This window comes from Lysobacter sp. CA196, from assembly GCF_052078695.1.
Lineage (GTDB): Bacteria > Pseudomonadota > Gammaproteobacteria > Xanthomonadales > Xanthomonadaceae > Lysobacter.
The window spans coordinates 1-57,671 of sequence record NZ_JBQJIN010000011.1; the positions used below are offsets into that span (position 1 = coordinate 1).

Annotated in this window: 47 protein-coding genes and 1 pseudogene (1 of these 48 running past the window's edge); 32 read left to right on the forward strand and 16 right to left on the reverse strand. The window is 67.5% G+C overall.

From position 1 onward, the window contains the following. Positions 1-976: 976 nt before the first annotated feature. The 4 genes from ACTOWK_RS11750 to ACTOWK_RS11765 form a co-directional block, all read right to left on the reverse strand. Positions 977-1,774: a dienelactone hydrolase family protein gene (locus ACTOWK_RS11750; RefSeq protein WP_441330343.1), complete on the reverse strand. Its 798-nt coding sequence runs from the start codon at positions 1,772-1,774 to the stop codon at positions 977-979. A gap of 193 nt (positions 1,775-1,967) precedes the next feature. Beyond that, entirely contained in the window at positions 1,968-3,368 is a 1,401-nt protein-coding gene (gene murD / locus ACTOWK_RS11755) for a UDP-N-acetylmuramoyl-L-alanine--D-glutamate ligase (protein WP_441330344.1), read from the reverse strand. Further along, positions 3,349-4,803, reverse strand: coding sequence for a UDP-N-acetyl-alpha-D-muramoyl-L-alanyl-L-glutamate epimerase (gene murL, locus ACTOWK_RS11760; RefSeq protein WP_441330345.1), 1,455 nt, complete (start codon positions 4,801-4,803; stop codon positions 3,349-3,351). Before murL ends, murD begins: the two co-directional genes overlap by 20 nt. A gap of 127 nt (positions 4,804-4,930) precedes the next feature. Continuing rightward, positions 4,931-7,531 carry a bifunctional aspartate kinase/diaminopimelate decarboxylase gene (locus tag ACTOWK_RS11765; protein ID WP_441330346.1) on the reverse strand — a complete coding sequence of 867 codons (2,601 nt, stop codon included), beginning with the start codon at positions 7,529-7,531 and terminating at the stop codon, positions 4,931-4,933. 294 nt (positions 7,532-7,825) lie between these two features. On the opposite strand from ACTOWK_RS11765, the gene ACTOWK_RS11770 reads away from it, so the two are divergent. Continuing rightward, positions 7,826-8,707 (forward strand): PhzF family phenazine biosynthesis protein, encoded by an 882-nt coding sequence (locus tag ACTOWK_RS11770; RefSeq protein WP_441330347.1) that lies wholly within the window; start codon positions 7,826-7,828, stop codon positions 8,705-8,707. Positions 8,708-8,770: 63 nt separating this feature from the next. On the opposite strand, the gene ACTOWK_RS11775 is transcribed toward ACTOWK_RS11770, so the two are convergent. The 4 genes from ACTOWK_RS11775 to ACTOWK_RS11790 form a co-directional block, all read right to left on the reverse strand. Then, a complete protein-coding gene (locus ACTOWK_RS11775; RefSeq protein ID WP_441330348.1) occupies positions 8,771-9,664 on the reverse strand; it encodes a bile acid:sodium symporter family protein in 894 nt (297 codons plus the stop codon). 280 nt (positions 9,665-9,944) lie between these two features. Beyond that, positions 9,945-10,634 (reverse strand): glycine zipper 2TM domain-containing protein, encoded by a 690-nt coding sequence (locus ACTOWK_RS11780; protein WP_441330349.1) that lies wholly within the window; start codon positions 10,632-10,634, stop codon positions 9,945-9,947. Between the two features lie 102 nt (positions 10,635-10,736). Beyond that, positions 10,737-11,459, reverse strand: coding sequence for an alpha/beta hydrolase (locus ACTOWK_RS11785; RefSeq protein ID WP_441330350.1), 723 nt, complete (start codon positions 11,457-11,459; stop codon positions 10,737-10,739). Positions 11,460-11,681: 222 nt separating this feature from the next. Further along, the gene (locus ACTOWK_RS11790; RefSeq protein ID WP_057917301.1) at positions 11,682-12,113 is read right to left on the reverse strand and encodes an OsmC family protein; all 432 of its coding nucleotides are present in this window, start codon (positions 12,111-12,113) and stop codon (positions 11,682-11,684) included. A gap of 365 nt (positions 12,114-12,478) precedes the next feature. On the opposite strand from ACTOWK_RS11790, the gene fusA reads away from it, so the two are divergent. The 13 genes from fusA (at position 12,479) to ACTOWK_RS11855 (ending at position 24,511) form a co-directional block, all read left to right on the forward strand. Next, a complete protein-coding gene (gene fusA, locus ACTOWK_RS11795; protein WP_441330351.1) occupies positions 12,479-14,554 on the forward strand; it encodes an elongation factor G in 2,076 nt (691 codons plus the stop codon). A gap of 148 nt (positions 14,555-14,702) precedes the next feature. Beyond that, positions 14,703-15,551, forward strand: coding sequence for a hypothetical protein (locus tag ACTOWK_RS11800; protein ID WP_441330352.1), 849 nt, complete (start codon positions 14,703-14,705; stop codon positions 15,549-15,551). A gap of 74 nt (positions 15,552-15,625) precedes the next feature. Next, positions 15,626-16,057, forward strand: coding sequence for a DUF4087 domain-containing protein (locus ACTOWK_RS11805; RefSeq protein WP_441330353.1), 432 nt, complete (start codon positions 15,626-15,628; stop codon positions 16,055-16,057). Between the two features lie 16 nt (positions 16,058-16,073). Further along, entirely contained in the window at positions 16,074-17,333 is a 1,260-nt protein-coding gene (locus ACTOWK_RS11810) for a mechanosensitive ion channel domain-containing protein (protein WP_441330354.1), read from the forward strand. A 164-nt stretch (positions 17,334-17,497) separates the two neighbouring features. Beyond that, positions 17,498-17,893 (forward strand): hypothetical protein, encoded by a 396-nt coding sequence (locus ACTOWK_RS11815; protein ID WP_441330355.1) that lies wholly within the window; start codon positions 17,498-17,500, stop codon positions 17,891-17,893. A 302-nt stretch (positions 17,894-18,195) separates the two neighbouring features. Next, positions 18,196-18,840 (forward strand): LysE family translocator, encoded by a 645-nt coding sequence (locus tag ACTOWK_RS11820; RefSeq protein WP_441330356.1) that lies wholly within the window; start codon positions 18,196-18,198, stop codon positions 18,838-18,840. 147 nt (positions 18,841-18,987) lie between these two features. Next, on the forward strand, positions 18,988-19,734 hold the full coding sequence (locus tag ACTOWK_RS11825; protein WP_441330357.1) for a tellurite resistance TerB family protein: 747 nt from the start codon (positions 18,988-18,990) through the stop codon (positions 19,732-19,734). Positions 19,735-19,907: 173 nt separating this feature from the next. Further along, entirely contained in the window at positions 19,908-20,441 is a 534-nt protein-coding gene (locus ACTOWK_RS11830; protein WP_441330358.1) for a hypothetical protein, read from the forward strand. Between the two features lie 183 nt (positions 20,442-20,624). Next, a complete protein-coding gene (locus tag ACTOWK_RS11835; RefSeq protein WP_441330359.1) occupies positions 20,625-21,362 on the forward strand; it encodes a hypothetical protein in 738 nt (245 codons plus the stop codon). Beyond that, positions 21,359-22,114 carry a hypothetical protein gene (locus ACTOWK_RS11840; RefSeq protein WP_441330360.1) on the forward strand — a complete coding sequence of 252 codons (756 nt, stop codon included), beginning with the start codon at positions 21,359-21,361 and terminating at the stop codon, positions 22,112-22,114. Before ACTOWK_RS11835 ends, ACTOWK_RS11840 begins: the two co-directional genes overlap by 4 nt. A 22-nt stretch (positions 22,115-22,136) precedes the next feature. Then, positions 22,137-22,604 carry a putative toxin-antitoxin system toxin component, PIN family gene (locus tag ACTOWK_RS11845; RefSeq protein ID WP_441330361.1) on the forward strand — a complete coding sequence of 156 codons (468 nt, stop codon included), beginning with the start codon at positions 22,137-22,139 and terminating at the stop codon, positions 22,602-22,604. A gap of 44 nt (positions 22,605-22,648) precedes the next feature. After that, entirely contained in the window at positions 22,649-23,473 is an 825-nt protein-coding gene (locus tag ACTOWK_RS11850) for an AraC family ligand binding domain-containing protein (protein WP_441330362.1), read from the forward strand. A 63-nt stretch (positions 23,474-23,536) separates the two neighbouring features. Beyond that, complete coding sequence (locus tag ACTOWK_RS11855; RefSeq protein WP_441330363.1) at positions 23,537-24,511, forward strand: DMT family transporter; 975 nt, start codon at positions 23,537-23,539, stop codon at positions 24,509-24,511. Between the two features lie 447 nt (positions 24,512-24,958). Here ACTOWK_RS11855 and ACTOWK_RS11860 read toward each other — a convergent pair whose 3' ends face one another. After that, positions 24,959-25,303: a hypothetical protein gene (locus ACTOWK_RS11860; protein ID WP_441330364.1), complete on the reverse strand. Its 345-nt coding sequence runs from the start codon at positions 25,301-25,303 to the stop codon at positions 24,959-24,961. Between the two features lie 423 nt (positions 25,304-25,726). Here ACTOWK_RS11860 and ACTOWK_RS11865 point away from each other — a divergent pair, with 423 nt between their 5' ends. Continuing rightward, complete coding sequence (locus tag ACTOWK_RS11865) at positions 25,727-27,832, forward strand: TonB-dependent receptor family protein (protein ID WP_441330365.1); 2,106 nt, start codon at positions 25,727-25,729, stop codon at positions 27,830-27,832. Between the two features lie 18 nt (positions 27,833-27,850). Here ACTOWK_RS11865 and ACTOWK_RS11870 read toward each other — a convergent pair whose 3' ends face one another. The 4 genes and pseudogenes from ACTOWK_RS11870 to ACTOWK_RS11885 form a co-directional block, all read right to left on the reverse strand. After that, entirely contained in the window at positions 27,851-30,106 is a 2,256-nt protein-coding gene (locus ACTOWK_RS11870; RefSeq protein ID WP_441330366.1) for a DUF5916 domain-containing protein, read from the reverse strand. 230 nt (positions 30,107-30,336) lie between these two features. Continuing rightward, complete coding sequence (locus tag ACTOWK_RS11875) at positions 30,337-31,827, reverse strand: DUF3734 domain-containing protein (protein WP_441330367.1); 1,491 nt, start codon at positions 31,825-31,827, stop codon at positions 30,337-30,339. A 445-nt stretch (positions 31,828-32,272) separates the two neighbouring features. Beyond that, positions 32,273-33,073 (reverse strand): 3-hydroxybutyrate dehydrogenase, encoded by an 801-nt coding sequence (locus ACTOWK_RS11880; protein WP_031373852.1) that lies wholly within the window; start codon positions 33,071-33,073, stop codon positions 32,273-32,275. 1,323 nt (positions 33,074-34,396) lie between these two features. Further along, positions 34,397-34,861, reverse strand: a pseudogene (locus tag ACTOWK_RS11885) (SET domain-containing protein); the annotation flags it as partial. 426 nt (positions 34,862-35,287) lie between these two features. Here ACTOWK_RS11885 and ACTOWK_RS11890 point away from each other — a divergent pair. The 15 genes from ACTOWK_RS11890 (at position 35,288) to ACTOWK_RS11960 (ending at position 51,477) form a co-directional block, all read left to right on the forward strand. Next, a complete protein-coding gene (locus ACTOWK_RS11890; protein ID WP_441330368.1) occupies positions 35,288-35,749 on the forward strand; it encodes an SUF system Fe-S cluster assembly regulator in 462 nt (153 codons plus the stop codon). 16 nt (positions 35,750-35,765) lie between these two features. Continuing rightward, positions 35,766-37,256, forward strand: a complete 1,491-nt coding sequence (gene sufB, locus ACTOWK_RS11895) for a Fe-S cluster assembly protein SufB (RefSeq protein WP_441330369.1) — start codon at positions 35,766-35,768, stop codon at positions 37,254-37,256. Further along, on the forward strand, positions 37,253-37,915 hold the full coding sequence (locus ACTOWK_RS11900; RefSeq protein ID WP_441330370.1) for a hypothetical protein: 663 nt from the start codon (positions 37,253-37,255) through the stop codon (positions 37,913-37,915). Before sufB ends, ACTOWK_RS11900 begins: the two co-directional genes overlap by 4 nt. A gap of 73 nt (positions 37,916-37,988) precedes the next feature. Continuing rightward, positions 37,989-38,753 carry a Fe-S cluster assembly ATPase SufC gene (sufC, locus tag ACTOWK_RS11905; protein ID WP_441330371.1) on the forward strand — a complete coding sequence of 255 codons (765 nt, stop codon included), beginning with the start codon at positions 37,989-37,991 and terminating at the stop codon, positions 38,751-38,753. A gap of 78 nt (positions 38,754-38,831) precedes the next feature. Next, positions 38,832-40,127, forward strand: coding sequence for a Fe-S cluster assembly protein SufD (gene sufD, locus ACTOWK_RS11910; protein WP_441330372.1), 1,296 nt, complete (start codon positions 38,832-38,834; stop codon positions 40,125-40,127). Between the two features lie 100 nt (positions 40,128-40,227). Further along, complete coding sequence (locus ACTOWK_RS11915; protein WP_441330373.1) at positions 40,228-41,475, forward strand: cysteine desulfurase; 1,248 nt, start codon at positions 40,228-40,230, stop codon at positions 41,473-41,475. Then, a complete protein-coding gene (locus ACTOWK_RS11920; protein WP_441330375.1) occupies positions 41,472-42,017 on the forward strand; it encodes a GNAT family N-acetyltransferase in 546 nt (181 codons plus the stop codon). The genes ACTOWK_RS11915 and ACTOWK_RS11920 overlap by 4 nt, the downstream gene beginning before the upstream one ends. Positions 42,018-42,225: 208 nt before the next feature. After that, positions 42,226-42,549, forward strand: a complete 324-nt coding sequence (locus ACTOWK_RS11925) for a Rieske (2Fe-2S) protein (protein WP_441330376.1) — start codon at positions 42,226-42,228, stop codon at positions 42,547-42,549. A gap of 978 nt (positions 42,550-43,527) precedes the next feature. Further along, positions 43,528-45,828: a TonB-dependent receptor gene (locus tag ACTOWK_RS11930; RefSeq protein ID WP_441330377.1), complete on the forward strand. Its 2,301-nt coding sequence runs from the start codon at positions 43,528-43,530 to the stop codon at positions 45,826-45,828. A 93-nt stretch (positions 45,829-45,921) separates the two neighbouring features. Next, complete coding sequence (locus ACTOWK_RS11935) at positions 45,922-46,608, forward strand: Fe2+-dependent dioxygenase (RefSeq protein ID WP_441330378.1); 687 nt, start codon at positions 45,922-45,924, stop codon at positions 46,606-46,608. A gap of 71 nt (positions 46,609-46,679) precedes the next feature. Further along, a complete protein-coding gene (locus tag ACTOWK_RS11940) occupies positions 46,680-47,312 on the forward strand; it encodes a PepSY-associated TM helix domain-containing protein (RefSeq protein WP_441330464.1) in 633 nt (210 codons plus the stop codon). Positions 47,313-47,375: 63 nt separating this feature from the next. Then, entirely contained in the window at positions 47,376-47,891 is a 516-nt protein-coding gene (locus tag ACTOWK_RS11945; protein WP_441330379.1) for a DUF2271 domain-containing protein, read from the forward strand. A 115-nt stretch (positions 47,892-48,006) separates the two neighbouring features. After that, positions 48,007-48,816, forward strand: coding sequence for a DUF4198 domain-containing protein (locus ACTOWK_RS11950; protein ID WP_441330380.1), 810 nt, complete (start codon positions 48,007-48,009; stop codon positions 48,814-48,816). Between the two features lie 97 nt (positions 48,817-48,913). After that, the gene (locus ACTOWK_RS11955; RefSeq protein WP_441330465.1) at positions 48,914-49,828 is read left to right on the forward strand and encodes an FAD:protein FMN transferase; all 915 of its coding nucleotides are present in this window, start codon (positions 48,914-48,916) and stop codon (positions 49,826-49,828) included. Continuing rightward, positions 49,825-51,477, forward strand: a complete 1,653-nt coding sequence (locus tag ACTOWK_RS11960; RefSeq protein WP_441330381.1) for a sulfite reductase subunit alpha — start codon at positions 49,825-49,827, stop codon at positions 51,475-51,477. The genes ACTOWK_RS11955 and ACTOWK_RS11960 overlap by 4 nt, the downstream gene beginning before the upstream one ends. 359 nt (positions 51,478-51,836) lie before the next feature. On the opposite strand, the gene ACTOWK_RS11965 is transcribed toward ACTOWK_RS11960, so the two are convergent. Continuing rightward, complete coding sequence (locus ACTOWK_RS11965) at positions 51,837-52,460, reverse strand: HutD/Ves family protein (protein ID WP_441330382.1); 624 nt, start codon at positions 52,458-52,460, stop codon at positions 51,837-51,839. 478 nt (positions 52,461-52,938) lie between these two features. Continuing rightward, complete coding sequence (locus ACTOWK_RS11970) at positions 52,939-53,277, reverse strand: ComEA family DNA-binding protein (RefSeq protein ID WP_441330383.1); 339 nt, start codon at positions 53,275-53,277, stop codon at positions 52,939-52,941. Between the two features lie 220 nt (positions 53,278-53,497). Between ACTOWK_RS11970 and ACTOWK_RS11975 the strand changes: the two genes are divergently transcribed. Further along, positions 53,498-55,006, forward strand: coding sequence for a M20 family metallopeptidase (locus ACTOWK_RS11975; protein WP_441330384.1), 1,509 nt, complete (start codon positions 53,498-53,500; stop codon positions 55,004-55,006). A 490-nt stretch (positions 55,007-55,496) separates the two neighbouring features. After that, a complete protein-coding gene (locus ACTOWK_RS11980; RefSeq protein WP_441330385.1) occupies positions 55,497-55,742 on the forward strand; it encodes a GlsB/YeaQ/YmgE family stress response membrane protein in 246 nt (81 codons plus the stop codon). A 79-nt stretch (positions 55,743-55,821) separates the two neighbouring features. Here ACTOWK_RS11980 and cysN read toward each other — a convergent pair whose 3' ends face one another. Further along, positions 55,822-57,671, reverse strand: partial view of a sulfate adenylyltransferase subunit CysN gene (gene cysN, locus ACTOWK_RS11985; protein WP_441330386.1) — the 3' portion only. The gene runs 157 nt beyond the window's last position; 1,850 of the gene's 2,007 nt are visible here — the last part of the coding sequence; its start codon lies beyond the right edge, outside the window; its stop codon occupies positions 55,822-55,824.

The following is a 57,671-nucleotide window of genomic DNA, read 5'->3' on the forward strand; positions in this document are numbered from 1 at the left end:
CTGGACATCCGTATGCCGGCGGAGGTGTTTCTGGAGAAGCTTTACAGGCGGCCGGTGAACTTCTCTATTGAGGACGTGCTTGCGGTGGGGTGATGCACTTGGATGTTGACTCCGCCTAACCAAAGAAAAATGCTCTCTTTGAATCACAGGCCCGCACGAGCGATGCCGACGCGGGGATTTTTCATACGGGACATCCCTGTCCCGATGAAAAACGGCGCGCATCCTTGCGCGCCGCCCTCCGGGTCTTCGATGGCCTTCGCTAGTGCGAGGCTACGCACAGCCATGGCAAAGGCAAAGCAAGGTGCCACGCAATGAACCAACACCCACCCCGCAACCAAGCCGGCTCCGGGTTCACGGTCGCCGCTCACGCCGCCCCTGCAAAGGCTGCGTCTGAATCAACAGGCGACGTCCTCTCCCTGTAGGAGCGACGCAAGTCGCGACCGCGCAACCTCCAGATCGCCACGTCGTTATCGCAATGCCGCAGTCGCGGCTTGCGCCGCTCCTACCCCAAAGCGTTGCCGTTGCCGTTGCCGTTGCCGTGAAAGCTTGGCGCAGTTTCGAGCTTGCGATGCGATCGTAGACCCGGAGGGCGGCGCACAGGACGTGCGCCCGGCTTTTAATGTAATGCCCCGATAAGACATGGATGTCTTATCGGAAAATCCCGGCGCGAGCTGCGTACTCGCAGGGGAGCTTCGTCAAGGAAAGCCCTTTTCTTTGGTTAGCTTTGACCGAAGGAACTCCCTGTGGGACTTTTGGGCCAGCAAAAGAAAGTAACCCGGCCGCGTCAGCGGACGGAAGCTTTAGATGTTGCTTCATCACTCTGCGGTAAGAAGCGCAGTAACCGCCAGTTGCGCGGTCGCGGCTTGCGCCGCTCCTACAGGGGGCCACGGCCGGTAGCGCCGCGAGAGCGATGCAGCGCGGTCGCGGCTTACGCCGCTCCTACTCCTGAGGCGCGGGCCTGCGGTCGGTCGCGACGTCAGTTCGCGCCGAACCGCTCGGCAAAGAACGAACGCATGGCCTGGAACGATCGCCGCGCGGCGCGTTCGTCGTAACGGCAGTTGTCGCCGACCGGGTTGTCGGCATCCTCGATCTGCGAGAAGCAATGCACCGCGCCGCTGTAGTTGACGAACTGCCAATCGGCGCCAGCCTCGTTCATTTCTTTCTCGAAGGCGACGATATCCTCCTGCGGCACCGACTTGTCGGCAGCGCCGTTGAGTACCAACAACGGCGTATTGACCTTGACGCCGTTGCTCGGCAAGTGCGACTTCAGTCCGCCATGGAAGCTCACCACGCCGGCGAGGTTGGCGCCGGTACGGGCGAGTTCCAGGGCGGCCGAACCGCCGAAGCAAAAGCCCAACGCGCCGATCTTCGAGGCGTCCAGCGGCGCGGTCTTGTCCTGCGCCTTCAATGCTGCCACCGCTTCACCGACGCGCTTGCGCAAGCTCGTGCCGCCATCGGCATAGGCCTTGCCGACCGCGGCCTTGGCCTCGCTCTTGTCCTTGGGGCGCACGCTCTTGCCGTAGACGTCGGCGACCAGCACCACAAAGTCGTCGCCGGCAATGGCCTTGGCCTGCTTGATCGCGTCGTCGGTGACGCCCATCCAGTTCGGCACCATCACCAGGCCAGGGCGCTTGATCTTGTTGACGTCGTCGTAGACCAGCACGCCGCTGAAGCTGTCGTCGCCGATTTTCCATTCCACGGGCTTGGTCTGCATCGCCGCAAGCGCCGGCGAGGCGCACAGAATGAGAGACATCGCAGCGGCAAGTCGGCGCATGATCGAACTCCGGGTGGCGAGATTCGGCGGAGATTAGCGCGTTTGCAGGCGGTCGGGTGTGACGGATGGAGTGAGGAACGAGAAGCGAGCAGTGAGGGCCGAGAAGTGAGGAGTGAGTAAGAGCCAGACCCAGCCGCCGCGGGCTCGCTTTCGCTCACTCCTCACTCCTCCACTCACGTCTACACCCCAGGCCTCAGGCTATGCCAAGCCCGGCGATGGTGCTGATCGAGTCCGGGTCGAAGCCGGCCAACTCGGCGAAATGGCGGCCGCGCGCGACGTAATCGCGGTAGGGGCCGTAGCTCGGCGCACCCGGCGACAGCAGCACCACCCCGCCCTCGCTGGCGTCGGCGCGCAATGCGGCCTGGGCCTGGGCCATCGCCTCGGCGAGGTCCTTCGCGGCGGACAGGCGGAGGTCGGACTGCGCCGCGATCGAGGCCAGCAATTCGTGGATGCGCGGGCCATTCTCGCCCATGGTCACGATCGCCACCGGCGCCTGACGGCGCATCGCGTCGGCGAACACTTGCCAGTCGATGCCGCGGTCGTGGCCGCCGAGCAGGATCGCGATGCGGCGCCCGGCGAAGCAGTCGAGCGCGGCCAGGCTGGCGTGCGGCGTGGTGCTGATCGAGTCGTTGACGTAGACCAGACCGTCGCGTTCGCCGAGTTGCTGCAGGCGGTGCGGCAGCGGGCGGAAGCTGGCCGCGTGCGGCGCCAGCGGCGCGGCATCGACGCCCAGCGCTTCGATCGCGGTCAGCACCGCGCACAGGTTGCCGCGGTTGTGCCGGCCCGGCAGCGGTAGGGCCGAGGTGTCCATGACCTCGCGCTCACCGCGCCAGAGCACGTCGCCGCGCAAATGCCAGCCGTCTTCGCGGGCGAACCAGCGGATCTCGCTGTCGGGCAGGTCGAGCCCGGCGAGCACCGCGTCGTTGGCGTTCAACACCGCGATCTTCGGCTTGCCCGCGGTCAGCAGGCGCAGCTTGTCTTCGACGTAGCGCGCTTGCGAGCCGTGCCAGTCCAAGTGTTCGGGGTAGATGTTGAGGGCGATCGCGACCTCGGGGCGGGCGCCGCCCGCGGCGACGTCGCCGGTCTGGTAGCTCGACAGTTCGATCGCCCAGAATTCCGGCGGCTGCGCCGGGTCCAGCACTTCCAGCAAGGGCAGGCCGATGTTGCCGGCCAGCGCGGTGCGGTGGCCCCCGGCGCGCAGCAGATGCGCGAGCAGCGAGGTCGTGGTGCTCTTGCCCTTGGTGCCGGTCACGCAGACCGTGCGCGCATCGGCGTGTTCGCCGAACCACAACGCGGTGCCGCCGATGAAACGCGTGCCCTGCCCGGCCGCGGCCAAGGCTTCGGCGCGATACGGGCTGATCCCGGGCGACTTGATCACCCACGCGAACGCGCTCAGGCGTTCGGCGCTGGCGGCGGTTTCGATCGCCAGCCGCGCGTCGTTCAAGGCGCGCGCATCGGCGGCTTCATCGGCCGAACAGAACAGGGTCAGCGCGAGTTCGGGCAAGCGCGAACGGATCGCCTGATAAGCGGCGCGGCCTTCGCGGCCCCAGCCCCACAGCGCGACGCGCTGCCCGTCAAGCTGCGAAATGCGCACGCAGCCGCTCCCACAGCGCCGGCGGCAGACGCTGCTCGTCGTCCAGCACCAGCAGCGGTTCGATGCGCAGATCGTCGCCGCCGAGTTGCGGGCGGATCTCGCGGGCGAAGCGTTCGACCAGGGTGTCCTCGCGCCATTCCGGGCGCTCGGCCAGCGCCGCCATCGCCGCGCGCGATTCGCGGCCTTCGCCGACGCACTCGAACGGCTTGTGGTTGCGGTATTCCAGCAGTGCATCGAAGCCGTCGATCTGGGCGGCATCGTCGAGCAGGTTGCGGCCGAAGATGCCGACCAGGCGCGGCTTGGGCATGAACGGCGCCAGCGCCAGGAACACGAAATGGCATTTCGGGCAGACCCCGCACCAGCGGCTGGCCGGACGTTCGCCGAGGATGTGGAAGTTGCGGTTGCAGCTGCTGAAGTGGGTGTCGTAGCGGTCGGTGCGGGCGAACTGGCGTGCCACTGCGAGCTCGCTGAGCGGGCGCAGCAGCGAGTAGTAATGCAGGTCGGCAGCGACCTGGTTCTGCACGTAGTCGCCGAACGCCTGCTCGCAGGCCCAGCCCTTCGACCACTGGTGATTCACCTCGCCGGTGCCTTCGATCAGGCTGCCGTAACTGGCCGAGCGTTCGTTGGAGAACACCACCTGATCGACGCCGTGCAGCAACGCCGCCAGGACCATGATCGCCGAGTTCACCACCGTCACCGGGATGTGGCCGTTATAGGCGCCCTGGCGGTTGAGCTCGAACAACTGCGGCGCCAGCGCGCGGCCGAGGTTGAGGGTCGGCAGTTCGGTGCGCTGGGCGCAGGCGGCGATCAGCTGCGAGCCGCCGATCCAGGTCACCGTCTGCTCGACCCCGAGCGTGCGCAGCGCTTCGATGCTGACCAGCGAATCCTTGCCGCCGCCGATCGCGACCAAGGCGTGCGAGCGTAGGCCGAGTGCGGGCGCCTTGCCCTCACCCCGGCCCTCTCCCGCAGGCGGGAGAGGGTGTTCTTCGGCCACGACATCGCTACTGCTCCCTCTCCCGCCAGCGGGAGAGGGTTGGGGTGAGGGCGCTTGGCCCTCGACCGGAAAACGGATCTTGCCGTGCAGGTTCAGCCCGTTGCGGTAAGCAAACTCGCCCAGGCCGTTGACGTAGATCAGCTCCAGCAGCGCCGCGGTGTCGGCATCGATCGCATAGGAATCGATGCGGATGGTCTCGGGCACCGCCGCCTTGTAATAGCTCACGCCGGCGATCAAATGCAGCAGGCGCAAGGCGCGCTCGACCGCGGTCGCACGCGCGCCGGCCAGGGCGAACGGCGCGCCCGGCACGGTGATGGTCTCGATCAGTTCCGGACCGTCGTCGAAGGCGTAGACGAGTTCGGCGACGCCGGTGGCGGCGTCGAGCTCGCAACGCACGAAGCGGAACATGTCGGCTTTGAAGGAACTCTGGGTCGGGATCATGCGTCGGCTCCGGCGGGCGCGGTTGCAGCGATAAACCGGAAAACACGCCGGGCCTGCGACAGCGCCGGGAGATATCCGAACAGGGGTTTGGGTGCGCTCATGCGCCGGCGCGGCATCGAAGCGGCGATCATTCGATCACCTCTTCGAGCGGCAGCGCGCGCAGGTTGTAGGTGTTGGCCATGGCCATGCCATAGGCGCCGGCATCGGCGACCAGGACGGTGTCGCCCTCGGCGGTCGCCGCCGGCAGCAGACGTGCGCGTCCGAGCACGTCGCTGCTTTCGCAGACCGGTCCGACCACGTCGAAGGTCGCGGTCTGCGCGTCCTCGAAGCGGCTGAGGTTGTGGATGCCGTGGTAGGCCTCGTACATGGCCGGGCGCATCAAGGCGTTCATGCCGGCATCGCAGCCGATGCGCAGCACGCCATCCTTCTCGATCACCTGGGTCACGCCGAGCAGCAGCACGCCGCATTCGGCGACGAGGTAGCGACCCGGCTCGATGATCAGGCCGTAACGCGGATACGCGGCCTTGATCTCTTCCAGGCCGGCACGCCATTGCGCCAGGTCGAACTGCGGCGCTTCCGGAGTGTAGGCGATCGGCAGGCCGCCGCCGATGTCGATGGTCTCGATGGTGCCGACGCTGTCGGCCAGCCCGGCCAGGCTGGCGTAGACGCCGCGCCAGTGCTGCGGGTCGTCGATGCCACTGCCGAGATGCGCGTGCAGGCCGCTGATGCGCACGCCGAGCTTGCGCGCTTCTTCGACGAAGGCGTCGAAGCGCGACAGCGGCAAGCCGAACTTGGCGGCGACGCCGCCGGTGCGCACTTTCTCGTGGTGGCCTTCGCCGTGGCCGAGGTCCAGACGCAGCCACAGGGTGCGGCCGCGGAACACCTCGGGCCAGCGCTTCAGCGCTTCGATGTTGTCGAGGGTGACGATCACGCCGCGCTGCAAGGCCGCTTCGTACTCGTGGCGCGGGGCGAAGCTCGGGGTGAACAACACCCGCTCGGGCGCCATGTGCGGCACCGCGGCGAACACCCGTTCGATCTCGGCCAGCGACACGCACTCCAGGCCGAAGCCTTCGCCGACGATGGCCTTGAGGATCGCCGGGTGCGAATTGGCTTTCATCGCATAGAAGCAGCGGTCGACCGCTTCGGTGCCGATCAGCGAACGGGCGCGCTCGCGCACCGTCGCCAGGTCGTAGACATAACGCGGCGTGCCGGCTTCGGCCATGGCGAGCAGGCGCTCGCGCCTGCCCTGCCACCAGGCCGGCGCGCGCTGCGGCTTGCCGTGGGCGATCTCGCGCCAGCTCGGCCCGAACACGCTGTCGTCGCGCACCGGCATCGCGCCGCTGCGGATCAGTTCGTGATGCAGATGCGGCAGCAGACCGTCGGCATCGGCCTCGTCGATGACGAAGGTCAGGTTGAGGTCGTTCGACGACTGCGAGATCAGATGCACGCGCTCGCGCCCGAACGCCGCCCAGATGTCGGACAGACGATGCAGCAGCGAACGCATGCCGCGCCCGACCAGGGTGATCGCCGCGCACGGCGCGATCACCTTGACCCGGCAGACCTCGGCCAGGTCGGCCGAAAGCGCTTCCAGCACGTTGCTGTTGACCAGGTTCTCGCTCGGGTCGAGCGAGACGGTGACGTTGGTTTCCGACGAGCCTATCAAGTCGATCGACAGGCCGTGCCGCTTGAAGCGCTCGAACACGTCGGCGAGGAAGCCGACCTGCTGCCACATGCCGATGCTTTCCATCGACACCAGCACGATGCCGTTGCGGCGGCTGATCGCCTTGACCCCCGGCACGGTGACCGCGCTGGCGTCGATGCGCGTGCCGGGCAGGTCGAAGCGCTCGGTGTCGAGAATCGCCATCGGCACGCCGGCGTCGCGGCACGGCGCGATCGAACGCGGGTGCAGCACCTTGGCGCCGGTGGTGGCGATTTCCTGCGCCTCGGCGTAGTCCAGGCGCGCGAGCAGGCGCGCGTCCGGCACTTCGCGCGGGTTGGCGCTGAACATGCCCGGCACGTCGGTCCAGATCTCGACCCGCTGCGCTTTCAGCAAGGCGCCGAAGTACGCCGCCGATGTATCCGAACCGCCGCGGCCGAGGATCGCGGTGCCGCCGTCGCCGTGGCGGGCGATGAAGCCCTGGGTGATCAGCATCGCGGTCGGCTGCGCGTCGAAGCGCTCGCCGAAACCGGTATCGCCCAGATGGCGGCAATTCACCGACAGCCGCTGCGCCCAGTCGCTGGCGTTCGGCAGCGACACCGCATCGAGCCAGTCGCGCGCATCGCACCAGCCGAAGTCGTGGCCCTGCGAACGCAGGTAGGCGTCGCCGATGGTCGAGGACAGCAACTCGCCCTGCCCCAGCACTTCGGCCTGCCAGTCCAGCGCGCGGCTCGCCGCGCGCGGATCGGTTTCCAATGCAATCAATTTCACCAGGCGCTCGCCGAGCACCGCATCGGGATCGAGTTCGAGTTCGCCGCAGAACGCGCGATGACGCTCGACCAGGGTCGCGAACCGCGCTGCGAAGCCCTCGTCCTGGCCGGCCGGCGCATAGGCGATCGCCTGCAATTCGTTGGTCACGCCCGACAGCGCCGAGACCACCACGAGGACACGGCGGCCCTCTTCGTGCATACGTTTCGAGGCCAAGCGCCCGATCGTGTCCCAACGGTTGCGGCGGGATACCGAAGTACCACCGAACTTGAGCACTACCCAGCCTGTCGCTTGCGCCACCACGTATTCCTCGGTTGTCGTTCCATTAGTCGTAAGCCCCGGCGGTTGCCGGGGCAGCTAGATTCGGTTGCAACTAAATCAGCCCGCAACCGGCGTGTCCGGCCGGCGCGGGATTCCACACTTGCAGGCTCGTCGCGCCTAGAATCACGCGCTCGCCCGGGAGCCCGGGCACGAAACGACGATTCTAGTCGAAACCTGCCGGCTCACGAGCGTGCTCCCGACGCTGTACTCCGGGCCCTGCCGCCCTCACCGCCTGTGTACCGCCACCTGCACGGACTCTTCGGAACCCCAACCGAAATGACGCAACGCCGCTATCTGCAACTGGACGTGTTCGCCGACCGCCCCGGCGCCGGCAATCCGCTGGCCGTGGTTCTCGATGCCGAAGGCCTGGACGACGCCGCCATGCAGGCCATCGCCCGCTGGACGCGCCTGCCCGAGACCACCTTCGTGTTCCCGCCGACCCAGCCCGGCGCCAGCTACCGCATCCGCATGTTCAGCCCACGCCGCGAGGTGCCGTTCGCCGGTCACCCGAGCGTCGGCACCGCCTGCGTCGTGCTCGAGGCCGGCCTGGCCGTGCCGGTCGACGGCCACCTGGTCCAGGAAGGCGTGGCCGGCCTGCTGCCGCTGTCGGTCGACGGCGACGGTGACGCCCGCACCATCGCCGTGCGCACGCCGCGCGCGCGGGTGCTGGAAACCGCCTCAGCCGGCGACCCGCGCCTGGCCGAAACCCTGCGCGAGCTGCCGCTCGGCGCGCTGCCGCCGGCCTTGGTGGACGGCGGACGGCGCTGGTGGTTGGCCGAACTTCGCGACGAGAGCGCCCTGCGCGCGGCGACCCCGGACTGGGCCGCGATCGGGCGCCTGGCCGAAAGCACCGAGAGCATGGGCCTGTGCGCGTTCGCGCGCGCCGACGCCGGCCAGGACTACGACCTGGTCGTGCGCGCCTTCGTCGGCGCACCGGCGCAGTTCGAGGACGCCGCATCGGGCGCGGCCAACGCCACCCTCGCCGCCTGGCTCAACCATAACGGCGCCCTGCCCGGCCGCGACGGCCGCTACACCGTCAGCCAGGGCCGCGAAGTCGGTTTCGACGCACGCCTGCAACTGCGGGTCGACGGCGACGGCGAAGTCTGGTCCGGCGGCCGGGTCAGCAACGTGGTGCGCGGCCAGATCGACTGGCGCTGAGCGCAACGCGAATCCCGGGCGAGTGCCGAGCCACCGCCGTTCGTGGTGGCCCGGCAGCCACGCTCAAGCCGCGCCGGCGGCCTCGGCCTGCTCGCGGCGCGCCACCGCACGGCGGCCCAGCGCGACCGCGATGAACGCCGGCAAGTACATCAGCAAGCCGTAGATCGCCGCGGGCACGGCGATCTGCGGCGATTGCAGCAGGGTCAACGCGATCACGATCGCCAGGGTGCTGTTCTGCACGCCGACCTCCATGCCGACCGTAATCGCATCGCGCAGCGCCAGGCCGGTCAGCCGCGCCAACAGGAAGCCGCCGCCGATCGCCGTCGAACACATCGCCAGCGCGGCCGGGCCGAGTTCCGGCAAGGTGCGCAGCAACAGTTCGCTCTGGGTCACGCTGATGGCGACGATCAACAGCAGCAACAGCAGCAAGGCGAAGCGGCTGACCCAGGGTTCGACGCGCAGGGCGAAACCGCTCGCGTAGCGGCGCAAGGCCATGCCCAGCAGCACCGGCACCAACACCAAGGCCGCCAGGTGCATCACGGTCTGGCCGACCGGCAGGCGGATCTCGCGGGTCTCGCCGCCGAACCACTGCAGGGCCAGGTTCACCAACAGCGGTACGCTGAGGAAAGTCACCAGCGCGCTGATCACGGTCAGCGTCACCGCCAACGCGACATTGCCGCGGGCCAGATAAGTCAGCGCGTTGGAGCTGCTGCCGCTCGGGCAGGCGGCGACCAGCACGAAGCCGACCGCGAATTCGAGCGAATGCGGGAACAGCCAGGCGACCGCGAAGCCCAACAAAGGCAGCAACAGGTAATGGCCGACCAGGCCGACCGCGACCGGGCGCGGGTTGCGCCCGATGCGCTGGAAATCTTCGCCGCGCAGGGTCAGGCCGATGCCGCACATGATGATGGCGATCGCGATCGGCAGACCGATCTTGAGCAACACGCTGTCCTGCATGGCGATCTCCTTGAGTTTGCGTGAGCGTCTGCGCGACCGTCGTCGATGCGGCATCGACCGACCGCGACTCATCCGACGATGAGCGATGGCGGTTGCTGCCGACTGTCGCACATTCGATGCACCGCGGTCGCGACACCGCGTCGCGAGTTCCGCGGCGAACTTGCGGATCGCAGGCGTAGGCAATCGGCGCCGCACAAACGAAAACGCCGGAACCTTTCGGTCCCGGCGTTGCACCGGCAGTGGCGGCGTACCGTTCCTTGCGCCGCTCCGGTCGATCCGCTCAGTCCGGCCGCACGTCCACGCGCACGCGGATGCGGTCGCCCGGGTTGTGGTTGGTGCGGGTGCGATAGGTCTTGCCGGCGTATTCGTAGGTCACGTCGTAGGCGCTGACCGAGCGCTCGCCGCCCGAGTAATAGTTGCCGCTGCCGTTGGCCGGTACCGGATCGCAGACCCGCACCGTGCCGGTACGCGGCTCCTGGCTGCGCTTGCTCTGCTCGTAGATGCTGCGGCCGGCCATGCCCCCGACCATCGAACCGAGTGCCGAGGTCGCATAGCGCGCGCTGCCGCCGCCGACCTTGCTGCCGAGCACCGCGCCGACGATGCCGCCGACCACGGTCGCGGCGGTGCGGCCGCCTTCGGTGCCGACCGCGCGGCGCTGGTTGCCGTACTGGTCGTAGTAGCCGTCGTCGCGACGCGGCTCGTACTCGTTGCCGTAGTAGGAGTCGCCCTGGACGTAGGTCGGGCGCTCGTAGCAGCGCTGGCCCTGGTTGACCGGCTGCGAGGTGTAGTTGTCGAACACCGGGTCGACGCGGATCACCCGCGCGTAGTCGACCTGGCTGCTGTTGTAATCGCCGACCTGCTGCGATGAGCCATAGGACGAGCCGTACGGCTGGCCATACGACTGGGCCGACGCGACGCCGGTGGTGGCGGCCAGACCCAGGCCCAGGGCGGTGACTAGCAAGCGGTTCATCGTGAGCTCCAGGCGCCGACATGGCGCGGGATGGATCGTCGGGCCGCAGCGGTCAACCCGGGCTGAATGCAGCCGGGGGCGTGGCGGTGCGGCCGGTGTCGTTTACCTCGCCGACAGCCAGTCGGCCGCCTGCGCGGCCAGCCGGGCAGCGTCGCGCCCCAGCAAAGGGCCGACGTGGCTCGGCGACGGCCACGTTAACAAAGTCGCGCCGATCGCCGCTGCGAACTGCGCCGACAATTCCGGCGCGACGTCGTCGTCGCGCTGCGAGGCGATGCACAGCACCGGCGCCTTGACGGCGAGCGCATCGACGGCGAGCCCATCGATTGCGGGTGCTTCGATGCCGGCATGCGCCTCGCGCAATACCGCGCCGGACTCGTCGCGCCAGCGTCGGAACGCGTACAGCACGGCGGCCTCGTCGGCATCGTCCATGGCGCGCCGGGTCGATGCCAGGCGCGCATCGCGCCGCCATGGCACCACCTCAGGCCAGTCGCGTGCCGGCAATCGCGCCGCCCACGGCGCCGGCGGCAGGGGGTTGATCAGCACCACCGCGTCGGCCAGGTCCGCGCACAACCAGGCCAGCAGGCCGCCGAGGCTGGCGCCGATCACCGCGCGCGGCCGCGGCAGCGCTTCCAGTTCGGCACGGACCTGGCGCCGGTAGTGGTCGAGGGTGGTCGCAGCCAGGCCTTGCGGCGCCGGCTGCAGATCGGGCGCCGTCGTGGTGACGCCGCGCGCGTGCAGCACGTCCTGCCACAGATTCCACTCCCAGCCGCCGGCCCCGGCGCCATGGATCAGCAAGGCATGGCGGATACAGGTGCGCGGCGTCATGGGAGCAGGCATCGGGTTCGATCAAGACCGACCGCCCCTCGTCCGTGGTGCGAAACAAGGGTCGGTGCAAAGACAGGTTACGAGCGGACTCGCCGAAGCGGCGCGACGCCGGACTCGGCGCCCGATGGGCGAGGCAGGCCCGGCGCCGCTCCCGCTCGATGCGGGAACGGCCGTCCGGCTCAGCCCAACTTGCTCAGACCAACTTGCTTAGACCAGTCCGGCTCAGACCAGCTTGGCTTCCAGACTCATCGGCACCGCGCTCAGGGCCTTCGACACCGGGCAGTTGGCCTTGGCGTCCTCGGCGATGGCCTGGAACTTGGCCGCGTCGATGCCGGGCACTTCGGCGGTGAGCTTGAGGCGGATCTGCGACAGGGTCGGCCCGCCTTCCATCGACAGGTCGACTTCGGCGCGGGTGTCGAGTTTGGCCGGCGGATGCCCGGCCTCGGTGAGCTTGGCCGACAGCGCCATGGTGAAGCAGCCGGCATGGGCGGCGGCGATCAGCTCTTCGGGATTGGTGCCCTTCTCGTCGCCGAAGCGGCTGTTGAAACCGTAGCGGGTGTCGGCGAGCAATCCGCTCTGCGGCGTGCTCAGGCGGCCCTGGCCGCTTTTCAGATCGCCTTCCCAGTGAGCGGTGGCGTGGCGCGAGATACCCATGGTGCCGTTCTCCAACGATGAGGGCGGCCAGGGTAACCGGTGGAACGTTACCGGCGAGACAAAGGCGGACGGGAGAGAAGTGAGAAAGGAGAAGTGAGGAGTGAGAGTTGAGAAGTGAGCAAGGGCCGCGCTCTTGCCCTGCTCACTCCTCACTTCTGGCATGCGGCGCCGCAACACGCGCAAACGCCAAGCCGTGCACGCTTCGCCGTGCCGGGCTTGACCCACCCCCGCGCCTGCGGGAGTCTGTGGTTCCGGCCCCCGCCGGCAGTAACCCGCCATGACCGCCCGCCGAGCGCCACGCTCGGGCGCGCAGCGCGGACAGCCATGACGGCCTTCCCACCCTAGCCTCAGGGAGAAGTCCGCTCATGTCCTACAGCACAGAATCCATTCGCAACGTGGCCTTGGCAGGCCACCCCGGCGCCGGCAAAACCACGCTCTTCGAAGCCCTGCTGCAGGCCGGCGGCGCAGTCCAGACGGCAGGCAGCATCGAACGCGGCACCACGGTTTCGGATTTCGACCCGATCGAGAAACAACGCGGCCATTCGCTCGACGCCGCCATCGCCAGCACCGATCACGTAGCGGCTACTGGCCAGCTTGTTCACGTCAACCTGATCGACACCCCCGGCTATCCCGACTTCCGCGGCCCGACCCTGTCGGCGCTGGCCGCGGTCGAGACCGTGGTGGTGGTGGTCGATGCCGACAGCGGCGTCGAGTACGGCACCCGCCGGATGATGGAGCACGCCAAGGCGCGCCGGCTCTGCCGCGTGCTGGTGGTCAACAAGATCGACCACGACGGCGCGGACCCGGCCGGCGTGCTGGAAGCGATCCGCGAAAGTTTCGGGCCCGAGTGCCTGCCGCTGAACCTGCCCGCCGACGGCGGCAAGGCGGTGGTCGATTGTTTCGCCACGCCCGGCGGCAACGGCGCGGGCAACAGCGATCTCGGCCCGGTCGCCGACTGGCACCAGAAGATCATCGACCAGGTGGTCGAGGTCAACGAAACGGTGATGGAGCACTACCTCGACCTCGGCGAAGGCGGTCTGTCCGGCGACGAGTTGCACGACGCCTTCGAGCAATGCCTGCGCGAAGGCCATCTGGTGCCGGTGCTGTTCTGCTCGGCGCGCAGCGGCGTCGGCATCAAGGAACTGCTCGACGTCGCCGAACGCCTGTTCCCGCATCCCGGCGAAGCCAATCCGCCGCCGTTCGTCAAAGGCGTCGGCGAAGGCGCCCAGGCCATCGTCGCCGCCCCCGATCCGGACGCGCACGTGATCGCCGACGTGTTCAAGATCGTCAACGACCCCTTCGTCGGCAAGCTCGGCGTGTTCCGCGTCTACCAGGGCACGGTGCGCAAGGACACCCAGTTGTTCGTCGACGACGGCAAGAAACCGTTCAAGGTCGGCCACCTGTTCAAACTCAAGGGCAAGGAGCACGTCGAGGTCGACCAGGCGATCCCCGGCGACATCGCCGGCGTGGCCAAGGTCGACGACCTGCATTTCGACGCGGTGCTGCACGACAGCCACGACGAAGACCAGATCCACCTCGCACCGTTGAATTTCCCGCGGCCGATGTTCGGCCTCGCGGTCGAGGCGGCGAGCAAGGGCCAGGAGCAGAAACTCGCCACCGCCCTACACAAGCTGTCCGAGGAAGACCCCTGCTTCCAGGTCGAACACGAGGCCGAGACCAACGAGACCGTGATCCGCGGTTTGTCCGACCTGCACCTGCGCATCAACATCGACCGGCTCAAGGACAAGTACGGAGTCGAAGTCACCGCGCGTCCGCCGCGCATCGCCTATCGCGAAACCGTCAGCGGCAAGGCCGAGGGCCATCATCGCCACAAGAAACAGACCGGCGGCGCCGGCCAGTTCGGCGAGGTGTTCCTGCGCGTCGAACCGCTGCCGCGCGGCGGCGGCTTCGAGTTCGTCGACGAGGTCAAGGGCGGCACCATTCCCGGCCAGTTCCTGCCGGCGGTCGAGAAAGGCGTGCGCCAGGTGCTGCACGACGGCGCGCTGGCCGGTTATCCGATCCAGGACGTGCGGGTGATCGTCTACGACGGCAAGTACCACACCGTCGACAGCAAGGAAGTCGCCTTCGTCGCCGCCGGCAAGAAAGCCTTCCTCGATGCGATCACCAAGGCCCGCCCACAGGTGCTGGAACCGATCGTCGACCTGGAGGTCAACGCGCCCGAGCAGCACATGGGCGACATCAGCGGCGGCCTGGCCAGCAAGCGCGCGCGCATCAACGGCACCGACAGCCTGCGCGGCGGCGAGATCGTCGTGCGCGCGCAGGTGCCCTTGTCGGAACTGGAAGGCTACGCCGCCGAGCTCAAGTCGGTGACCGCCGGACGAGGCCGCTACTCGCTCGACTTCAGCCACTACGAGCCGGTCCCCGGCAGCGTCCAGCAAAAACTCATGGAGGCCTACAAACCCAAGCACGAAGAGGACTGAGCACGGTCCGGGCTGCTAACGTTCGCGGTCCATCTTCCCGAACCGCGAACATGCCAGACACCGCAGCGACCACCGCAGCGACCGCGAGCGCTCCGAGATCCTCAACCGCTACGCGCAACGGCTCGTCCTTCGCGGCGGCGAGCGCGAGTTGCATTGGTACCGACGCGCGGCCCAGGCCGATCCGACCTGGGCCGCGCCGTGGTTCAACCTCGGTCTGGCGCACAAGTACCGCGGCGAGTGGGCCGAGTCGCTGCAGGCCAACCGCGCCGCCCTGGAACGCCAGGGCGACCACGGCGGCGCCCGTTGGAACCTGGGCATCGCCGCGACCGCATTAAGCGACTGGAGCAGCGCCCGCAAAGCCTGGCGCACCTACGGCATCGCCCTGCCCGAGGGCGACGGCCCCATCGACGCGCAACTCGGCGCAAGCGCGATCCGGCTCGACCCTTCCAACAACGGCGAAGTGGTCTGGGCCGATCGCATCGACCCGGCGCGGGCGCGCATCCTCAACGTACCGCTGCCGGGCAGCGGCCATCGCTACGGCGACATCGTCCTGCACGACGGCGCGGTGCAAGGCACCCGCAAGGTCCAAGGCCAGGAATACCCGGTGTTCAACGCTTTAGGGCTGTGGCAGGCCTCGGCTTACGCCACCTTCGAGGCGCTGATCGAAACCGCGGCGCCGGAAACCTTGGCGGCCTTGGTCGAGCGCGTACGCGAGGGCAACGGCGAGAGTGGGGGCCAAGTCGAGGACTGGACCCACACGGTGCGCTACCTGTGCCAGGCCTGCTCCTATCAGGCCGGCTCCCATCAGGCCTGCTCCGACGGCGATCACGAGCACCGGGACAGCGCCGAGCCCACCTCGCACACGCGTTTCCACCTCGGCATCGCCGCGACCGACGAAGCCTGGCTGCGCGGCGTACTCGACGACTGGCTGGGCCGGCACCCACAGGCGCGCCTGCTGGAATTCGGCCGCGCCTTTCCCGCCGACGTCACGCCCTGAGGCCGGACAATCGCTGCGGCGGCGCTCACAAGCGCCGCGCCGCCTCGTTATCATCGAAATCAAGGAGCGCCACGATGTCCACGACCTCGCCGTCCGATCGCCGCAGCACGCCGGGCCATGCCGCGGCATGGGCCTGCCTCGTCGTCTCCATCGCCTTGCTGCCCGCACTCGCCGCGGCCGCCGGGACCAAGGCGACGTCGCGCACTGCCCTGCAGAACCGCTGTGGCTGGTTCGTCAATCCGACCCCGGCCAATGCCTGGCTCGACGATCGCGACGGCAGTTGGACGGTGGCGCTGCAAGGCGGCCACCAGGCCGACGGCGACTGGCCCGAGTTCGCCGACAAGGACTGGGTCGTCACCAACGGCAGCAGCTACGGCCATGGCTGCGCCTGCATGAAGGTCAAGGTGGACCGCAAGAGCATGACCGTGCTGCGGATCGCCTCGGCGCAGAGCAAGCCGCTCGCCCAGTGCCGGCGCGACCCGAAGCTCAAGGAACCCAAGGACTGAAGCGCGTCCTCCGCCCATGACCGCAGCACCGACCGCCCCCGCCCCGCCGTCGCTGGAAACCGATCCGGAGATGATGAAGATCGTCTCCGATGCGTTGACGGTCGTCTCCAACCCCACCGACCTGCTGATCACCGTGTTCCTGGTGCTCGGCAGCGTGCTGGCTTCGGCGCTGATCACGCGCCGGGTCCGGCCCCGGCTCAAGCATCGCTTCGTCTGGCTGACCCTGCTCGACTACCTCGCCACGCCGGCGCTGACCTTGGTGTTGCTGTCGCTGTTCGGCTTGGTCGATCTGTTCGACAACCCGCTGATCGATCTCGGCGCCACACTGATCGCCTTGTTCTGTTTCCTGCGTCTGCTCGGGGCGATCGTCGAATTGCTGTTCCGGCCGACCGCGACCCTGCGCTTCATGCTGCGGGTGGTCACGGTGCTGTTGTGGATCTACCTGGTGCTGCAGATCTTCGGCACGCGCAACCCGCTGATCGGCCAGTTCTTCGCCGCGCAGTGGAGCGTCCTCGGCTTCAGCCTGACCACCCGCCATATCCTCGACGGCCTCACCGCCGGCGTGGTGATCGTCATCGTCGCGCTGTGGGGCGACAAGGCCATCGGCAACCTGCTGCGGCGCAACCGCACCCTGCAGCCGAACTTCGTCCTCGCCCTGTCGCGCATCTTCAGCGTGCTGATGTGGATCGCCGCGCTGGCGCTGATCTTCTCGATCAGCGGCATCAACCTCACTGCCCTGGCCGCGTTCAGCGGCGCGCTCGGCATCGGCCTGGGGCTCGGCCTGCAACGGCTCGCGGCCAGCTACATCAGCGGCCTGATCGTGCTGTTCGAGCAATCGGTGCGGGTCGGCGACAACATCGCCACCAACCACATCATCGGCCGGGTCACCCGCATGACCGTGCGCTACACCATGATCCGCACCCGCGACGGCGTCGAAGCGATCGTGCCCAACGACAGCCTGACCAGCAACGTGATCGTCAACCAGTCCTGGTCCGACCGCAATCTGCGCCTGGTCTGCGGCGTGCTGGTCAAGGGCGACACCGATACTCACGCCGCGCGCGCCTTGTTCCTCGACGCGATGAAGGCCCAGGACCGCGTGCTGCAGCAACCGCCGCCGCATATGTACGTCACCGGCGTCAACGACAAGGGCATCCAGCTCGACGGCCACTTCTGGATCAACGACCCCGAGAACGGCCAGCACAACGTCGCCTCCGACATCTACGACGCGGTGCTGCAGTCGTTCCGAAAAAACGGCATCGCCCTGGTCGCGCAGTAAACACCCGCAGCGTCGGCCGAATGGCGGGTCGCGGCGCATGACGATGCCTGCGGAGGCCATGCGCCGCTGCGCTCCACGGCACACCGATTCCGTCCGTCGCTTCGGCGGCAGATGCCCGTTGCGGATGCCCGTTGCAGGCGCTCCGGCAGGAGTAGGATGCGGGCATGAAAGACGGCTCCCACCCGCGCTTCTTCTGGCAGTTCCCGATGCGGCCGATCCGCGAGAAAGGATTGGCCGAAGCCCTGCCCGACGACGGCCTGCTGCGCATCCTGTTCCTGTGGGGCAAGGACTGCCCGAACTGCGATATCGCCAAGGGCCAGATCCTGCTTACGCCGGAGCGCTTCGTCTGGCCCGACGTCGAATGGCTGCACGACAACGTCTACGAAGACCCGGCCATGGGCACGCATTTCGGCCTGCACGGCATTCCGGCGTTCTTCGTGTTCCGCGGTGCCAAGAAGCTCGGCCGGATCAGCCAATGGCCCGGCACCGAGGCCTTCGTCGTGGCGATCGAGAAATTGCGTAAGCCGCCGGCTCCGGCCGCCCCGCCGCAAGCGCTTTAAGCGCTCTTAGGGTAGTAGCGACGCGAGTCGCGACCAACCGAAGAAGCCGAATACCACGCAGCCTCCGAAGCGGGCAGCCTCCCCGAGTCGCCTTTGGGGCATTGCGTCTTCGGCCATAACGCTGGCGTACAACGTTGCCGATGCTCGCGGCTTGCGCCGCTCCTACCCCAAAGCCGACGCCTCCTCGCACCACGACCCCACCCGCGCAACACAGCTTCCCGCCCCGCAACGACGGCCAGGCTTGGCCTGCGCCCCAACGCGGAGCAGACTGCCATTCCAGCCACCGCGGCCACGACGCCCACATGTTCGACCTCGCCACCCTCGCCGCCTACCTCGCCGCCGCAGCGGTCCTGGTTCTGATTCCCGGGCCGGGCACGGCCTGGATCATCGCCCAGAGCGCCGCCGGCGGGACCTCCCGCGGCGTACGGGCGGCATTCGGGCTCGAAACCGCCACCCTGATCCACGCGCTCGCCGCCGGCCTCGGCCTGTCGGCGCTACTGGCGACCTCGGCGCTGGCGTTCGAGGCGATCAAATATGCCGGCGCCGCGTATCTGATCTGGCTCGGCATCAAGGCCTGGCGCAGCCCCTCGCCCGCGCCGGCCGCGACCGACGACGCGCCGCAAGCGGCGGCCAGCTCGGCGCGCAACGTGTATCTGCGCTCGGTGATGACCGGCGTGCTCAATCCGAAGGTCGCCTTGTTCTTCCTCGCCTTCCTGCCGCAGTTCGTCCATCCCGAGCGCGGCATGGTCTGGCTGCAATTCCTCGTGCTCGGTGGCTTGCTATCGCTGATCGGCCTGTCGCACAGCGTGTTGCTGAGCGTCGCCTTCGGCCATTTCGGCCGCCGCATCGGCCGGCGTTTCTCCGGCGGCGGGCGTTGGAAAGAGCGCCTGACCGGCAGCGTATTCATCGCCCTGGGCCTGCGCCTGGCGGTGCAACAGCGCAGCTGAAGCGCGGCGCCGGCGCGCTCGCTGCGACCCAACCGCGGATGTACGGCGTCGTCGCTCGCGCCGGCAAGGCCGCCGCTTCGGCTTGAAGCCACGCTCGCGCGCCCACAGGTCGGAGATTCACGACCTCGATTCCACGGAGCGCCGCGCATGAAGACACAGGGTTTTCTCGACCAATTGCTGAAGACCGCACAGAGCAGCCTGGGCGGGGCCGGCGGACTCGAAGGTCTGCTCGGCGGCGGCAAGCCGCCGGTGCCGTACCGAGACAAGCACGCACAAGACAAGTACGCACGGTCTGAACAGACGGAAGAGAAACGCGGCCTGCTCAACGCCGATTTCGGCAAGGGCGCGCTCGCCGGCGGCGCACTCGGTCTGCTGCTCGGCCACCGCAAGCTGCGCAAGAGCGCCGGCAAGATCGCGCTGTACGGCGGCGTCGCCGCGGTCGGCGTGCTGGCCTACAAGGCCTATGGCGAATACAAGCGACAGCAGGATGCCGGCGCCGCCGAGCCGCAGACCGTCGACCGCCTGCCGCCGCCGCAGGCCGAACAACACAGCCAGGCCATCCTGCAGGCGCTGGTCGCCGCCTCCAAGGCCGACGGCCACATCGATGCGCGCGAACGCGAAGCCATCGAAGGCGAATTCACCCGCATCGACGGCGACCCGGAACTGCGCCGCTGGTTGCACGACGAATTGGAAAAGCCGCTCGACCCGGCCGAAGTGGCGCGAGTCGCGACCACCCCGGAGATCGCCGCCGAGATGTACCTGGCCAGCCTGCTCGCGGCCGATGAGCAAAGCTATATGGAACGCGCCTATCTCGACGAACTGGCGCGCCAGCTCAAGATCGACGACGCGCTCAAGAGCCGGCTCGAACAGCAGTTGCGCGACGCTCAAGCCTGAAGCCGCCTGAGCCCGGTGCCGAGCGGGAACTCGGTCACAAGCGGGCGGTGCGACCACGCGTCCGCACCGCTGTCGCTGCCGCCGGTCGGCGCGAGGCCCTCATCGTCGACGGCAGCCGTTAGGATCGCTGCGCCGCCTTGTGCGGCGCTTCCTTATCGACCGGACCGTCGCCGATGCGCTTGCTGATTCCCGCCCTGTTAGCGCTGACCTTCGTCGGTTGCTCCTGCCAACGCCAGCAGGCCGAGACCGACACGCCGGTTGCCGATGCCGCGACCGCGCCGGTCGCCGACGATGCCGCCGCGCGCGCCCGCGCCGAGGCCGCCAAGCGCGCCGACGCGCTGAGCCAGCAGCGCCTGGATGCGATGAACGAAGCGGTCAACAAGCTGCATCTGTATCTGCAGCAACTCAGCAGCGGCAAACGCGAGGAAGCCGACAAGCATTGGGCCTACCAACGCATGCCCCGCGGCAACGAAGAAGCCGATCTGCGTTCGATCAAGCAGTTCACCTCGATGCGGATCGAGAACGACACGCCGAAACAGCTCGACCAGGAAGCGGTGCCGGAATCGCTGGAGATTCCGGTGGACCTGCGCGTCAACGTCGCCGACGGCGAACCGCGGCGTTACAGCGGCTGGTACCGGATGCGGCGCAGCCCGGTCGACCGCAGTTGGGAACTCACCGCGACCTCGCTGTCGGTGAAGTTGCAGTAAGCCGCACGGGCCCCGCCCGACGCAGTCACCGTCGCCTACCCGGTCAGCGCGCGTCCAGCGAGCTGAGCCCGCGCTGTGCCCGACTTCCGGCATCTCGCCGCGATCCAGCAGTGGCTTATACACTGGGCCATCGACGCGCCCTCGAATGAGCGGCGCGCGGTCTATGCCTCTACGGACCCCGTCATGCGCCCGAATCGTTTCCTCGTCGTCCCGGCCTGCGCCCTCGCGCTGACCGCCCTGCTCGCCGGCTGCCGCGGCAAGGAGCAACCCGCGGACGGCAGCGTCGCCGGCGATCCCGACCAGGCCTTGCCGGCACCGGCCGGCGCCGGCAGCGGCGGCGTCACCGGCATGCCCGCCACGCCCGGACCCGGCCAGGTCGGTGCGCCGGTCGAAGGCAGCACCGCCGGCCCGCTGTTCGACGAGAACGGCAACCCGATTCCCGGCAGCGACGCCGGCACGCCCGCGACCGGCATCGACGGCACCTTGCAGCCGCCCGAGCCCGGCACCGACATCGACACCGACACCGGCGCCCCGCCGCTCGCCGCCGAACCGACCCCGGAAGGCGCCGTCGCCGTGGTGCGCGATTACTACGCTGCCATCAACGGCGGCAACTACGCTCGCGCTCACGCGCTGTGGTCGGACGGCGGCAACGCCAGCGGACAGAACGCACAGCAGTTCGCCAACGGTTTTGTCGAGACCGCCGGCGTGTCGGTGGAAGTGTTGGCGCCGGGTCGGGTCGATGCCGGCGCCGGTCAGCGTTATGTCGAAGTGCCGGTCGCGATCACCGCCACTCAGCGCGACGGCAGCCAGCGCAAATACGTCGGTGCCTACACTCTGCGCCGCAGCGTCGTCGACGGCGCCAGCGAGGAACAACGCGCCTGGCGGATCGGCAGCGCCGACATCCGCGAGGTCAAGCAATGAACCCGCGCGCGATGGCGAGCCAGACCTTCGCCGCGATCGCCGTCGTCGCCTTGCTCGGCGCTTGCGAGCGCACGCCTTCCAAGCCACCTGCCGCCACCGTGCCGGCCTCCGCGGCGCAGCCCGCAGCGACGCCGTCAACCACTGCGCCCGCGGCTGAAACAGGCCAGGACACGGCGCCGCCGGCCAAGCTCGACTACGTCTTGCCCGGCGCGCTCGCCCCCGACACCGGGCCGGCGCAATTGCGCGCCTTGTTCGGCGCCGAGCAGGTCGAGATTTCCGACCACTTGCCGGGCGCGGAAGGCGAGGAATTTCGCGGAGTGATCCTGTACCCCAAGGATTCCACCCTGCGTGCCTATCTGTATTTCCAGGACTCGCAACAACTGCGCGGCCTGTCCAACGTGGTCGTGCGCGAACCCGACACGCGCTGGCGCCTCGACAACGGCGTGAGCATGGGTATGCGGCTGGCCGAGTTGGTCCGCCTCAACGGCAAGCCGATCCGTTTCAGCGGCCTGGACTGGGATTACGGCGGTGCGATCACCGACTGGAACGGCGGCCGTCTCGCCGCCAAAGACGGCGACCCGGTGATCCGGCATGCGCGTCTCGACCGCAATGCGCAGGCGTCGACCGCGGACAATGCCTACCCGTCCGGCGACAGCGAATTCTCCAGCGACGACAAAGGCTATCCGCAACAGGGCGAATTGCTTTCGGTCGGCGAGCTGCGGGTGTCGTTCCCGGGCGAGGACGATCTTTGAATCGCACCGCGAAGACCACGGCATGAGCGGCAGCGTCCCGCGCATCGTCCTCGACAGCAACGTCTGCCTGGACATGTTCGCCTTCAAGGACCCGCTGACCGCCTCGCTGCTCGCCGCGTTGCGCGATGGCCGCATCGAGGCCGTTACCGATGCAGCCTGTCGCGAAGAATGGCAGCGCGTGCTGACTTATCCCAAGCTCGCGCTCACCGACGAGGTCCGCGCCGAGTGCCTGCGCGACTACGACGAACTGCTGCGCCTGCACGAATACGACGACGACGCTCCGGTGCGCGCCTTGCCCCGCTGCGCCGATCCCGACGACCAGAAATTCCTCGAACTCGCCCTGGCCGCCGGCGCGCGCTGGCTGCTCAGCCGCGATCACGCCCTGCTGGTACTCGGCCGCCGCACCGCGCGCGAGGGCCTGTTCGAGGTGCTGACGCCACGCGCCTGGGCCGCCTTGCAGACCCTGCGCGAGACCGCGCCCGAGGCCTGAACAGCGCCACGGATCGCGCGCACGGGCCATGCGATACTCGGCCCATGCAAGGCGTCCCCGTCCAGTTCGTCCACGCCCACGATGCCGCCGAATTCCGGCAGCCTTCGCATCGCGCCGGGGTCGAGCTGTATCGCGCGCACATCGTCCGCCATGCCTTCGAGCCGCACACCCACGAGGCCTTCGGCCTGGGTGCGATCGAATCCGGCGTGGAGCGTTTCCGCTATCGCGGCAGCGACCACCTCGCACCGCCGGATTCGCTGGTGCTGATGAATCCCGACGTGCTGCACACCGGCCGCGCCGAAACCGAAGGCGGCTGGCGTTATCGCATGGTCTATGTCGAACCCGAAATGGTCGAGGCGGTGACCGGCGAAGCCGGCTGGTGGTTCGACGACGCCGTGCGCCACGACCCCGAACGCGCGCGCCGCATCACCGCGCGGCTCGACGCCTTATGGAACGCGTGCGAGCCGCTCGCCTTCGACAGCCAGCTGTTCGCCTTGCTGATGGAGTTCCGCGACCACGCGCGCATGCCGCGGCGCCTGCGCGAAGAAGCGGCATCGCGCTTCGGCCCGGTCGTCGACTATCTGCGCGCGCACCTCGCCGAGCGCGTCACCCTGGAGGAACTGGCGACGGTCGCCGGCCTCAGCCCCTTCCATTTCCTGCGCCGCTTCCGCGCCCAGTACCACGTCACCCCTCAGCAGATGTTGATGGCGCTGCGCCTGTACGAAGCCAAGCGCCTGCTCGCCGGCGGCGCTCCGCTCGCGCGCATCGCCGCCGACACCGGCCTGACCGACCAGGCCCACCTGACCCGCGCGTTCTCGCGCCGCTACGGCATCACTCCGGCGCGTTACCAGAAGCAAATCCGCCTCTGAGCGCGGCCGCGGCATAGCAATCTGGTACAAGACCGCGCCGCCGGGTTCGCCCAAGCTGGACGCATGTGGCTAGGAACCCTCTATGCGCTCGCGGCCGGCCTGATCTGGGGCCTGGTCTTCGTCGGCCCGCTGTTGCTGCCGGAATACCCGGCCACGCTGCAGTCGGTCGGACGCTACCTCGCTTTCGGCCTGATCGCCCTGCCGCTGGCCTGGCTCGACCGCGCCGCTCTGCGCCAGCTGACCCGCGCCGACTGGATCGAAGCGCTGAAGCTGTCGGCGATCGGCAACCTGCTCTATTACCTGTGCCTGGCCGGCGCCATCCAGCGCGCCGGCGGCCCCTTGCCGACCATGATCATCGGCACCTTGCCGGTGGTGATCGCGGTCTGCGCGAACCTGCGCAACGCACGCCGCGACGGCCGCCTGCCGTGGCTGCGCCTGCTGCCTTCGCTGGCCCTGATCCTGGCCGGCATCGCCTGCGTCAACCAGGTCGAATTGCAAGCGCTGCACGCGGACGCCAACGCCGACCTGCGCCGCTACGCCATCGGCGCCGTGCTCGCGATCGGCGCGGTCGCGTGCTGGACCTGGTACCCCTTGCGCAACGCCGACTGGTTGCGCGACCACCCCGGCCGCAGCCCGCGCACCTGGGCCACCGCACAGGGCGTGGCGACCTTGCCGCTGGCCTTGCTCGGCTACATCGCGCTATGGACCTTCATGAGCGCGACCGATCGCGAGTTCCCGATGCCGTTCGGCCCGCGCCCGGGCTTCTTCATCGGATTGATGGTAACGATCGGCCTGTTCGCCTCCTGGGTCGGCACCTTGTGCTGGAACGAAGCCAGCCAGCGCCTGCCGACCGCCCTGGCCGGCCAACTGATCGTATTCGAGACCGTCGCCGCCCTCAGCTACGCCTTCATCCTGCGCGGCCGCATGCCGGAACCGTTGACCATGATCGGCATCGCTTTGTTGATTGCGGGGGTGATCTGGGCGTTACGGGTTAAGCCGGTGCCGGTGGTGGATGCGGAGAGTTATTCGGCGCATTGAGAGGGATGGTTCCGGCGCTGTCGCCTTGCCGTTGCCGTTGCCGTTGCCGTTGCCGTTGCCGAGATTTTTCTCCGCTTTTCTTGTGGTTTTGCTTTGCCGCTTTGCCGGTCAACAGTAGACCCGTAGGGCGGCCCGCATGGATGCGGGCCGTGCGCAAGCAGGCCATGGATGGCCTGTCTGGAGCATCCCTCGTATGCATCGATCGTACGGGCTTGTGCCCTTGCAAGGAAGGCCTTTTCTTTGGTTAGCTTTCTTTTGGGCCACGGGATGCGCAGAGTCCGCAACGCCTTTGCCATCGATCGAAGGAATGCATCGTCGCGAGGGTAGGAGCGGCGCAAGCCGCGACCGCGCTGCTAAGGCCTCGCAGCGAATGGATCAAGAAAGATCAAGATCCAGATCAAACGCCAAAAGCTTCCGCCACTAAAGCGGCGGGTTACTTTCTTTTGTCTAAAGCAACAAAAGAAAGGTAAACCAAAGAAGTTGCTTCTCTTTGAATAACAAGCCCGCACGATCGATGCCAACGCAAGGCTTTTTCATACGGGACATCCCTGTCCCGATAAAAAACGGCCCGCATCCATGCGGGCCGCCCTCCGGGTCTTCTGTTGCCTTCGCGAGTGCTCGGCGGCGCACAGCAGCAGCAACAGCAACGGCCGAGGCGACGGCATCGAAATTAGCAGCGCGAACTTGAAGCCACGCGGTCGCGGCTTGCGCCGCTCCTACCCAAGAGCATGTCGCGGCACCCAAAGTTGTCGTTGTCGTGATTTTGATCGGCTTTGCCGCTTTGCCGGTCAATAGCTGACCCGTAGGGCCGCCCGCAAGGATGCGGGCCGTGCGCAAGCAGGCCATGGATGGCCTGTCTGGAGCATCCCTGCGTCGGCGTCGATCATGCGGGCTTGTGCCCTTGCAAGGAAGGCCTTTTCTTTGGTTAGCTTTGACCGAAGGAACTCCCTGTGGGACTTTTGGGCCAGCAAAAGAAAGTAACCCGGCCGCGTCAGCGGACGGAAGCTTTGCTATTGATGTTGCTTCATCGTCTAGCGACAAGAAACGCCGCTCCTACAAGCGGGCTGCGGCCGGATACGGCGCACCGGGAAACGGCGCGGTCGCGGCTTGCGCCGCTCCTACTCTCAGATCAAGAGCCTGCGACTGCGGCGTTATGCCGCATCCACCCCGACAATCGCCTGACTACGCTTGCCGGCTCTCACCCCGGACCCCGCCATGCGCGCCGTCACATTTCGCCCTTCCCTGCTCGCGCTGGCTACGATCCTCACGTTCGCTCTCCACTCGCATTGCGCGCAGGCGCAGTCGGCGGAAGTGCCGGCCATCGACGCTCCGGCCTCGGCCGACCATCGGTCGTCGGCCAAGACCCTCGACTCGGTCAGGGTGTTCGGCCTGAGGGGCCAACCGCTCGCCGTCGACGGCATCGAGCAGGCGCGCGAGCGGCTCGACGAGCGTGCGGGGGCGACCGGGCTGGTCGACGGCGAGTCTTACCGCGGCGGTCGCGTCAGTACCTTGACCGATGCGCTCGGTTACGCCGCCGGTGTGTTCGTGCAGCCGCGCTTCGGCGCCGAGGAAGCACGGTTGTCGATTCGCGGTTCGGGCCTGCAACGCACGTTCCATGGACGCGGCCTGGAGCTGTTGCAGGACGGTAGTCCGCTCAACCTCGCCGATGGCGGTTTCGACTTCCAGGCGGTCGAACCGCTGTCGTCGCGCTATATCGAGGTCTACCGCGGCGCCAATGCGCTCGAGTTCGGCGCCGCCACCCTCGGCGGCGCGATCAACTTCGTTTCGCCGACCGGGTACGACGCCGCGCCGGTCGGCGTGCGCGTCGAGGCCGGCGACTTCGGCTACCGCCGCGGTCAAGTCGCACTGGCCGGGGTGTCCGGGCGCGGCGACGCTTATCTGAGCCTGAGCGGCCTGCGCCAGGACGGCTTCCGCGATCACGCCGAACAGGAAAACTACCGCGTGTTCGGCAATGCCGGTTTCCGTTTCAGCGATACGCTCGATGCGCGCGTCTACCTGACCCACGTCGACACGCGTTCGGCCTTACCGGGCAATCTGACCATGGCCGAGTGGCGGCGCGACCCCACCCTCGCCGCGCCGGGCAATCTGGCTTTGAACCAGCGCCGCGACTATCGCCTCGACCGCATCGCCGCCAAACTCGCCTGGGCCGCGTCCTCCACCGACACGCTCACCTTGTCGGTCTACTACGCCGACAAATCGCTCGACCATCCGATCTTCCAGGTGCTGCGCCAGGAAAGCCGCGACAGCGGCATCGATCTGCGCTGGCGCGGCGAGTCGCAGTGGTTCGGCCTCCGCAACGTGCTCATTGCCGGCGCCGCCTTCGCCCAGGGCGACATCGACGACGATCGCTTCTTCAACGTCGCCGGCCACGCCGGTGCGCGCAGCAACCGTTTCGACCAGCGCGCGCGCAACGGCAAGCTCTATGTCGAGAACCAGACCTGGCTCGCGTCGAATTGGGTGCTGGCGGTCGGCGCGCAGGCGCTGCGTTCCGAGCGCCGCTCACAGGACCGGTACATCACCGGAGGGCGCGACGAGAGTTTCTCGCGCGATTACTCCGGCCTCAGCCCGAAGCTGGGCCTGCGTTATCTGATCGACGAGCATGCCCAGCTCTACGCGAACCTCAGCCGCAGTCTGGAGCCGCCGAGCTTCGGCGAGCTCAGCGGCGGCCCCGGCGTGACCCAGGTCGACCGGCAACGCGCGGACAGCGGCGAGATCGGCCTGCGCCTCGATCGCCACCGCCTGTCGCTCGACGTCGCCGTGTATCGCGCCCGTGTCGACGGCGAACTGCTGTCGCTGAGCGACGGCAACGGCAATCCGCTCGGCACCGTCAATGCCGACCGCACCCTTCACCAGGGCATCGAACTCGGCCTGGGCTGGCATCCGGCCGACGACTGGACCTTGTCGGCCAACTATCTCTACAACGACTTCCGCTTCCGGCACGACCGCGTCTACGGCGACAACGACCTCGCCGGGGTGCCGCCGCAGCAACTGCGCGCCGAGCTGCGCTGGTCGCCGGGCGAGTATTTCTATCTCGCCCCGAACGTCGAATGGACGCCGCAGGACTACTACATCGACCACGCCAACAGTTTCAAGGCGCCGGGCTATACGATCGCCGGCCTGCGCATCGGCGGGAAATTCGCCAAGGCCTGGTCGTGGTTCGCCGACGCCCGCAACCTCGGCGACCGCAAGTGGATCGCCAGCACGAACGTGATCGCCGATGCGCGCGGCCAGGACGGCCGCAACGTCCTGCCCGGCGACGGCCGCTCGCTCTATATCGGCCTGGAGTGGCGACCGCACTGAGGCGGTCGTCGCCCCGGCTCAAATCTCGAAGCGGTACGACAGCTTGACCAGCAACTGCTCGCTGTCGCGCAGGTCGAAGGCGTCGCGGAATTCGCGGGCGACGCCGCGGTCCATCCGGCCTTCCTCGAACATCTCGCCGCCGCGTACATAAGCGACGTAGAGATAGGACAGCGGCGCGAGTTCGTAGCGGTAGCGGATCTGGAAGCCCAGGTTGCGCACGCGGAAATCCGGAATCGCTTCGTCCACCGCGAGCGCGCGGCCGCCGGCGTCGACGCGGTAGGCCTGTTTCAGGCGCGCGTCCAGGCCGATGGTTTCCAGGCGCACGCGCAGCTCCTGCTTGTCGTCGATGAACCACTGCAGGCCGGCGTCGAGCACCAGCGAGTCGGCACGGAATGCGCCGAGGCGGTTGTCGCCGCGCCACAGCAGCCAGTCCGGCGCGTGGGTGTACTCGAAGCCGGCGAACAGGGTCAGGCGGTCGTTGAACTGATAGTTCGGCTCCAGGTACAGGCGCGTTTCGCCTTCGTCGATGCCGCCCAGGCCGTCGGCGCTGTAACCGGCCTCGATGGCCAGCGACCACGGGCTGCCGTTCTGGCGCGGTTGCAGGCGTTCGTAGTCGAGGAACAGTCGCGAGGGCACGCGCAGCACGCCGTTGCCTCGGGTGATCAGGTCGTCGTGGCCCGAGGTCCACAGCGCGGCTTCGGCGAACTCGTTGCCGCCGTTGCGCAGTTCGCTGCGGCGGGTGATCGCGAAAGCGTCGGCGATGTGCAGGCCGTCGTCGCTGTAGCGGCGCGACACGGCGTAATGCCAGTCGTGCGAGGCATAGGCCGAATCGGCCGGCAGGTCGGTGACCCGGCGGCCCAGGTCGTAGCGCAGGTAGTTGAAGTTGTTGCGCTCCAGATAACCGAAATCGTTGAGCTGCAGATCCTTGCCCAGATGCAGGCCGTACAGCTGCTGACGCCAGCCGCCGCCCATGTCGTAGTCGATGCGGATCTGCGCGCCGCTGTCGCGCAGGTTGCGGCCGCCCTGCTCGACGTCCGACGCCACCACCGCGCCGCGCATCGCCCATTGCGGGTTCGGCGTCCAGCGCTGGTCGAATTCATAGACGTTGGCCTGGCGGTCCAGCAACGGACGGTCCACGCGCGTGACCATCGCACCGAGGCCGAACGCGGCGAAGTCGCGGGTCGCGCGCACCGCGTAGAAATCGCGGCCGATCTCGTCGCCTTCGTTGGCCGCGAACAGGCCGTAGTTGAAGCCGCCGGCGCTGCCGTTGAGCTTGAGCGCGGCGGTGACGTCGCCCGAGCCGAGGCCGTCGTCGGTCTTGCCGCCGACGCGGCGGGTATAGATCAGACGGCTGTTGCTGTTGTAGGAACCGAAGGGCACGTCGAACAGGCCCTGGTTCTCGGTGAAGAACGGGCGTTTGTCGCTGAAGAAGGTTTCGGTGGCGCTGAAGTTGACGGTCAGCTCGTCGCTTTCGACCTGGCCGAAATCCGGGTTGACGGTGGCGCTGAGCTGGAACTTGCCGCTGGGCTTCCAGAACAGGTCGGCGCCGGCGTCGAAGTCCCCGTCGCGGCCGACCGCGTCGCCGACCCCGACCACGTACGGCGTGATCGCCAACAACGCCTGGCTGTAGGCCGGCACTTCGATACGGTTGAACGCGGACAGGAAGCGCGCCTCGGTGTAATGCACCGCCGGCCACGAGGTGCGCTCGCCGGTCGAGGCGATGACCCGGTCGAGCTCTATGCCGAGGGTGCGGGTGCCGTCGCTGACGTCGCGCATCGGGGCGATATGCCAGGGGATCAGCATCTCGGCCGACCAGCCGCCGTCGTCCTCGCTGGTGGCATGGCGCCAGTCGCCGTCCCAGTCGTCGTTGAATTGGTTCTCGCTGGTGATCGTGGTGTCGACGATGCTGTTGGCCAGGGTCACGGTGAAGTTGTAGCCGGCACGGCCGTCGCCGTCGAAATCGACATAGAGATTGACCCGGTCGACAGTGGCGTTGCCGTCGCGCTGGGTGTGTTGGCGCAGGCGCGGCACGCCGGCCGGTTGGTGATTGCGAAAGGCCACGGCGAGCCCCTCAGGCGTCGCCAGCAACCAGGCCTCGGTCGACTGCGAGGCGGCCGCGCGCGATAGCGGCTGGGTCAAGCGGAACTCGTCGATGCGCCGGGCGCCGCGCCATTCCTCCTCGTCGATGCGGCCGTCGATCTCCAGCCCGTAGGCGCAGGGAGAGGCGATCGCGACCGAGGTCGCGAGCAGGGAGGTGAACAGATTCGTGCGCATACAACAGCCCCGGTGATGCGGATTGTCCGCATCGCGAGCGCCTGCCCTGGCCCTCGTCGACGACGGATCGCGGCGAATGGCGTCGCGATGCCGCGCAGACTAGCGGCGCGGCGGCTTTTCACCGCATGGCGTAAGTCATGGCAACCCTTGGCCGCCGATGCGCATCCTTGACTTCGGTGGCCGGCCCGGCAGGGCTGAATGCGCCCTGCCGGCGCCCCGAGACGCCCGGCTCAGGGCGCGGTGGCGTCGTGGGTGACGAAGGCCGATTCGCCGCTGGGCAGTTGCATCCAGTCCGGATGGGCCATCGCCCGGGCGATGTCGGACTGGCCCGACAGCCAATGCTCGCGCATGGCGACGCGGCCGAACTGGTAGTCCTTGAAGTGCCCGATGCGGGCGCGGTCGCGATAGATCAGATGGATCACGCTGTAGCGGCGGTCGCAGGCCAGCTCGGCGGCGTGCTGGGCCCAGGGATTGGTCGCGCGCACCTCCTCGGGGATTTCCTCGAGCAGCTCGCGCAGCAGGCGCCGGTAATGCTGGAACACGCGCTGGGTGTCGGTGATCAGGCGGGTGCGGCTGGAGTACTGGATTTCCTTCTGCCGCTCGGCGACGTCGAGCAGGGTCTGCGGCAACTCGCCGAGTGCGTTCCACAGGTCGACCTGGAACACCAGGGTGTCGCTGCGCGGCGACGAGGTCAGCACGTGCGACAGCGGTGTGTTCGAGACCAGGCCGCCGTCCCAGTAGTACTCGCCGTCGATCTCGATGGCCGGGAACGCCGGCGGCAAGGCGCCCGAGGCGAGGATATGGCGCGCGTCCAGGCGCATCCGGGTGTTGTCGAAATACTCCAGGTTGCCGGTGCGCACATTGACCGCGCCGACCGAGACCCGGATGCCGCCGTCGTTGAGGCGGTCGAAATCGACCATGCGTTCGAGCGTGGCGATCATCGGCGAGGTGTCGTACAGACTGGCCGCCGCCGGCCCCGGCACCGCGAACGGGTCCTGGCCGAGCCAGGCGCGCGGACGGTAGAAGCCGTTCTGGCCCTCGACGATCGCGCGCCAGGCTTCCCAGGTGTCGAGCCAGGCGCGGGTATCGGCATCCAGGCCGGTGAAGCGCGCTTCCTGGCCGAAGGTGGTCGCGGGGAACAGGGTCGGTTGCGAGATCGTGGCCCAGAATTCGCTCAGCGCCTGCATCCGTTTCTCCGGCGGATTGCCGGCGATGATCGCGGTGTTGAAGGCGCCGATGGAAATGCCGGCGATCCAGTTCGGCGCGATCCCGGCCTCGTACAAGCCTTGGTAGACCCCGGCCTGGTAGGCGCCGAGCGCACCGCCGCCCTGCAGGACCAGGGCGATGTTCTCGGGCAGCACCGAGGTTTCGGCGCGAATGCGCTCGCCCGCGGCCTTGGCCGCACGCGAGGCGGCCTGTTTGCTGGCCGCGCGCTTGCGTGGCGGCGTGGGTGCCTGTTCGAGTTCCGACACCTTCGCGCGCGGCTTGCGCTTGGCCGGGTTCGCCGGCTTCGGTTCGCGCTTGGCCGGCGCGCGCGTAGCGGGTGAACGCGCGGCGGCGGCGCTGCTGCCCCTGGCGGGTTCCTTGGATGGTTCCCTGCGAGCCGGGGTCTTCGTCGGCGGATCTTTCTTGGCCGGCGTCGCCGGCGTGGGATCGCGCTTGGCCGGTGTCCGCGGCGCGGGTTCGCGCTGCGGCGGTGTGGAGCGCTTGCTGCTGGGCATTGCGGTTGCCTCTTCGGAAACGTCGCGGCGGTCAGGCGCCCATGGTGCTTCGCTTGCACCGTTGCTGCCGTGAAGGCAGGTTGTGCGGCGAAGGCACAAGGGCAACGGCAAATCCCCCTTGCCCCCCTTTTTCAAAGGGGGGAAGCCGCAGAGATTTCTTTCCAAAGGCAGGACGCCGCATAGACTTCGGAGCCCTGCCTCGATAAGCCCTGGGTGTTCGGCTCCGCCGAAGTAAAGCGGAGCCCGCCTTCGCGGGAACGACGGCGCGGTGGTCAACGCGCTCTCTATAGCTCGTCATTCCCGCGAAAGCGGGGTGAATGGATGCCGCTTGCGAGCCACTGGCGCGGGCATCCATGAACCCCAGGGCACTGTGCGCCCTGGCCGGGCCGCAGAGACTTCAGCGCCTTGTAACGATGAAGCCGCTAGCTGCTTTCGCAGCCGCCGGTTATTGCATATACCAACCATGGCTGACCACGAAGCTCTGCCCGGTCAGGGCCGCACTCGGGAACTCGGCGAGGAAGCGCACGGTCTGGGCGACGTCCTCGACCGTGGTGAACACGCCGTCGACGGTGTTGCCGAGCATGACTTTCTTGATCACCTCGTCCTCGCTGATGCCGAGCTCCTTGGCCTGCTCGGGAATCTGCTTGTCGACCAGCGGGGTGCGCACGAAGCCCGGGCAGACCACGTGGCTGCGCACGCCGTGTTTGGCGCCTTCCTTCGCGAGCACCCGCGACAGGCCCAGCAGGCCGTGCTTGGCGGTGACGTAGGCCGACTTCAACGGCGAGGCCTCGTGCGAATGCACCGAGCCCATGTAGATCACCGTGCCGCCCCGGCTCTGGCCCGAACCGTTGTCCTTGTACATATGCGGCAGCGCCGCCTTGGTGGTCAGGAAGGCGCCGTCGAGGTGGATCGCGAGCATCTTCTTCCAGTCGGCGAAGGCGTAGTTCTCGATCGGGTTGACGATCTGGATGCCGGCGTTCGAGACCAGGATGTCGATCCCGCCGAGTTCGGCGACCACCCGTTCGATACCCGCGTTGACCGCGGCCTCGTCGGTGACGTCCATGGCCACGCCGATCGCGCGCCCGCCGTTGCCGGCGATCTCGTCGGCGACGGCCTGCGCCCCGGCCTGATTGAGATCGGCGATCGCGATCGCGGCGCCGGCGCGGGCCAGCTCGTGGGCGATTTCCTTGCCGATGCCGCTGGCGGCCCCGGTGACGACGGCGACCTTGCCTTGGATCGAACTCATGGCGACTCCTGGATGCGGTGCGAAGGGGAAGAAGGCGTTGCGCCGCACACGGCGCGAGACGCGAACCGGCGACCATTGTCGCCGCCGCACGTTATCGCGGCGTGGCGGCCGACGCATCGCAGTGTCCCGTCGCGACGACGAAGCGGCTATCGGACCTTCGTACCCGGTTGGGGTGATGGCCAGCTTTGCGGAATCGGGCGGGAGGGGACGAGGTGAGCAATCAGCCGATCGTTGGCCGCAGCGGCGTGGCGCGTCGTTGGAAGCAGGCCTGAGGACCCAACCCTGGATTGCAGGGCGGTCGCGTCGCACGCCGAAGCTGCGCGGTCGCGGCTTGCGCCGCTCCTACCCCAAAGCAGAGCCGTTGCCGTTGCCGTTGCCGTTGCCGTTGCCGTGATTTTGATCTGCTTTGCTGCTGTGCCGGTCAAATGAAGACCCGGAGGGCGGCCCGCATGGATGCGGGCCGTTTTTCATCGGGACAGGGATGTCCCGTATGTAGATCCCTGCGGATGCACCGCTCGTGCGGGCCTGTGATTCAAAACAAAGCAACTTCTTTGGTTACCTTTGACCGAAGGAACTCCCTGTGGGACTTTTGTTGCTTTAGACAAAAGAAAGTAACCCGCCGCTTTAGTGGCGGAAGCTTTTGGCGTTTGATCTAGATATTGATCTTGCGTGAGCGATGCGCCGCGAGATCGAAACAGCGCGGTCGCGACTTGCGTCGCTCCTACCCTGACGGGCTGCGGCTCGCGCCGACGCGAGATTGATGCGACGCGGTCGCGGCTCTTAGGGTAGGAGCGACGCAAGTCGCGACCACGTCCTGTCGGCCTCCGGCGTATCCTTCAAGCAAGAGCAGAGCTTCCGTCCGCTAACGCGGCCGGGTTACTTTCTTTTGCTAAGCTCAAAAGTCCCACAGGGAGTTCCTTCGGTCAAAGGCAACCAAAGAAAAGGGCTCTCCTTGCAAGGGCACAAGCCCGCACGTTCGATGCATACGCAGGGATGCTCCAGACAGGCCATCCATGGCCTGCTTGCGCACGGCCCGCATCCATGCGGGCCGCCCTACGGGTCTTCTCTATGACCGGCAAAGCGGCAAAGCAGATCAAAATCTAAGCAATCGCAGGATTCCGTAATCCAACGCCGGCGGCCGAGCGAACGCGGTCGCGGCTTGCGCCGCTCCTACCCTGGGAGCAAGAGCAGTTCGCGGCATCGAACAGATCGCAGCAGCGACGCGGTGGCCGCGCGTCCCGTCAATCAATCCTTCTTCTTGCCCTTCTTCTTATCCTTCTTCTTTTTCTTGTCTTTCTTCTTGTCCTTCTTCGCCTTCTTGTCCTTCTTCGGCTGCAACATCGTCCCGGTGCAGTTCGCCGAACCGCAGCGGCACTCCCAGATCTTCTTCAGTTCCTTGGTGTGCTTCTCGGCCAGGGTGATGCCGTAGTTGTAGGACAGTTCCTCGCCCGCGGCGATATCGCGGACCGCCTCGATGAAGACGCGATCGCGGCGGCGGTCGTCGCCGTCGTCCTCTTCCAGCACCGCCTCGCAGTTCGGCGAGCAGCTGTGGTTGATCCAGCGCGCGGTATTGCCTTCGTGGTTGGCGTCGATCACGTACTCGTCGTTGAGCGTGAACAGGAAGGTATGACCGGAGTCGGCGTCGCCGGTCTCGCCCGCATCGACCTCTTCGTGGGTGCGGCGACTGCCCTTGTACTCGACGACCCGCTCGCCCTTGGCGATCGGGGCAATGGCGAACACTCCATTGCCGTGAATGGCGGAACGACGGGCGGCGATCTTGCGCGGCATAGCGAATCCCAAAATGACGAACCGGCATTCTGACCTGCTTGCATCGCCTTCGCTATCCAGGCCCGCTAACCGGGCGCGCCGAATCGGATCGCTGCACGTCCTCGGCCCGGGGCCAGCGTTGTCACTCATTACCGCCGTCCCCACGCAGACGGGGGTGAAGAAATGCGCTTGCGCACCGCCGGCTCGCGCATCCATGAACACCAAGGCACCATGTGCCCCGGGCCGGGTCGTAGAGACTTCTTCGATGAAGCACCGGGTCCTAGCCACAGGGGGATGACGGCCTGCGGAGCGCCCACCCGGGCACCCGCCGGGCCCAAGCCCGGACCCGTCCTGCGATACGCCTGAATCGCGCAAAACCCCCGGCTTGGCCGCGCCCGGAGAAAAACGTACAATTTCGGTACGAATTACCCCCGAGCGGCCCCGCCGATGCTCCGCGTCACCAAACTCACCGACTACGCCACGGTCGTCCTGACCGTCCTGGCGGCCCAGTCCGACCGCGTCCTCAGCGCGTCGGAGCTGGCCGAGCGGGCGGGTCTGGAGGCGCCGACGGTCAGCAAGCTACTCAAGCCGTTGGCCCAGGCCGGCCTGGTCGAGGGGTTCCGCGGCGCCAACGGCGGTTATCGCCTGGCCCGCCCCGCCGACGAAATCGGCCTGATCGAGATCGTCGAGGCAATGGAAGGCCCGCTCGGCATGACCGAGTGCAGCGTCCACGAAGGCAATTGCGGCCTCGAACACCAGTGCGGCGTGCGCGCCAACTGGCGCCGCATCAACGACGTGGTCGTCGAGGCCCTGAGCAACGTCACCCTTGCCCAGATGCTCGCCCCTACCCCTTCCTTTTCACCCGAACCAGCCGGCCGGCGCATCGATCTGCGCCTGGCCGGCGCTTAGACAGTAGGCAGCCGCCATGGCCACCGACATCATCAAGACGCCCGTTCCCTCGGGCGACACCGGCAATCGTCCGCTTCAGAACGAGGCGATCCACGAGCAGCTCGGGCGTCGCTACGAAGCCGGCTTCATCACCGACATCGAATCCGACAGCCTGCCTCCGGGCCTCGACGAGGACACCATCCGTGCCCTCTCGGCCAAGAAGGAAGAGCCCGAGTGGATGACCCAGTGGCGGCTGGACGCCTATCGCCATTGGCTGACCATGCCGATGCCGCACTGGGCCAAGCTCAACATCGCCGCGATCGACTTCCAGGCGCTGAGCTACTACAGCGCGCCGAAGGCCAAGTACAAGTCGCTCGACGAAGTGCCCGAAGAACTCATCGCCACCTACGACAAGCTGGGCGTGCCGCTGCATGAGCGCGCGCGGCTGGCCGGCGTGGCGGTCGACGCGGTGTTCGACTCGGTCTCGGTCGGCACCACCTTCCGCAAGGAACTCGCCGAGAAGGGCGTGATCTTCTGCTCGATGTCGGAAGCGATCCGCGAGCAGCCCGAGTTGGTGAAGAAGTACCTCGGCAGTGTGGTGCCGACCGGCGACAACTTCTTCGCCGCACTCAATTCGGCGGTGTTCTCCGACGGCAGCTTCGTGTTCATCCCCAAGGGCGTGCGTTGCCCGATGGAGCTGAGCACCTATTTCCGCATCAACGCCGGCCACACCGGCCAGTTCGAGCGCACCCTGATCATCTGCGAGGACAAGGCCTACGTCTCGTACCTGGAAGGCTGCACCGCGCCGATGCGCGACGAAAACCAATTGCATGCGGCGGTGGTCGAGCTGGTCGCGCTGGAAGACGCCGAGATCAAGTACTCGACCGTGCAGAACTGGTACCCCGGCGATGAGAACGGCGTCGGCGGCATCTACAACTTCGTGACCAAGCGCGGCGAATGCCGCGGCGCACGCAGCAAGATCAGCTGGACCCAGGTCGAGACCGGTTCGGCGATCACCTGGAAGTACCCCAGCTGCGTGTTGCTCGGCGACGATTCCAGCGGCGAGTTCTATTCGGTCGCGTTGACCCATCATCGCCAGCAGGCCGACACCGGCACCAAGATGATCCACATCGGCAAGCGCACCAAGTCGAAGATCATCAGCAAGGGGATCAGCGCCGGCCGCGGCCAGAACACCTACCGCGGCCTGGTCAAGATCGAGAAGAACGCCGCCGGCGCGCGCAACCACACCCAGTGCGACAGCCTGCTGATCGGCAAGAAGTGCGGCGCGCACACCTTCCCCTACATCGAGGTCAAGCACCCCGATGCGACCGTCGAGCACGAGGCCACCACCTCCAAGATCAGCGACGACCAGCTGTTCTATTGCCGCTCGCGCGGCATCGGCGAGGAAGATGCGGTGTCGATGATCGTCGATGGCTTCTGCAAGTCGGTGTTCCGCGAGCTGCCGATGGAGTTCGCGGTCGAAGCCAAGAAGCTGCTCGAAGTCAGCCTGGAAGGTTCGGTCGGATGAAGCCCGCGCGCTTGCTTCCGGCGCTGCTGGCCGCGGCGCTCGCCGCCTGCTCGGCCGCGCCGGCCCCGCAACCCACGGCTGCTTCAACTGCGGCCGCGGCTCCTGCCGCCTCGGCGACTCCCGCGCCCGCCACCGCGGCCGCACCGGTCGAGGCGCCGCTGGCCCCGCCGGGCACGATCAAACACGCGCTCGCCGACGGCGAGTACCTGCTGCCGTTCACCATCGTGCCGGAGCTCGCCGAGACCCACGACCCGCGCGTGCTGCAATGGAGCGAGCACCCCTGCGGCGCGACCCCGTATGCGCGGGTGCGCGCGCTGCCGCTCGACGACAAGCTGCTGCTCGCCGACGAGGTGATCGAAATCGACGATGCCGGCCAGGAGCTGCGCCGCTGGCGCAAACCCTTCGAGGCCGACGTGGTCGCTATCGACGGCGAACGCCTGCGCCTGCGCAGCCTCGACGGCAACGGTGTCGAGCAACTGCTGTGGACCGACCCCGCCGGCGCCCTGGCGCCCGCGCGGGTGGCCGCCGAGGCCGAGCCGCGCCGGTTCGACTGCCCGACGCTGAAGGCCTTCGCCGGTTCCGATTTCGTGCAATGCCTGGAGTACGCCGATGCCGGCGGCGCCAAGCGCAAGCTCGCCTACGAAGGCGTCTGTACCTGAGCGCGGGCCTCGACGCCCGCCTTCCGACCCGATACCGGCGCCGCCGCGCCACCCTGCTTTTCTGGACACCGCCATGTTGAAGATCGAAAACCTCCACGTCCGAGTCGCCGGCAAGGACATCCTCAAGGGCCTCAGCCTCGACCTGCAGCCGGGCCAGGTGCACGCGATCATGGGGCCGAACGGCGCCGGCAAGTCGACGCTCGGCAACATCCTGGCCGGCCGCGAGGGCTACGAGGTCAGCGAGGGCACGGTCGAATTCGAAGGCCGCAACCTGCTCGACCTGGAGCCGGAAGAACGCGCCGCCGCCGGTGTGTTCCTGGCCTTCCAGTACCCGGTCGAGATCGCCGGCGTCAACAACACCTACTTCCTGCGAGCCGCGCTCAACGCCCAGCGCAAGGCGCGCGGCGAGAGCGAGCTCGACTCGATGCAGTTCCTCAAGCTGGTGCGGCAGAAGCTCGCCGTGCTGCACTTGAAGGACGAGCTGCTGCACCGCGGCGTCAACGAAGGCTTCAGCGGCGGCGAGAAAAAGCGCAACGAAATCTTCCAGCTGGCCCTGCTCGAACCCAAGCTGGCGATCCTCGACGAGACCGACTCGGGCCTCGACATCGACGCGCTCAAGGCCGTCGCCGACGGCGTCAACGCGCTGCGTTCGCCGGACCGCGCCTTCCTGGTCATCACCCACTACCAGCGCCTGCTCGACTACATCAAGCCCGACGTCGTACACGTGCTCGCCGAGGGCCGCATCGTCGAGAGCGGCGGCCCGGAGCTGGCCCTGGAACTGGAAGCGCACGGCTACGAATGGCTCAAGGACCGCGTCGCACCGGAGAGCGCCGCGTGACCCAGCCCCGCCGCGCCGCCATCGATTCGCATACGCAGGCCCGGACACGCTCCGCCGCGCCTGCGCGAGGACACTGACATGAGTCTGCTACTCGAAGGATTCGCCGCCTCGTTCGACCAGTTGTCGGCACGCGAAGCCGCCGGACTCGGCCCGACCCGCCGCGCCGCGCTCGACGCGGTGTTGCGCGACGGCCTGCCCGGCCCGCGCACCGAAGCCTGGAAGTACACGCCGCTGCGCGCGCTCGACCGCCGCGCTTTCGCCGCAGCCGATCTCGCCCCGGGCAGCTTCGATGCCTCGGCCATCGCCGGCCTCCCGACCCCGCGCATCGTCTTCCACAACGGCCGTTACGACGCCATCCACAGCGACCTCAGCGACCTGCCGCGTGGCGTGTCGCTGCAGCCGCTGTCGCAGGTGCTGGCGATCGACGACGCTCGCGAGACCAATTTCCTCGCCCGCCGCTTCGAGCGCAGCGACGAGATCTTCGCCCGCCTCAACGCCGCCCTGGCCGACGAAGGCGCGGTGCTGCGCGTCGACGCCGGCGTGCAGGTCGAAGGCGCGATCCATTTCGTCTTCGTCGGCAGCCCGGTCGCCGGCGACCGCGCCTGGCATCTGCGCCACCTGGTCGAGCTGCGCGAAGGCGCCTGCCTGACCCTGGTCGAGCACCAGCTCGCCGCCGACAGCCACACCCATCTGTCCAACAGCCTGACCCACGTGCATCTGGCGCCGAACGCCTCGCTGGCGCATGCGCGGGTGCAGGACGAAGCGACCGGCGCGACCGTGATCGCACGCACCGACGCCGTGCTCGCGCGCGCGGCGCAGTACCGCCGCATCGATCTCGAGCTGGGCGCGGCGCTGTCGCGCCACGAACTCAATGCCGCGCTGCATGGCGAAGCCGCGCAGGTGCACGCCAACGGTGTGCTGCTCGCAACCGGCCGCCGTCATCTCGACACGCGTCTGGGCATCGACCACGTCGGCCGCGACAGTCAGTGCCAGCTGACTTGGCGTGGGCTCGGCGCCGGCCGCTCGCGCACCGCCTTCCACGGCGGCATCCTGATCCGCGAAGGCGCCGACGGCAGCAACGCCGCGCTGTCGAACAAGAACCTGCTGCTCAACGAAGGCGCCGAGATCGACACCCAGCCGGTGCTCGAGATCCACGCCGACGAGGTCCAGGCCGCCCACGGCGCCACCGTCGGCCAGCTCGACCCCCAGGCGATGTTCTACCTGCGCTCGCGCGGCCTACCGGCCGAACAGGCGCGTGCCCTGCTGACCGCGGCGTTCTGTCGCGAGACCTTGTCGGTGCTGCCGGACGAAAGCGCGCGCTCGATGCTCGAAGTGCGCCTCAACCTCGCCCTGGAGCGCTTGCAGATCGTTTAAAGCTAGGAACGAGTGAATAGGAACGAGTAACGAGTTCCAGCGCGCTCTTACTCGTTTCTCGCTCCTCTCCACTCATTGCTGGCTCCACCGGACCTTACCGATGACCGTCGCCCAAGCTCCCGCCGCTCCCGCCGCCCCCGACTGGACCGCCGTCCGCGCCGACTTTCCGGTGCTGACTCGCGAAGTCCATGGCAAGCCGCTGATCTATTTCGACTCGGCCAACACCGGCCAGAAGCCCGCCCCGGTGATCGAGGCGGTCGACGATTTCTATCGCCACCACAACGCCAACGTCAGCCGCGCCGTGCATGCGCTCGGTACCGAAGCGACCGAGGCCTACGAGGGCGCGCGCGCCAAGCTCGCGCGCTTCCTCAACGTGCGCGTCGACGAGTTGGTGCTGTGCAGCGGCACGACCTTCGCGATCAATCTGGTGGCCTATTCCTGGGCGCTGCCGCGGCTGCGCCGCGGCGATGCGATCGTGCTCACACGCATGGAGCACCACGCCAACATCGTGCCCTGGCAGTTGGTCGCCCAGCGCACCGGCGCGACCATCAAGGTCGCCGAGATCGACGAACGCGGCCAGCTCGACCTGAATCAGTTGTACTCGTTGCTGACGCCCGAGGTGAAGCTGCTCGCGCTGACCCACGTCTCCAACGTGCTCGGCACGGTCAACCCGGTGCGCGAGATCTGCCGCGAAGCACGCAAGCGCGGCATCGTGACCGTGGTCGACGGCTCCCAGGCGGCGCCGCACCGGCCGCTCGACATCGCCGCGATCGGCTGCGACTTCTATGCGGTCACCGGCCACAAGATGAGCGGCCCGACCGGCACCGGTGCGCTATGGGCGCGCCGCGAGCACCTCGATGCGATGCCGCCCTTCATCGGCGGCGGCGAGATGATCAAGGAAGTGCGTTTCGAAGGCACCGTATTCGCCGATGGCCCGCGCAAGTTCGAAGCCGGCACGCCGAACATCGCCGGCTTCGTCGGCCTGGGCGCGGCGGTCGACTATCTCTCGGCGCTCGGCATGGCACACATCGACGCGCGCGAGCAAGCGCTGCTAGCCTACGCTACCGACGCCTTGGCGCAGGTGCCCGGCTTGCGCATCTTCGGCCACGCGCAGGAGAAAGCCGCGGTCATCAGCTTCCTGGTCGAAGGCGCGCACGCGCACGACCTGGCGACCCTGCTCGACCTGGAAGGCGTGGCGATCCGCTCCGGCCACCATTGCGCCCACCCGCTCATGCAACACTTCGGCGTGCCGGCGACCTGCCGCGCCTCGCTCGCGTTCTACAACACCCACGACGAGATCGACGCGTTCGTGGCCGCCCTGAACAAAGTCCGCAAACTGCTCGCATGACCCACGACTCCCTAAGCTTCCGCGCCGCCACCCTGGCCGATACCGATGCCCTCGTCGACTTGGTCGAGTCGGCCTATCGCGGCGATTCCAGCCGCGCCGGCTGGACCACCGAAGCCGACTTCCTCGACGGCCGCCGAACCGGCGCCGACGACATCAGGGCTTGCCTGGACCGTCCGCAGAGCGTGATCCTGATCGCCGAGCGCAACGGCGCCGACACCGCGCCCGAACTGCTGGCCTGCGCTCACATCGCGGTCGAGGACGGCGCCGGCTACTTCGGCATGTTCTCGGTCAAGCCGACCCTGCAAGGCGGCGGCATCGGCAAGCGCGTGATCGACGAAGCCGAACGCATCGCCCGCGAGGACTGGAAGCTGCCGGCCATGCGCATGACCGTGATCGACATCCGCAACGAGCTGATCGCCTTCTACGAGCGCCGCGGCTACGTCCGCACCGGCCACTACAAGCCTTTCCCCTACGGCGACGAGCGTTTCGGCCTGCCCAAGCGCGACGACCTGCGCTTCGAAGTGCTGGAAAAGACGTTCTGATCTCTGAGAGCCGAGGCCCGGGTCGAGACGTCGGGGTTGGAGCGCCGCCCCATCGCCCTCGCCTCCACTTCGCCCGCTTTACGATCCGGCCCGCCTCCCTCGGCCGGTCGCATTCATCGGCAAGGCCAGCAAAGCGCGCCGTGCACACCGGCCGTGCCGGCTTCTACAATGCACGGCAACGCACTGCCAGCTCTTCAGGAAGCAAGCCATGGGCGATTGGGTTTTCGTCTGCGCCACCTCGCAATTGCTGCCCGGCGAATCGACCGTCGCCTGGGACGGCGACACCGCGATCTTCGTATGCAACTACGACGGCGATTTCTACGCCCTTGAGGACCGCTGCTCGCACGAAGACTTCGAGCTGTCCGCAGGCGCCTTCGACGGCGAGGAAGCCACGGTCGAATGCGTCCTGCACGGCGCCCGCTTCGACGTGCGCGACGGCCGCCCGCTGTGCGCCCCGGCCTATGAGCCGGTGACGAAGTTCCCGGTCAAGGTCGAGGACGGCGGGGTCTGGACCCGCGACGACCGCGAGTAAACCTTGGTGCGGCTCGATCCGTACGACGGGTATCGGCAGATATTTATTAATCTCTCTCCACGGTAAGTGCGGCCTGTCCGCGGTCGCCTTCGAGAGAGCAAATCCCCCGCGCAGAAGCCGCATCGGGCTTCGTGCCTGCGCCGGGCGCTCGCCCCCTTTGTCAAAGGGGGCAACAGATCGCGCTCGTCGCGTCGTAACTTTTTCGCCGCTGCAGCCCGATTCGCAACACTCTCGCCGTTGCTGCCGTTGCTGCCGTTGCTGCTGTTGCTGCCGTTGCTGCTATTGCGGCTATTGCGGCCTTTGCCTTTGTTGTTCCCCCCTTTGACAAAGGGGGGCTGGGGGATTTGCTTTTCGCTTTTCCCTCGCACGCCCAAGCGCAAATCCCCCGCGCCGACATAGCATCGTGCTTCGTGTCTGCGCCGGGCGCTCGCCCCCTTTGTCAAAGGGGGCAATAGATCGCGCTCGTCGTGTCGTAACGTTTCGGGCGTAGCCCGATTCGCAACACTCTCGCCGTTGCTGCCGTTGCTGCCGTTGCTGCTGTTGCTGGTATTGCTGCTATTGCGGCCTTTGCCTTTGCTGTTCCCCCCTTTGACAAAGGGGGGCTGGGGGGATTTGCTTTTCGCTTTCCCCTCGCGCGCCCAAGCGCAAATCCCCCGCGCCGACATAGCGTCGGGCTTCGTGTCTGCGCCGGACGCTCGCCCCCTTTGTCGAAGGGGGCAATAGGTCGCGCTCGTCGCGTCGTAGCGTTTCGGCGGCTGCAGCCCCGTTCCAACACTCTCGCTATTGCTGCTATCCGCTGCGCCTTAGCCGCCCATCCCCCCACCGCCGCCCAAAACGCTGACCCATTACACCGGAAACGGTTACAGGACCCTCGAATTGTTCACAATTCGTTGCAAATGAGAATTCATCTCATTAAGATTGCGATCTGACACGGTTTCGACCGTTCTCGCCCTTCCGTCCCCCTTGCTCGAGATACCCATGTCGACCACGAAGTTCGTCGTGTCGCCGCTCGCCGGTGCACTTGCCCTCGCCCTCAGCCTGCCCGTGCTCGCCGCACCGGCGCCCGAACCGCAGGCCAAGGACCTCGACGGCGTCGCGGTGCACGGCCATCGCGTGCAGAAGGCCAGCAGCGGCAAGTACACCGCCACCCTGCGCGACACCCCGCAGACGATCAGCGTGATCGACCGCACCACCATCGACGGCCAGAACCTGCTGTCGCTGAGCGACATCCTCAGCACCCTGCCCGGTATCACCTTCGGCGCCGGCGAAGGCGGCGGCGGCTTCGGCGACAAGATCAACCTGCGCGGCTTCGACGCCAGCAGCGACATCACCGTCGACGGCGTGCGCGACAGCGGCCTCTACAGCCGCACCGACCCTTTCAACCTGGAATCGGTCGAAGTCGTCAACGGTGCCAACTCGGTCTATTCCGGCGCCGGCTCGGTCGGCGGCACGGTCAACCTGGTCAGCAAGGCCGCCGGCCTCAATGAGTTCCACAAGGCCAGCATCGCCGCCGGCACCGACAGCTATACCCGCGTCACCACCGACAGCAACTTCGTGCTCGGCGAAAGCTCGGCGCTGCGCTTGAATGCGATGGCGCATCAGAACGACGTGCCGGGCCGCGACGTCGAGCAGAACGAGCGTTGGGGCGTGGCCGCCTCGCTCGCCTTCGGCCTCGGCAGCGACACCAGCTGGACCTTGAACTACCTGCACCAGGAAGACGACAACACCCCGCAATACGGTCTGCCGTTCTTCAACGGCGACGTGCTGCCGGGCATCGACCGCGGCAACTACTACGGTTACAGCAACATCGACCGTCAGGACATCCAGCTCGATTCGGTCACCTCGATCGTCGACCACGCCTTCAACGACAATTTCAAAATCCGCAACCTGACCCGTTGGCAGCAGGCCGACCAGTTCTCGCTGGTCGATGCAGTCCAGGGCACCTGGTGCCTGGCCAACAACCTGACGCCGCTCGGCGCGAGCTGCGGCAGCACCCGTCCCGGAAACTACAGCCCGAGCGGCCCGCGCGGTTACGGCCGCGACACCCGCAACACCACGTTGTACAACCAGACCGACCTGACGGTGAACTTCAACACCGGCGCGATCGAGCACAACCTGGTCGCCGGTTTCTCGGTGCTGCACGAAGAGTTCGACCTCGACGTCACCAGCGATTTCCGCAACCCCAACGGCACCAACCCGTTCCTGTCGGGCCTGCCGCAGATGAACATCGCGCGTCCGGACCACACCTACCGCGGCCCGCTCAACCGCACCCTGACCGGCCGCACCGAAGGCGAGCTCGACAACCGCGCCATCTACGTGTTCGACACGCTCAAGTTCAACGAGCAGTGGCAGTTGAGCCTGGGCGCGCGCTACGAGCGCAACGAAGGCGAGACCATCAATGCGGTGGTGGTGCAGGCGCCGACCGCGGCGAACCAGCCGCTGCCGGCCCTGCCGATCGGCACCGTCACCGGCTATGGCGTGCCGTTCAAGAGCAACGACGACCTGTTCTCTTACCGTGCCGGCCTGGTCTACAAGCCGGTCGAGAACGGCAGCATCTACATCGCCTACGGCAACTCGAAGACCCCGTCGAAGGCCTCGGTCAACGGCTCGTGCACCGCGCAGACCTGCTCGGTCGATCCGGAAACCGCGGTCAATTACGAAATCGGCACCAAGTGGGACTTCCTCGACGGCCGCATCGCCCTGACCGGCTCGGTGTTCCGCAACGAGCGCGAGAACTACAAGGTCGCCGACCTCGACAACCCGGCCAACCTGTCGGGCCTGCAGCAGCTCGACGGCAGCGCGCGCGTCGACGGCGTGATGCTCGGCCTGTCCGGCCTGCTGACCGACCAGTGGGCGGTCTACGCCAACTACGCCTTCCTCGACAGCGAAGTGCTGCAGGGCGTGTCCGACCGTCAGGCCAGCCTCGGCCTGGACTACACCAAGGGCGACCGCCTGACCCAGGTGCCGGAGCATTCCTTCAGCCTGTGGACCACCTACGACATCAGCCCGCGTTGGCAGGTCGGCTATGGCGCGACCTACCAGGGCAAGATCTGGCTGACCCAGCACAGCGCGACCAACGTCGCCGGCCCGCTGACGACCTACGGCAGCTACTGGACCCACCGCGCGATGGTCAACTACAAGATCAACCGCCAGGCCTCGCTGCAGCTCAACATCAACAACCTCACGGACGAGGATTACTTCACCCGCATCCGCAACAACGGCTGGGCCACCCCGGGCGACGGACGCCAGGTGGTGCTGAGCGCCAACTTCGCCTTCTAAGTGGTATCGAGCCTCGAGTTCACGTTCTAATCGGACTTCCACAGTCCAGGCGCGCCGCCCGGGTCCTCCCGGGCGGCCGCATTGAGGAAAGCCATGCTGCTGCACGTTCCCAAGGTGCTCACCGCCGAACAGGTCGGCCATTGCCGCGAACGCCTGGCCCAGGCCGGCTGGAGCGACGGCCGCATCACCGCGGGCCATCAGTCGGCCAAGGCCAAGGACAACGCGCAACTGCCCGAGAACGACCCGGTCGCGCGCGAGCTCGGCCCGCTGATCCTCGATGCCCTGTCGAAGAACCCGACCTTCTTTTCCGCGGCGCTGCCGCAGCGGGTCTACCCGCCCCTGTTCAATCGCTACGCCGGCGGCCAATCGTTCGGTTTCCACGTCGACAACGCGATCCGCTACGACCGCAGCCGCGGCGGCATGGACGCGGTGCGCACCGATCTGTCGGCGACCCTGTTCCTGAGCGCGCCGGAGGAATACGACGGCGGCGAGCTCGTCATCGAAGACACCTACGGCACCCACCCGGTGAAGCTGGCGGCCGGCGACCTGGTGCTGTATCCCGGCACCAGCTTGCACAAGGTCACCCCGGTCACTCGCGGCGAACGCATCGCCTCGTTCTTCTGGATCCAGAGCCTGCTCGCCGAAGATTCGCAGCGCCGGCTGATGTTCGAGTTGGACGTGTCGATCCGTCGCCTGACCGCCGACGTGCCCGATCATCCCGCGCTGGTCCAGCTGACCGGCGTGTATCACAACCTGCTGCGGCGCTGGAGCCAGACGTGAGTCCGGCCAGCGGCGACGATCGCGCCATTAACACCGGCGCGATCAAGACCGGCTCGATCAAAGCCGGACCGATCAAGGCCACTTCGGGCACGATCGATCCGAATCGTCGCTCCTATTGGCTCAAGACCCTGCACCGCTGGCACTGGATCAGCGCCGCGGTCAGCCTGGTCGCGCTGCTGCTGTTCTCGGTCACCGGCATCACCCTCAACCATGCCGCCCAGATCGAATCCGAACCGGTCGTGGTCAACGTCAAGGAAACCCTGCCGGCGAGCCTGCTGCGCAGTCTCAAGAGCGAGCGTCCCGCCGACGCTCCCTTGCCGGGCGCTGTCAACGACTGGCTTGCCGATGCGTTGGACGTGCGCACGGCCGGGCGCAAGGGCGAGTGGTCCGATGCCGACGTCTACGTCTCGCTGCCGCGTCCCGGCGGCGACGCCTGGCTGAGCATCGAGCGCGAGAGCGGCGCGATCGAATACGAACGCACCGACCGCGGCTGGATCGCCTGGCTCAACGATTTGCACAAGGGCCGCAATACCGGCGCGGCCTGGCGCTGGTTCATCGACTTGTTCGCGGTGACCTGCCTGCTGTTCGCCTCGACCGGCCTGTGGCTGCTGCAACTGCACGCGCGCCAGCGCGGCAAGACCTGGCCGCTGGTCGCGGCGGGCCTGGCGGTGCCGCTGCTGGTGATCATCCTGTTCATGCACTGACCCATTCCCCTTACGCATTCGCCGCTTTACGCATTCCCCGCTTTAGAAACCCAGGAGCGATCCATGAAGCTGTCGTCTTTCAAAGTGCTGATCCCGGCGATGGTGCTGCCGATGCCGGCGCTTGCGGCGGATCTCGAACTCAACATCGAAATCCCGCGCATCAACGCCGCCGAGTACCACCGCCCCTACCTCGCCGCCTGGATCGAAAAGGCCGACAACAGCGTCGCCAGCAACCTCGCGGTCTGGTACGACCTGGACATGAAGAACGGCGAAGGCACCAAGTGGCTCAAGGACATGCGCCAGTGGTGGCGCCGCAGCGGCCGCACCCTGCAGATGCCGGTCGACGGTGTCAGCGGCGCGACCCGTCCGGTCGGCCAGCATGCGGTTTCGTTCAAGGGCAACAGCAAGGCCCTCGCCGGCCTCGCGCCGGGCCGCTACACCCTCGTCGTCGAAGCCGCGCGCGAAGTCGGCGGCCGCGAAATGCTGACGATCCCGTTCGAGTGGCCGGCCAAGGCGCAGAACCTGTCGGCGCAGGGCAAGACCGAACTCGGCAAGGTGAAGGTGGTGGTGAAGCCGTGACTCGGAATTGGGGATTCCGGATTCGCAACAGCGATTTCCGGGCCCCGACGCGAATCCAGCCTCACCCGCCCTTGCGAATCCCGAATCCCGAATCACCAATCCCGGACCCAAACCCATGAACCTCAAGCTTCTAGCCGCCGCCGTCGTCGCCACTTTCGCGCTCGCCGGCACCGCCCAGGCGCACAAGGCCTGGCTGCAACCTTCGCAGACCGTGTTCTCGGACAAGGGCTCGTGGCTGACCGTCGATGCCGCGGTCTCCAACGACCTGTTCTATTTCAACCACGTGCCCTTGCCGCTGGAGCGCCTGCAGATCACCGCGCCCGACGGCAGCGCCGTGCAGCCGCAGAACGCCTCGACCGGCAAGCTGCGCAGCGTGTTCGATGTCGAGCTGTCGCAGGAAGGCACCTACAAGGTCGCGATGAACAACGAAGGCATGTTCGCCAGCTACAAGCTCGGCGGCGAAGCCAAGCGCTGGCGCGGCAAGGCCGGCGAGTTCAAGAGCGGCATTCCGGCCGGCGCCACCGAGGTCAACGCGTCCGAAAGCCTCGGCCGCGTCGAGACCTTCGCCACCGTCGGCAAGCCGAGCACGACCGCGTTCAAGACCACCGGCAAGGGCATCGAGCTGGTGCCGGTGACCCATCCGAACGATTTGTTCGCGGGCGAAACGGCTACCTTCCAGTTGCTCGTCGACGGCAAGCCGGCGGCCGGCCTCAAGGTCGAGATCGTGCCGGGCTCGACCCGTTATCGCGACCAGCAAAACGAAATCAACCTCACCACCGGCAACGACGGCAAGTTCGAGGTCAAGTGGCCGCAGGCCGGCATGTACTGGCTGGAAACCGCCAGCGAAGACGCCAAGACCACGTTGCCGGAAGCCAAGCAGCGTCGCCTGAGCTACGTCGCCGTGTTCGAAGTGCTGCCGCAGTAAACCGATGCCGGTGTCGACGCCGCAGGTGACCTGGTCGTGGTCGGGCGCATGGGATGCGCCCGAGGCCGCGTCGCTGCACGCGCTCGACGGCATCACCATGGGCACGCGCTGGTCGGTCAAGTTGATCGCCCGCGCCAGCGCCCTGGCGATGTTGGAACGCGGCATCCAGGCGCGGCTCGATGAGGTCGTCGCCCAAATGAGCACTTGGGAAGCCGACTCCGATATCAGCCGTTACAACCGTTCCGCCGCCGGCAGCGCACATACGCTGCCGGCCGGGTTCGCCGAAGTGATGGCGGCGGCGCTCGCGCTCGCCGCCGATACCGACGGCGCTTACGACCCGAGCATCGGCCCCTTGGTCGACCTGTGGGGCTTCGGCCCTGCCGGCGCGCGCGAGGCCGCGCCCGACGCCCTCGCGGTGGCGAACGCGCAAGCGCGCGTGGGCTGGCGCCGGCTGCGTTTCGATGCAGCTGCACGCAGCCTGGAACAACCCGGCGGCGCCTATGTCGATCTGTCCTCGATCGCCAAGGGCTATGGCGTCGACCGCGTCGCCGACTATCTGCTCGAACAAGGCATCGCCGATTGCCTGGTCGAAGTCGGCGGCGAACTGCGCGGGCACGGGCGCAAACCCGATGCGTCGCCGTGGCGCGTCGCGGTCGAGCAGCCCGGTGGCGGCGACGACGAAGCAGCCGCGGTGATCGCACTCGACGGCCTCGCCATCGCGACCTCCGGCGACTATCGCCGCTATTTCGATGCGGACGGCCAGCGTTACTCGCATACTCTTGATCCGCGCAGCGGCCGGCCGATCGCACACCCGCTGGCTTCGGTCACCGTGCTGCATGCGCAGTGCATGCAGGCCGACGCGCTCGCCACCGCCCTGACCGTGCTCGGCGCGCACGCCGGCATGGCCTATGCGAACCGGCATGGCCTGGCGGCTCTGTTCGTGTTGCGCGAGGGCGACGCTTTCGTCACCCGCACCACGCCGGCGTTCGTCGCCCGGCAATGCCGCCCATGAGCGCCGCGCCGACCGCACCGCGCCGACGTTTCGACCTCGGCGTCTTCGGCAATCTGTTGGTCGTGCTGGCGCTGGTCGCGCTCGCGCTGGGCTTGTCGCAGTGGCAGGCCGAACCGCCGCGCTGGAGCTTCCCCGGCCGCGGCCGGGTGTGGGCGGCGGGCGTAGTCGCCGCGCTGTATGCCGGCTTCGTCGCCGCCATCGCCGTCTCGCGCGCACAGCGGGCACGCGCGCAGGCCTTGCCGGCGATCTCCGCACAACAGCGCGGCGACTGGCTGGTCGCCTTCGCCAGCCAGACCGGTTTCGCCGAACAACTCGCGCGCCGCAGTTACGACGCCTTGCGCGATGCCGGCCTGCGCGCCGACCTCGCGGTGCTCGGTACCGTCGATGCCTCGCAACTGGCGCTGTATCCGCGCGTGTTGTTCATCGTCAGCACCACCGGCGAAGGCGATGCGCCCGACAGCGCCGCCGGCTTCGTCCGCCGAGTGATGGCACAGAGCGGCGAACTGTCGGCGACGCGCTACGGCGTGCTCGCCCTAGGCGACCGCGAGTACACCGAGTACTGCGCGTTCGGTCATCGTCTCGATCATTGGCTGCGGCATTCCGGCGCCCAGTCCCTGTTCGACCTGGTCGAGGTCGACAACAGCGAGCCCGGCGCCCTGCGTCATTGGCAGCACCATTTGGGCCTGTTGGCCGGACACACCGAGTTGCCCGACTGGAGCGCGCCTGCCTACCACCCCTGGCAGTTGCAGGAACGTCTGCTGTCGAACCTCGGCAGCGTCGGCGGCCCGGTGTTCCGGCTCGGCCTGGTGCAGGCCGATGGCGCCGCGCTCGATTGGCGCGCCGGCGATATCGCCGAGATCGGCCCGCGCAACAGTGCCGCCGACGTCGCTCAGTGGCTGACGACGCTCAATCTGGATGGCGACATGAGCGTGCGGCACGAGGATGCGCAGGAACCCTTGTCGGCATTGTTGGCGCGTTCGCGTTTGCCCGATCCCGGCACCGTGCAGGGACAAGGCGCGCAGGCCATCGCCGACACGCTCAAGCTGCTGTCGCATCGCGAGTATTCGATCGCCTCGGTGCCTGCGGACGGTTCGCTGCAACTCTTGGTCCGGCAGATGCGTTACGAGGACGGCCGCTACGGCTACGGCAGCGGCTGGCTGACCCAACATGCGGCGATGGGCACGGCGATCGACCTGCGCATCCGCAGCAACCCGTCCTTCCATGCGCCGAGCGACGCCCGCCCGGTGTTGCTGATCGGCAACGGCACCGGCTTGGCCGGCCTGCGCGCATTGCTCAAGACCCGGATCGCCGCGGGACATACCCGCAACTGGCTGTTGTTCGGCGAACGCAACGCCGCCTGCGACCTGCACTACCGCGACGAACTCGACGCCTGGCAAGCCGCCGGCGCGATCGAGCGCGTCGACTACGCGTTCTCGCGCGACGGCGAATCGCGGACCTATGTCCAGGACGTGTTGCGCATGCATCTGGACGCGGTGCGCGAATGGATCGCGCAAGGCGCCGCGGTCTATGTCTGCGGCAGCCTCGAAGGCATGGCCCCGGGCGTGGAAGCGGTTCTGCACGAAGCGGTCGGCGTGGACGCGCTGGAGACCATGGCTGCGGACGGCCGTTATCGGCGCGATGTGTATTGAGTGATTCCGGGAGCGCGAACCATCGTCCCTTTTGATGGGGCGGCGCCCGGCGAACGCATCGTTGCTGGGTGATGTTCGAAGCGCGGGGGATTTGCTTCGGCTTTGCTTTGCTTTGCTTCCAGCCAAGCCGGCTCAGCCGAACAGGAGCAGATCGAATCGGGAGTACGCCGATATCTGATGCGCCGCGAGGTCGAGACAGCGCGGTCGCGGCTTGCGCCGCTCCTACCCCAAAGCCACGCGACTGCCGATCTCTGCGTGGCTGCGGTCCCAGTTGCTCTGGATCCTCGCTTGCGCGGGGATGACCGTTCCCGGTTGAGGCGTCGGCCGACTCTGGCACACGTCGATCGCGCCACCCAGATTCAGTCGAGCGGCGCGACCCGAACCAGCAGCACTTCGCCGCCGCCTTCGAGCACGCCGCGCAGGCGTTCGCTGCCGGCGGCGAGGATGGCGGTGTCGCCGGCTTGCAGCGGCGGCAGGCCGGAGTCGTCGGCGAACCGCGCCTGGCCGGCCAGCAGATGCACGGCCCAGGTCTGGCCCGGTTCGGCGAAGATCACCATCGGACCGACCAGGGGACGATGCCAGAGCTCGGCACGGACCCGGTCGCGGCGCCACATCAGGTTGAAGTCGTGGGTCAGGCCGTCGAGCAGTTCGCCCTGAACCCCGCGTTCGCCGGCGAAACGCAGCTTGTCGTGCGGCGGCAGCAATTCGTGGACCTCGCCGTCGTCGAAACGCAGGCGCAGGCCGTTGCCGCTGAGCAGGACCAGCTCGCGGTCGATCCCGGGAAAAGCCGAGAACGGCGCATCGCGCTCGATCTCGGCGATCGACAGGCGCCAGTCCCAGTCCTCGCCGGGGATCGGGCGATCGAGCCCGGCCTCGTTCTGGCGGCTCATGCGCACGATTTCGCGGGTCCAGCCGAACTGGTTGCGCCAGCGTTCGCGGCGGTACTCGTTGGCGGGGATGGACCAGGTCAGGCGGTCGGGCATGGGCGTGGCTGCGGCGGAACGAAGGCGCAGTCTAGTGGTTGGGCCGGGAAGGCCCAAGCGGGGGATTGGGGCGCGGCGGCAGACTGGGGGCGTTAGGCGAAGCCGGCGATGCCTGGCCGCGCAGTGGTCCGGCCGGAGCAGGAATCCCTGTGAGACGCGGTGCGAGTGCAGGTTGCAGGGGGGCCGACAGATGGAGGTCGCGGGATTGCAGGGGGCTTAGCCGGGGCTGACAGATGGCGGTCGCGGCTTGCGCCGCTCCTACCCTCAGAGCAAAAGCGGAAGCCGAAGCCCGGCGCGAGTCCCGAGTCCCAGTCCCGAAAGCCAAACCCCGAACCCCGAACAAGGGTGTGCCCCGCCGCAGATCCCTCTGGGGCGGGGCAACGTACTTCCGTGTCCAGGGACCTCCCCCCGAATCCTTTCGAGCTTCCTTGCCCGATTAGCTGCCGACCCCGCGTCCTTACGGCATCGGCAGACTTGTTCAGCGCTTGCTGGCAGCGCGCGGGGCCGCGATGGCTCCGGCGGTGTTGGTCGGGCGAACCTGGGCGGCTCCGCCGACCACGATACGATCCCGATTCTTTTCGACCGTCTTCAGACCGATTCCCTTGACCAGGGCCAGCTGCTCGACGCTGCGGAAGGCCCCGTTGGCCTTGCGGTAAGCGACGATGGCTTCGGCCTTGGAGGCCCCGATGTTGAGCAGTACGCGGTCCAAGGTGGCCGCGTCGGCACTGTTGATATTGACCTGTTCCGAGGCGAAGGCACTGCCGGCGAGCATCAGCGACAGGACCAGCGACTTTGCGATGAGGGCAAACGATTTCATGGTTAAAGCTCCTGAGAGTGGATTCCGTTCCTGGCCGGCGGCCTTACGTCCTTGAGTCCTTGTGTCCGCCGGTGGAGACAGTCTCCATGTCTCGACCGGCACAGGTTATCGCCGCAGACGCCGGTGCGAAGCCGGGGGATGCCGCAGCGCAGGGTAGGAAAAGTCCTACACGGCCCAGGAGGCGTAAAATGCCCCCCTTCCCCGCTCCAGAGGTCCGTCAATGGACGCCAGCAAGGTCGATCGCTACGTCAGCGAGAAGTGGGACGACGAAATCGTCCCGCAACTGGTCGAATACATCCGCATCCCCAACAAGTCGCCGATGTTCGACGCCGACTGGGTCCAGCACGGCTACATGGACGACGCCGTCAAGCTCGTGGAGACCTGGGCCCGCGCCCAGTCGATCCCGGGCATGCAGGTGGAGGTGGTGCGCCTGGAAGGTCGCACGCCGTTGATCTTCATCGATATCCCCGCCGCTTTCGGCGGCAGCGACGAGGACTGCGTGCTGCTCTACGGCCACCTCGACAAGCAGCCGGAGATGACCGGCTGGGACGACGACCTGGGCCCGTGGAAGCCGGTGATCAAGGGCGACAAGCTCTATGGCCGCGGCGGCGCCGACGACGGCTACGCCATCTTCGGTTCGTTGGCGGCGATCCTGGCCCTGCAGGAACAGCAGCAGCCGCATGCGCGCTGCGTGATCCTGATCGAGGCCTGCGAGGAGTCCGGCAGCTACGACCTGCCCGCCTACGTCGATCACCTCGCCGACCGCATCGGCAAACCCTCGCTGGTGGTCTGCCTGGACTCGGGTTGCGGCAACTACGATCAACTGTGGTGCACGACCTCGCTGCGCGGCCTGGCCGGCGGCAACTTCACCGTCAAGGTGCTCAGCGAAGGCGTGCATTCGGGCGACGCCTCCGGCGTGGTGCCATCGAGCTTCCGCCTGTTGCGCCAGCTGCTGTCGCGCCTGGAGGACGAGAGCAACGGCAAGATCCTGATCGAAGGCCTGTACGTGGATGTGCCGCCCGAGCGCATGGAGCAGGCGCGCCAGGCCGCCAAGGTGCTCGGCACCGCGGTCTACGACAAGTTTCCGTTCCTGCCCGGGATGAAGCCGATGTTCAAGGAGAACACAGCCGACGACCTGGCCGAGCTGGTGCTCAACCGCACCTGGCGCCCGGCCTTGTCGGTCACCGGCGTCGACGGCATGCCAGCGCTGGCGTCGGCCGGCAACGTGCTGCGTCCGCACACCTCGGTGAAGCTGTCGCTGCGCCTGCCGCCGACCCTCGACGGCAAACGCGCCGGCGAGCTGCTCAAGGAAGTCCTGCTGCGCGATCCGCCGAACGGTGCGCAGGTGACCTTGGAACTGGAAAAATCCTCGAGCGGCTGGAACGCCCCGGCGATGTCGTCGTGGCTGTCGAACGCGATCGACACGTCGAGCCGCGAGTTCTTCGGCCAACCGGCGATGTACATGGGCGAAGGCGGCTCGATTCCGTTCATGGGCATGCTGGGCGAGAAGTTCCCCGGCGCACAGTTCATGATCACCGGCGTGCTCGGCCCGCATTCGAACGCGCACGGCCCGAACGAGTTCCTGCACATCCCGATGGGCAAGCGCGTGACCGCCTGCGTCGCCCGCGTAGTCGCCGAGCATCACCTGGCGGGCCAGCGCGGCGAAACCACCGGTGTGGCCGCGGTGGCCGACAGCGGCGATCGTCATGGCGGGCACGGTTGCTGCTGATTTTTGCGACGATTCGATGATGGAAAGAAACGGGCCTTCGGGCCCGTTTCTGTTTGGGGATGAGTCGCTTCGGTGCGAGTCGCGAAGGTGCGATGGCGCGATGCCATGGCCGACTGACCGAAGTGGAAGTTCGTCCGCTTCGGTCGATGGCGTTGGCCTGGAGCTTTCTGCACGCCCTCTGTCGCGGCTTGCGCCGCTCCTACCCTTTGCTCGCGTTGCCCTTGGGTAGGAACGGCGCGAGCCGCGACCGCGTAGTTGCACGATGCCGCGCCTACCGGGGCCAACTAGGTACGGCTGATGCGGTCGGGGCTTGTTCGCTTCGGTCGATGACGTTGGAATGGGACATTCTGCGTGCCCTTGGTCGCGGCTTGCGCCGCTCCTACCCTTTGTCCGCGTTGCACCCGCCCCAATGCCCCACCCTCACGCCGTAGCGACGCTGGCGGCGACATGCTCCAGCCGCGTTACCCACCATCCCCAGGAGGGCAGGCCCATGCTAGGCGGCATCATTTATACGATCATCATCGGCGCGGTCATCGGCATCCTTGCGCGCTTCTTCAAGCCCGGCGCCGATCCGATGGGCTGGATACTCACCATCCTGCTCGGCATTGCCGGCGCCTACATCGGCAGCCTGCTCTACGTCGGCGGCGGACTGATCGGCCTGATCGTCTCGGTCATCTGCGCGATCGTGCTGTTGTTCCTGTACGAGATGATTCGAAGCAAGACGGCCAAACCGTGAAGCGAAGGCGGCATTTGCTCTGCTGAAAACAGAACACCCCGGCTCAGGCCGGGGTGTTTCGTTACTGCCGCCGACGATCTCAATCGCGCAGGTAATCGATGACCCGCTGCGCCAGAGCCTGCGCATCGTCTTCCAGGGTCTCCAGGCGCAGTTCCGCCGCCTCGGGCGCTTCGTACGGCGAATCGATGCCGGTGAAGTTCGGGATCTTGCCGGCGCGCGCCTTCGCGTACAGGCCCTTGACGTCGCGGCGCTCGGCCTCGGCCAGCGGGGTGTCGACGAACACTTCGACGAATTCGCCGTCCTCGAACAGCTCGCGCGCGAGCCGACGTTCGGCGCGGAACGGCGAGATGAAGCTGACCAGCACGATCAGGCCGGCGTCGGTCATGAGCTTGGCGACTTCGGCGACGCGGCGGATGTTCTCGACCCGGTCTTCGTCGGTGAAGCCCAGGTCCTTGTTGAGGCCATGCCGCACGTTGTCGCCATCGAGCACGAAGCTGTGGTGACCGAGCGCGTGCAGTTGCTTGTCGACCAGGTTGGCGATGGTCGACTTGCCCGAACCCGACAGGCCGGTGAACCACACGCAGCGCGGCTTCTGGTGCTTGCTGCGGGCGCGCGCGGCCTTGTCGACGTCGACCGGCTGCCAGTGGATGTTGCCGGCGCGGCGCAAGGCGAAATCGAGGGTGCCGGCGGCGACCGTGGCGTGGGTCTGGCGGTCGATCAGAATGAAGCTGCCGAGCTCGCGGTTGTCGAGGTAGGCCTCGAACGCGATCGGCTGATCCAGGCTCAGGTTGCAGTAAGCGACCTCGTTGAGTTCGAGGTGCTTGGCCGCCAGTTGGGCCTGGCTGTTGACGTCGACCTTGTGCTTGATCTCGGTGATGCTGGCGCTGACCGTGCGCGCGCCGATCTTCAGCCAGTACGAGCGGCCCGGCAGCAACGGCTGCGCATCCATCCACAGCAGGTGCACGGCGAACTGGTCGGCCACCTGCGCCGGCTGCGCGACGTTGGCGATCACGTCGCCGCGGCTGATGTCGAGTTCGTCGGCGAGGGTCAGGGTGACCGCCTGGCCGGCGCCGGCGACATCGAGATCGCCGTCGGCGGTGACGATGCGCTGCACCTGCGAGCGACGGCCCGAGGGCAAGGCGACGACCTCGTCGCCGGGCCGCACCGTGCCGGCCGCGATGGTGCCGGCGAAGCCGCGAAAATCCTGGTTCGGGCGGTTGACCCATTGCACCGGCAGGCGGAAGCCGAGTTCGGCCGCGCTGCGTTCGGTGTCGACCGATTCCAGATGTTCTAGCACGCTCGGGCCGTGGTACCACGGCGTCAGCGGCGAGCGTTCGGTGAGGTTGTGGCCGCGCAGCGCCGACAAGGGCACGGCGGTGACGTGCTCGATGCCGAGCTGCGCGGCGAGCTCGCGGTATTCGCCGACGATGCGCTCGAACACGGCCTGGTCGAAATCGACCAGATCCATCTTGTTGACCGCGAGCAGCACATGGCGGATGCCGAGCAGGGACACGATGTAGCTGTGCCGGCGGGTCTGCGTCAGCAGGCCTTTGCGCGCGTCGACCAACACCACCGCCAGCGCGGCGGTCGAGGCGCCGGTCGCCATGTTGCGGGTGTACTGCTCGTGGCCCGGGCAGTCGGCGACGATGAACTTGCGCTTCTCGGTACCGAAGAACCGGTAGGCGACGTCGATGGTGATGCCTTGCTCGCGTTCGGCGGCCAGCCCGTCGACGAGCAAGGCGAAATCGATCTCGCCGTTCTGGGTGCCGTGACGGCGGCTGTCGGCGTCGAGCGCGGCCAGTTGGTCGTCGAACAGCAGGCGGGTGTCGTGCAGCAGGCGCCCGATCAGGGTGCTCTTGCCGTCGTCGACGCTGCCGCAGGTGATGAAGCGCAGCAGGCTTTTGTGCTCGTGTTGTTGCAGGTAGCCGG

Excerpts from the sequence above, each read along its gene's own strand:
- ACTOWK_RS11750 (WP_441330343.1), bottom strand. The coding sequence starts at position 1,774 with ATGCGCCGACTTGCCGCTGCGATGTCTCTCATTCTGTGCGCCTCGCCG.
- murL (WP_441330345.1), bottom strand. The coding sequence starts at position 4,803 with ATGATCCCGACCCAGAGTTCCTTCAAAGCCGACATGTTCCGCTTCGTG.
- ACTOWK_RS11770 (WP_441330347.1), top strand. The coding sequence starts at position 7,826 with ATGACGCAACGCCGCTATCTGCAACTGGACGTGTTCGCCGACCGCCCC.
- ACTOWK_RS11775 (WP_441330348.1), bottom strand. The coding sequence starts at position 9,664 with ATGCAGGACAGCGTGTTGCTCAAGATCGGTCTGCCGATCGCGATCGCC.
- ACTOWK_RS11780 (WP_441330349.1), bottom strand. The coding sequence starts at position 10,634 with ATGAACCGCTTGCTAGTCACCGCCCTGGGCCTGGGTCTGGCCGCCACC.
- ACTOWK_RS11785 (WP_441330350.1), bottom strand. The coding sequence starts at position 11,459 with ATGACGCCGCGCACCTGTATCCGCCATGCCTTGCTGATCCATGGCGCC.
- ACTOWK_RS11790 (WP_057917301.1), bottom strand. The coding sequence starts at position 12,113 with ATGGGTATCTCGCGCCACGCCACCGCTCACTGGGAAGGCGATCTGAAA.
- fusA (WP_441330351.1), top strand. The coding sequence starts at position 12,479 with ATGTCCTACAGCACAGAATCCATTCGCAACGTGGCCTTGGCAGGCCAC.
- ACTOWK_RS11805 (WP_441330353.1), top strand. The coding sequence starts at position 15,626 with ATGTCCACGACCTCGCCGTCCGATCGCCGCAGCACGCCGGGCCATGCC.
- ACTOWK_RS11810 (WP_441330354.1), top strand. The coding sequence starts at position 16,074 with ATGACCGCAGCACCGACCGCCCCCGCCCCGCCGTCGCTGGAAACCGAT.
- ACTOWK_RS11815 (WP_441330355.1), top strand. The coding sequence starts at position 17,498 with ATGAAAGACGGCTCCCACCCGCGCTTCTTCTGGCAGTTCCCGATGCGG.
- ACTOWK_RS11820 (WP_441330356.1), top strand. The coding sequence starts at position 18,196 with ATGTTCGACCTCGCCACCCTCGCCGCCTACCTCGCCGCCGCAGCGGTC.
- ACTOWK_RS11825 (WP_441330357.1), top strand. The coding sequence starts at position 18,988 with ATGAAGACACAGGGTTTTCTCGACCAATTGCTGAAGACCGCACAGAGC.
- ACTOWK_RS11830 (WP_441330358.1), top strand. The coding sequence starts at position 19,908 with ATGCGCTTGCTGATTCCCGCCCTGTTAGCGCTGACCTTCGTCGGTTGC.
- ACTOWK_RS11835 (WP_441330359.1), top strand. The coding sequence starts at position 20,625 with ATGCGCCCGAATCGTTTCCTCGTCGTCCCGGCCTGCGCCCTCGCGCTG.
- ACTOWK_RS11840 (WP_441330360.1), top strand. The coding sequence starts at position 21,359 with ATGAACCCGCGCGCGATGGCGAGCCAGACCTTCGCCGCGATCGCCGTC.
- ACTOWK_RS11845 (WP_441330361.1), top strand. The coding sequence starts at position 22,137 with ATGAGCGGCAGCGTCCCGCGCATCGTCCTCGACAGCAACGTCTGCCTG.
- ACTOWK_RS11850 (WP_441330362.1), top strand. The coding sequence starts at position 22,649 with ATGCAAGGCGTCCCCGTCCAGTTCGTCCACGCCCACGATGCCGCCGAA.
- ACTOWK_RS11855 (WP_441330363.1), top strand. The coding sequence starts at position 23,537 with ATGTGGCTAGGAACCCTCTATGCGCTCGCGGCCGGCCTGATCTGGGGC.
- ACTOWK_RS11865 (WP_441330365.1), top strand. The coding sequence starts at position 25,727 with ATGCGCGCCGTCACATTTCGCCCTTCCCTGCTCGCGCTGGCTACGATC.
- ACTOWK_RS11870 (WP_441330366.1), bottom strand. The coding sequence starts at position 30,106 with ATGCGCACGAATCTGTTCACCTCCCTGCTCGCGACCTCGGTCGCGATC.
- ACTOWK_RS11875 (WP_441330367.1), bottom strand. The coding sequence starts at position 31,827 with ATGCCCAGCAGCAAGCGCTCCACACCGCCGCAGCGCGAACCCGCGCCG.
- ACTOWK_RS11880 (WP_031373852.1), bottom strand. The coding sequence starts at position 33,073 with ATGAGTTCGATCCAAGGCAAGGTCGCCGTCGTCACCGGGGCCGCCAGC.
- ACTOWK_RS11890 (WP_441330368.1), top strand. The coding sequence starts at position 35,288 with ATGCTCCGCGTCACCAAACTCACCGACTACGCCACGGTCGTCCTGACC.
- sufB (WP_441330369.1), top strand. The coding sequence starts at position 35,766 with ATGGCCACCGACATCATCAAGACGCCCGTTCCCTCGGGCGACACCGGC.
- ACTOWK_RS11900 (WP_441330370.1), top strand. The coding sequence starts at position 37,253 with ATGAAGCCCGCGCGCTTGCTTCCGGCGCTGCTGGCCGCGGCGCTCGCC.
- sufC (WP_441330371.1), top strand. The coding sequence starts at position 37,989 with ATGTTGAAGATCGAAAACCTCCACGTCCGAGTCGCCGGCAAGGACATC.
- sufD (WP_441330372.1), top strand. The coding sequence starts at position 38,832 with ATGAGTCTGCTACTCGAAGGATTCGCCGCCTCGTTCGACCAGTTGTCG.
- ACTOWK_RS11915 (WP_441330373.1), top strand. The coding sequence starts at position 40,228 with ATGACCGTCGCCCAAGCTCCCGCCGCTCCCGCCGCCCCCGACTGGACC.
- ACTOWK_RS11920 (WP_441330375.1), top strand. The coding sequence starts at position 41,472 with ATGACCCACGACTCCCTAAGCTTCCGCGCCGCCACCCTGGCCGATACC.
- ACTOWK_RS11925 (WP_441330376.1), top strand. The coding sequence starts at position 42,226 with ATGGGCGATTGGGTTTTCGTCTGCGCCACCTCGCAATTGCTGCCCGGC.
- ACTOWK_RS11930 (WP_441330377.1), top strand. The coding sequence starts at position 43,528 with ATGTCGACCACGAAGTTCGTCGTGTCGCCGCTCGCCGGTGCACTTGCC.
- ACTOWK_RS11935 (WP_441330378.1), top strand. The coding sequence starts at position 45,922 with ATGCTGCTGCACGTTCCCAAGGTGCTCACCGCCGAACAGGTCGGCCAT.
- ACTOWK_RS11945 (WP_441330379.1), top strand. The coding sequence starts at position 47,376 with ATGAAGCTGTCGTCTTTCAAAGTGCTGATCCCGGCGATGGTGCTGCCG.
- ACTOWK_RS11950 (WP_441330380.1), top strand. The coding sequence starts at position 48,007 with ATGAACCTCAAGCTTCTAGCCGCCGCCGTCGTCGCCACTTTCGCGCTC.
- ACTOWK_RS11955 (WP_441330465.1), top strand. The coding sequence starts at position 48,914 with ATGGGCACGCGCTGGTCGGTCAAGTTGATCGCCCGCGCCAGCGCCCTG.
- ACTOWK_RS11960 (WP_441330381.1), top strand. The coding sequence starts at position 49,825 with ATGAGCGCCGCGCCGACCGCACCGCGCCGACGTTTCGACCTCGGCGTC.
- ACTOWK_RS11965 (WP_441330382.1), bottom strand. The coding sequence starts at position 52,460 with ATGCCCGACCGCCTGACCTGGTCCATCCCCGCCAACGAGTACCGCCGC.
- ACTOWK_RS11970 (WP_441330383.1), bottom strand. The coding sequence starts at position 53,277 with ATGAAATCGTTTGCCCTCATCGCAAAGTCGCTGGTCCTGTCGCTGATG.
- ACTOWK_RS11975 (WP_441330384.1), top strand. The coding sequence starts at position 53,498 with ATGGACGCCAGCAAGGTCGATCGCTACGTCAGCGAGAAGTGGGACGAC.
- ACTOWK_RS11980 (WP_441330385.1), top strand. The coding sequence starts at position 55,497 with ATGCTAGGCGGCATCATTTATACGATCATCATCGGCGCGGTCATCGGC.